Source organism: Shewanella sp. NKUCC06_TVS (assembly GCF_019345515.1).
GTDB classification, from domain to species: domain Bacteria; phylum Pseudomonadota; class Gammaproteobacteria; order Enterobacterales; family Shewanellaceae; genus Shewanella; species Shewanella oncorhynchi.
This window is the reverse complement of sequence record NZ_JAHKQX010000001.1, coordinates 1-57,671: the sequence shown is the minus strand read 5'-3', so window position 1 is coordinate 57,671 and position 57,671 is coordinate 1. Positions and strand designations below refer to the sequence as shown.

At 45.5% G+C, this 57,671-nt stretch carries 47 protein-coding genes (1 of these 47 running past the window's edge); 28 read left to right on the top strand and 19 right to left on the bottom strand.

From position 1 onward, the window contains the following. The 4 genes in view from lgt to rppH are tightly spaced (at most 59 nt apart) and all read right to left on the bottom strand, a layout consistent with a single transcriptional unit that may run on beyond the window. On the bottom strand, window positions 1-344 hold the beginning of the coding sequence (lgt, locus tag KO531_RS00235; protein WP_219250084.1) for a prolipoprotein diacylglyceryl transferase. The gene continues 466 nt to the left of window position 1, outside the view; 344 of the gene's 810 nt are visible here — the first part of the coding sequence; its start codon is at window positions 342-344; its stop codon lies off the left edge, out of view. Window positions 345-386: 42 nt separating this feature from the next. After that, on the bottom strand, window positions 387-1,187 hold the full coding sequence (locus KO531_RS00230; protein WP_028760835.1) for a sulfite exporter TauE/SafE family protein: 801 nt from the start codon (window positions 1,185-1,187) through the stop codon (window positions 387-389). 59 nt (window positions 1,188-1,246) lie between these two features. After that, window positions 1,247-3,481 carry a phosphoenolpyruvate--protein phosphotransferase gene (gene ptsP, locus KO531_RS00225; protein ID WP_105249864.1) on the bottom strand — a complete coding sequence of 745 codons (2,235 nt, stop codon included), beginning with the start codon at window positions 3,479-3,481 and terminating at the stop codon, window positions 1,247-1,249. A gap of 23 nt (window positions 3,482-3,504) precedes the next feature. Beyond that, window positions 3,505-4,029 carry an RNA pyrophosphohydrolase gene (gene rppH / locus KO531_RS00220; RefSeq protein ID WP_006080762.1) on the bottom strand — a complete coding sequence of 175 codons (525 nt, stop codon included), beginning with the start codon at window positions 4,027-4,029 and terminating at the stop codon, window positions 3,505-3,507. Between the two features lie 690 nt (window positions 4,030-4,719). On the opposite strand from rppH, the gene mutH reads away from it, so the two are divergent. Continuing rightward, window positions 4,720-5,391, top strand: a complete 672-nt coding sequence (gene mutH, locus KO531_RS00215) for a DNA mismatch repair endonuclease MutH (protein WP_131523041.1) — start codon at window positions 4,720-4,722, stop codon at window positions 5,389-5,391. 122 nt (window positions 5,392-5,513) lie between these two features. After that, entirely contained in the window at window positions 5,514-6,581 is a 1,068-nt protein-coding gene (locus tag KO531_RS00210) for an adenylate/guanylate cyclase domain-containing protein (protein ID WP_105249866.1), read from the top strand. 55 nt (window positions 6,582-6,636) lie between these two features. On the opposite strand, the gene oxyR is transcribed toward KO531_RS00210, so the two are convergent. From oxyR to KO531_RS00195, 3 genes are all read right to left on the bottom strand, one after another. Next, entirely contained in the window at window positions 6,637-7,548 is a 912-nt protein-coding gene (gene oxyR / locus KO531_RS00205; RefSeq protein WP_198572141.1) for a hydrogen peroxide-inducible genes transcriptional activator OxyR, read from the bottom strand. A 282-nt stretch (window positions 7,549-7,830) separates the two neighbouring features. Beyond that, window positions 7,831-8,196 carry an Hpt domain-containing protein gene (locus KO531_RS00200; RefSeq protein WP_028760840.1) on the bottom strand — a complete coding sequence of 122 codons (366 nt, stop codon included), beginning with the start codon at window positions 8,194-8,196 and terminating at the stop codon, window positions 7,831-7,833. Window positions 8,197-8,400: 204 nt separating this feature from the next. Next, complete coding sequence (locus tag KO531_RS00195) at window positions 8,401-9,330, bottom strand: TIGR01212 family radical SAM protein (protein ID WP_173246136.1); 930 nt, start codon at window positions 9,328-9,330, stop codon at window positions 8,401-8,403. Window positions 9,331-9,918: 588 nt separating this feature from the next. Here KO531_RS00195 and gltB point away from each other — a divergent pair. The 8 genes from gltB (at window position 9,919) to KO531_RS00155 (ending at window position 19,930) form a co-directional block, all read left to right on the top strand. Next, window positions 9,919-14,367, top strand: coding sequence for a glutamate synthase large subunit (gltB, locus tag KO531_RS00190; protein ID WP_219250083.1), 4,449 nt, complete (start codon window positions 9,919-9,921; stop codon window positions 14,365-14,367). Between the two features lie 6 nt (window positions 14,368-14,373). Beyond that, complete coding sequence (locus KO531_RS00185; RefSeq protein ID WP_219250082.1) at window positions 14,374-15,780, top strand: FAD-dependent oxidoreductase; 1,407 nt, start codon at window positions 14,374-14,376, stop codon at window positions 15,778-15,780. A 322-nt stretch (window positions 15,781-16,102) separates the two neighbouring features. After that, window positions 16,103-16,813, top strand: coding sequence for a 5'-methylthioadenosine/adenosylhomocysteine nucleosidase (locus tag KO531_RS00180; RefSeq protein ID WP_219250081.1), 711 nt, complete (start codon window positions 16,103-16,105; stop codon window positions 16,811-16,813). A 22-nt stretch (window positions 16,814-16,835) separates the two neighbouring features. Next, complete coding sequence (locus KO531_RS00175) at window positions 16,836-17,825, top strand: cobalamin biosynthesis protein (protein WP_212599976.1); 990 nt, start codon at window positions 16,836-16,838, stop codon at window positions 17,823-17,825. Between the two features lie 56 nt (window positions 17,826-17,881). Beyond that, the gene (locus tag KO531_RS00170; RefSeq protein WP_012088590.1) at window positions 17,882-18,259 is read left to right on the top strand and encodes a DUF2721 domain-containing protein; all 378 of its coding nucleotides are present in this window, start codon (window positions 17,882-17,884) and stop codon (window positions 18,257-18,259) included. Then, window positions 18,256-18,882 carry a trimeric intracellular cation channel family protein gene (locus KO531_RS00165; RefSeq protein ID WP_105249873.1) on the top strand — a complete coding sequence of 209 codons (627 nt, stop codon included), beginning with the start codon at window positions 18,256-18,258 and terminating at the stop codon, window positions 18,880-18,882. Before KO531_RS00170 ends, KO531_RS00165 begins: the two co-directional genes overlap by 4 nt. 1 nt (window position 18,883) lies before the next feature. Beyond that, window positions 18,884-19,375, top strand: coding sequence for a nuclear transport factor 2 family protein (locus tag KO531_RS00160; protein WP_028760847.1), 492 nt, complete (start codon window positions 18,884-18,886; stop codon window positions 19,373-19,375). A 126-nt stretch (window positions 19,376-19,501) separates the two neighbouring features. After that, window positions 19,502-19,930, top strand: coding sequence for a hypothetical protein (locus KO531_RS00155; RefSeq protein WP_113940677.1), 429 nt, complete (start codon window positions 19,502-19,504; stop codon window positions 19,928-19,930). 99 nt (window positions 19,931-20,029) lie between these two features. Here the strand turns inward: KO531_RS00155 and tyrS are convergent, their stop codons facing one another. Beyond that, window positions 20,030-21,223: a tyrosine--tRNA ligase gene (tyrS, locus tag KO531_RS00150; protein WP_219250080.1), complete on the bottom strand. Its 1,194-nt coding sequence runs from the start codon at window positions 21,221-21,223 to the stop codon at window positions 20,030-20,032. Window positions 21,224-21,349: 126 nt separating this feature from the next. On the opposite strand from tyrS, the gene KO531_RS00145 reads away from it, so the two are divergent. Continuing rightward, window positions 21,350-22,756 (top strand): peptidoglycan DD-metalloendopeptidase family protein, encoded by a 1,407-nt coding sequence (locus tag KO531_RS00145; protein ID WP_219250079.1) that lies wholly within the window; start codon window positions 21,350-21,352, stop codon window positions 22,754-22,756. Window positions 22,757-22,776: 20 nt separating this feature from the next. Continuing rightward, a complete protein-coding gene (locus tag KO531_RS00140) occupies window positions 22,777-23,886 on the top strand; it encodes an anhydro-N-acetylmuramic acid kinase (protein ID WP_028760851.1) in 1,110 nt (369 codons plus the stop codon). Between the two features lie 15 nt (window positions 23,887-23,901). Here KO531_RS00140 and KO531_RS00135 read toward each other — a convergent pair whose 3' ends face one another. After that, complete coding sequence (locus tag KO531_RS00135; RefSeq protein ID WP_219250078.1) at window positions 23,902-26,049, bottom strand: winged helix-turn-helix domain-containing protein; 2,148 nt, start codon at window positions 26,047-26,049, stop codon at window positions 23,902-23,904. Between the two features lie 305 nt (window positions 26,050-26,354). Here KO531_RS00135 and KO531_RS00130 point away from each other — a divergent pair, with 305 nt between their 5' ends. Then, window positions 26,355-28,760, top strand: a complete 2,406-nt coding sequence (locus KO531_RS00130) for a prolyl oligopeptidase family serine peptidase (RefSeq protein WP_219250077.1) — start codon at window positions 26,355-26,357, stop codon at window positions 28,758-28,760. A gap of 378 nt (window positions 28,761-29,138) precedes the next feature. Here KO531_RS00130 and KO531_RS00125 read toward each other — a convergent pair whose 3' ends face one another. Continuing rightward, window positions 29,139-32,165 (bottom strand): TonB-dependent receptor, encoded by a 3,027-nt coding sequence (locus tag KO531_RS00125; protein ID WP_219250076.1) that lies wholly within the window; start codon window positions 32,163-32,165, stop codon window positions 29,139-29,141. 690 nt (window positions 32,166-32,855) lie between these two features. On the opposite strand from KO531_RS00125, the gene aqpZ reads away from it, so the two are divergent. The 3 genes from aqpZ (at window position 32,856) to KO531_RS00110 (ending at window position 34,571) form a co-directional block, all read left to right on the top strand. Continuing rightward, window positions 32,856-33,551 (top strand): aquaporin Z, encoded by a 696-nt coding sequence (gene aqpZ / locus KO531_RS00120; protein WP_168823454.1) that lies wholly within the window; start codon window positions 32,856-32,858, stop codon window positions 33,549-33,551. 164 nt (window positions 33,552-33,715) lie between these two features. Then, window positions 33,716-34,096 carry a DUF2750 domain-containing protein gene (locus KO531_RS00115; protein WP_219250075.1) on the top strand — a complete coding sequence of 127 codons (381 nt, stop codon included), beginning with the start codon at window positions 33,716-33,718 and terminating at the stop codon, window positions 34,094-34,096. A 25-nt stretch (window positions 34,097-34,121) separates the two neighbouring features. Continuing rightward, on the top strand, window positions 34,122-34,571 hold the full coding sequence (locus KO531_RS00110; RefSeq protein ID WP_168823456.1) for a hypothetical protein: 450 nt from the start codon (window positions 34,122-34,124) through the stop codon (window positions 34,569-34,571). Between the two features lie 116 nt (window positions 34,572-34,687). On the opposite strand, the gene erpA is transcribed toward KO531_RS00110, so the two are convergent. Beyond that, window positions 34,688-35,038, bottom strand: coding sequence for an iron-sulfur cluster insertion protein ErpA (gene erpA, locus KO531_RS00105; RefSeq protein ID WP_006080742.1), 351 nt, complete (start codon window positions 35,036-35,038; stop codon window positions 34,688-34,690). Continuing rightward, window positions 35,031-35,834 carry a DUF6776 family protein gene (locus KO531_RS00100; RefSeq protein WP_105249880.1) on the bottom strand — a complete coding sequence of 268 codons (804 nt, stop codon included), beginning with the start codon at window positions 35,832-35,834 and terminating at the stop codon, window positions 35,031-35,033. The genes erpA and KO531_RS00100 overlap by 8 nt, the downstream gene beginning before the upstream one ends. 74 nt (window positions 35,835-35,908) lie before the next feature. Between KO531_RS00100 and KO531_RS00095 the strand changes: the two genes are divergently transcribed. The 4 genes from KO531_RS00095 to nhaD all read left to right on the top strand — a co-directional run bounded on the left by KO531_RS00095 (window position 35,909) and on the right by nhaD (window position 42,250). Then, window positions 35,909-37,633 carry a chloride channel protein gene (locus KO531_RS00095; RefSeq protein WP_219250074.1) on the top strand — a complete coding sequence of 575 codons (1,725 nt, stop codon included), beginning with the start codon at window positions 35,909-35,911 and terminating at the stop codon, window positions 37,631-37,633. A 232-nt stretch (window positions 37,634-37,865) separates the two neighbouring features. Beyond that, a complete protein-coding gene (locus KO531_RS00090; protein WP_105249881.1) occupies window positions 37,866-38,885 on the top strand; it encodes an aspartate carbamoyltransferase in 1,020 nt (339 codons plus the stop codon). A gap of 26 nt (window positions 38,886-38,911) precedes the next feature. After that, window positions 38,912-40,204, top strand: coding sequence for a glutamate-1-semialdehyde 2,1-aminomutase (gene hemL / locus KO531_RS00085; RefSeq protein ID WP_219250073.1), 1,293 nt, complete (start codon window positions 38,912-38,914; stop codon window positions 40,202-40,204). Between the two features lie 798 nt (window positions 40,205-41,002). After that, entirely contained in the window at window positions 41,003-42,250 is a 1,248-nt protein-coding gene (gene nhaD, locus KO531_RS00080; protein WP_028760859.1) for a sodium:proton antiporter NhaD, read from the top strand. A gap of 107 nt (window positions 42,251-42,357) precedes the next feature. Here nhaD and KO531_RS00075 read toward each other — a convergent pair whose 3' ends face one another. After that, the gene (locus KO531_RS00075) at window positions 42,358-43,446 is read right to left on the bottom strand and encodes a general secretion pathway protein GspB (protein WP_219250072.1); all 1,089 of its coding nucleotides are present in this window, start codon (window positions 43,444-43,446) and stop codon (window positions 42,358-42,360) included. Next, window positions 43,446-45,119: an ExeA family protein gene (locus KO531_RS00070; RefSeq protein ID WP_168823468.1), complete on the bottom strand. Its 1,674-nt coding sequence runs from the start codon at window positions 45,117-45,119 to the stop codon at window positions 43,446-43,448. The genes KO531_RS00075 and KO531_RS00070 overlap by 1 nt, the downstream gene beginning before the upstream one ends. A gap of 178 nt (window positions 45,120-45,297) precedes the next feature. Between KO531_RS00070 and KO531_RS00065 the strand changes: the two genes are divergently transcribed. Both KO531_RS00065 and KO531_RS00060 read left to right on the top strand, forming a co-directional pair. Next, window positions 45,298-46,548 (top strand): multifunctional CCA addition/repair protein, encoded by a 1,251-nt coding sequence (locus tag KO531_RS00065; RefSeq protein ID WP_219250071.1) that lies wholly within the window; start codon window positions 45,298-45,300, stop codon window positions 46,546-46,548. 233 nt (window positions 46,549-46,781) lie between these two features. Then, a complete protein-coding gene (locus tag KO531_RS00060) occupies window positions 46,782-47,048 on the top strand; it encodes an Lpp/OprI family alanine-zipper lipoprotein (RefSeq protein WP_006080732.1) in 267 nt (88 codons plus the stop codon). A 624-nt stretch (window positions 47,049-47,672) separates the two neighbouring features. Here the strand turns inward: KO531_RS00060 and KO531_RS00055 are convergent. The 4 genes from KO531_RS00055 to folB form a co-directional block, all read right to left on the bottom strand. Next, on the bottom strand, window positions 47,673-48,515 hold the full coding sequence (locus tag KO531_RS00055) for a putative RNA methyltransferase (protein WP_219250070.1): 843 nt from the start codon (window positions 48,513-48,515) through the stop codon (window positions 47,673-47,675). A gap of 118 nt (window positions 48,516-48,633) precedes the next feature. Next, a complete protein-coding gene (locus KO531_RS00050) occupies window positions 48,634-49,434 on the bottom strand; it encodes an undecaprenyl-diphosphate phosphatase (RefSeq protein ID WP_173246178.1) in 801 nt (266 codons plus the stop codon). Between the two features lie 18 nt (window positions 49,435-49,452). After that, window positions 49,453-49,956 (bottom strand): 2-amino-4-hydroxy-6-hydroxymethyldihydropteridine diphosphokinase, encoded by a 504-nt coding sequence (folK, locus tag KO531_RS00045; RefSeq protein ID WP_219250069.1) that lies wholly within the window; start codon window positions 49,954-49,956, stop codon window positions 49,453-49,455. A 68-nt stretch (window positions 49,957-50,024) separates the two neighbouring features. Further along, window positions 50,025-50,375 (bottom strand): dihydroneopterin aldolase, encoded by a 351-nt coding sequence (folB, locus tag KO531_RS00040; RefSeq protein WP_219250068.1) that lies wholly within the window; start codon window positions 50,373-50,375, stop codon window positions 50,025-50,027. Between the two features lie 268 nt (window positions 50,376-50,643). On the opposite strand from folB, the gene plsY reads away from it, so the two are divergent. Next, on the top strand, window positions 50,644-51,255 hold the full coding sequence (gene plsY, locus KO531_RS00035) for a glycerol-3-phosphate 1-O-acyltransferase PlsY (protein ID WP_219250067.1): 612 nt from the start codon (window positions 50,644-50,646) through the stop codon (window positions 51,253-51,255). An 83-nt stretch (window positions 51,256-51,338) separates the two neighbouring features. Here the strand turns inward: plsY and tsaD are convergent, their stop codons facing one another. After that, window positions 51,339-52,355 carry a tRNA (adenosine(37)-N6)-threonylcarbamoyltransferase complex transferase subunit TsaD gene (tsaD, locus tag KO531_RS00030; protein WP_219250066.1) on the bottom strand — a complete coding sequence of 339 codons (1,017 nt, stop codon included), beginning with the start codon at window positions 52,353-52,355 and terminating at the stop codon, window positions 51,339-51,341. A gap of 215 nt (window positions 52,356-52,570) precedes the next feature. Here tsaD and rpsU point away from each other — a divergent pair, with 215 nt between their 5' ends. The 5 genes from rpsU to KO531_RS00005 all read left to right on the top strand — a co-directional run. Further along, window positions 52,571-52,786: a 30S ribosomal protein S21 gene (gene rpsU / locus KO531_RS00025; protein WP_006080725.1), complete on the top strand. Its 216-nt coding sequence runs from the start codon at window positions 52,571-52,573 to the stop codon at window positions 52,784-52,786. A 6-nt stretch (window positions 52,787-52,792) separates the two neighbouring features. Continuing rightward, window positions 52,793-53,236 carry a GatB/YqeY domain-containing protein gene (locus KO531_RS00020; protein WP_028760869.1) on the top strand — a complete coding sequence of 148 codons (444 nt, stop codon included), beginning with the start codon at window positions 52,793-52,795 and terminating at the stop codon, window positions 53,234-53,236. A gap of 83 nt (window positions 53,237-53,319) precedes the next feature. After that, the gene (dnaG, locus tag KO531_RS00015) at window positions 53,320-55,044 is read left to right on the top strand and encodes a DNA primase (protein WP_219250065.1); all 1,725 of its coding nucleotides are present in this window, start codon (window positions 53,320-53,322) and stop codon (window positions 55,042-55,044) included. Between the two features lie 135 nt (window positions 55,045-55,179). Further along, window positions 55,180-57,018, top strand: coding sequence for an RNA polymerase sigma factor RpoD (gene rpoD, locus KO531_RS00010; RefSeq protein ID WP_105249892.1), 1,839 nt, complete (start codon window positions 55,180-55,182; stop codon window positions 57,016-57,018). A gap of 155 nt (window positions 57,019-57,173) precedes the next feature. Continuing rightward, window positions 57,174-57,671 (top strand): transposase DNA-binding-containing protein (locus KO531_RS00005; RefSeq protein ID WP_275956680.1); only part of this gene is annotated, 498 nt, incomplete at its 3' end.

Sequence of the window (57,671 nt, the reverse complement as noted above, 5' to 3'; positions counted from 1 at the left end):
ACGCCCATCAAACCGCCGTGGAAGGACATGCCACCTTCGGAGATTTTAAATAAATAGAGGGGACTGGCGAGGAAATAATCGAAATGATAAAAAAGCACGTAACCGATACGGCCACCTAAAATCACCCCAAGAAAACCATAAAAGAGTAAATCTGAAACTTGCTCTCGCGTCCATATCCCCTTTGAACGGTCGGCTTGGCGGTTCAACAACCACATGGCCGCAACAAATCCGACTAAATAGGTAAAACCATACCAACGCAGTGCCGGTTCAAAGGTTTGTCCAAAAAGATTAAACGGTCCAAATGAAACGATCACGGGATCGATATTGGGGAAACTCAACGCCATAACACATCCATTAGCAGCCTCAAACTGAGATAAACATAAAAACTAGGTCAGAATTAACTTAAGGCCGACACATAGAAGTAACAGTGCAAATATCTTTTTAAGTACAGGTGTTGGCCAAGTGCTCGCCGCTTTTACCCCCACAGGCGCCATCAAGACAGAAGTGATCACTAAACCAAACAATGCAGGTAAATAGATATAGCCTAAGGTACCATAGGGCAACTCAGGGGCATTCATTCCTGCAATAATATAGCCGAAACTGCCAGAAAGAGAGATTAAGAAGCCCATCGCCGCAGAAAAGCCCACGGCTTGACGCATCTGTAAACCATAAAAAGTCAAAAATGGCACTATCAGTATACCGCCACCTATCCCGGTCAAACCTGCCAAAACCGCAACAAAAGCCGATACAACAAAAAGCACTACTGAATTAGGTAATTGACGATTTGATTCGGCCTTAACGGGATAAGCCATTTGAATTGTCATTAAAATCACAAAGATGGCAAAACCTTGTTGTAACTTATCAGCGGGAATACGCTCAGCAATAAAACCTGAAGCCAGCGCGCCTATAATCAGGCCCGGTAACATTGATTTGAATAAATCCCAAGGCACATTGCCACGCTTATGGTGGGCACGTGCCGACGAAATAGAGGTGAGAATAATGGCTGCTAGCGAAGTGGCAATTGCAATATGGGGGAGCTGAGTAGAGCTAATACCGACCGATGGCAAAATATAAAGCAGTGCCGGCACTACAATCAAGCCGCCACCGATACCTAATAATCCTGCCATAAAGCCGACAAATGCGCCTAAAGCCAAGCAAATAAAGAACACCAACAACAAACTATCCACACGAGTACCTACAGCGTGATAAATTGAGGGCCTTAGCTTAAAGCAAAACACAGCATTAGTTAATTAAGAATTGTTGCGAGACCCTGCTGGGTCAAATATTCTTTAACCAGCTCACGCACTTGGAAGCCGTTTGATAGGCTCAGCGCTTTAGCAAGTAATTGATCTAAATCAGCCCGCGCAACACGTCGCAATAGATAATTGATCCGCGCTAAACTGCCCTGATTCATACTCAACTGATCGTATCCCATAGCCACCAGCAAAATGGCCCCCATAGGTTCGCCCGCTAACTCTCCACAGATACTAATATCGAGTTTATGGTATCGACAATCTAGGTGCGCCTGATGCAAAGCCCGCAATATTCCAGGATGATAACTGTCAAATAACGAGCTCACCCGCGGGTTATTACGGTCAACAGCCAGCAAATATTGGGTTAAATCATTACTACCAACAGAGACAAAATCCACTCGTTTTGCCACATCATCCAACTGATATAACATGGCAGGCACTTCGAGCATAATGCCTATTCGTGGCATCACTATGTCGCTGTTAACATCGTTTTTTAATTCAACATAGGCTTGTTGCAAATATTCTAAGGATTGATCGATTTCATCTAAGTTGCTGACCATAGGCAGCAAAATACTTAACTGTTTACCGTCTCCCCCAGCCTGTAGCATGGCCCGTAACTGCACCAAAAACAGCTCAGGATGATCCAGAGACAAGCGAATACCGCGCCATCCAAGGAAAGGATTGTCTTCTTTAATCGGGAAATACGGTAAAGGTTTATCGCCTCCCACATCTAAAGTACGCATCACCACAGGTCGACCGGACGCGGCCGATAAGACCTGTTGATAGACTTTGACTTGCTCAGATTCACTCGGGAAGCGCTGTTGCAACATAAAAGGAATTTCAGTGCGATAAAGCCCAATACCGTCGGCGCCCTCTGCAATTTCAGAGGCCACACCACTGAGTAATCCCGCATTGAGATACAAGCGAATACGTGAACCATCTAGGGTTACAGAAGGCAGCGCTAATTCTTGGGCATACTGGCGTTGCAAAGCTTTTTGTGCCGAAATCAGGCTACGATACTCACCGACAATCGCAGGTGATGGCGACACCAATAACTGACCACGGCTTGCGTTTACAACTAAAAGTTTTTGGTCAATATTGGCGGATAACAGTTGCTCGACACCTGTAATAGCAGGCACACCTAAGGCACGGGCTAAAATGGCGGCATGGGAGTTTACGCCACCAAGCTCAGTGACAATACCCGCAAGCTTTTGCCTTGGGAACTCAGCCAACATAGTCGCATCGGCTTCACGGGTAATGAGGATTACAGGTTTATCGGGCTCAAGCTCTAGACGTTCTGGCTCAATAAGTTGGCGTAATACTTTTTGACCTAAGTCGCGAATATCGCTAGCCCGCTCCTTAAGGTAAGGGTCTTCCATTGCTAAAAACTGTTGAATATAACGTAGAGACACTCGACTCACCGCCGACTCAGCAGCCCAGCCTAATTGCACTTCACGGGTATATTCGCCGCCTAAACTAGCATCATCAAGCAGTAACTGTAATGCATTGAAAATGGAGACAACTTCGTCATCTTGCTCGCGATCAAACCGTTGAGATAAGGCACCTATCGCTTCTTTACAACGCACCATAGCCGTGGTTAAGCGACTCGATTCATAGGCAATATCGTCAGAACGTACCTCAGGCTGTTCAAGGGGGATTTCCCCACCAAGTACGAAGGCATACGCAATGGCGATACCGTTTGACGCTGAAGTACCTTGAAACAGAATTTGTTGATGATGGGAGCTGACTTGTGCTTTTTGTTTTAAGCCACGCACCGCCATCGCTAATTGGGCGGCGAGCGTCATCAGGAAGGCTTCTTCACCCTCACTGAATTGGCGAGCACTCGCCTGCTGTACCACTATCACCCCAACCACAGCCTTCTGGTAGATAATAGGTACAGCTAAAAAAGCGCGGTATTCTTCTTCGGCGACTTCAGGAAAAAGCTTAAACCTTGGATGAAGCCGAGCATCCGCTAAATTAACGGCCTCTTCTCGCTGGGCAGCAAGTCCAACTAAACCTTCAGTCAGCGGCATACGTACTCGACCAACGGCGCTTTTTTCAAGACCATCGGTTGCAGATAACACGAGTTCTTGCTCTTCTAGGATATAGATGGAGCAACATTGGGTTTCCATCGCCGCTTTAGTCGATGAAACTAAGATTTCTAATGCGGTTTCCAAACTGTGGGCAGATGCCACAGCCTGAGTAATATCCCTAAGCGTATTTAACACTGTTTTCAATCCTCTTTTGAAAATCAGCCCGTTGTTTTTTGTCTTCCCCGTTTCCTAGGTATTTCTAGGGTTTGGAATGACAATGCCGTTACCGCAAACTCTTTCATCACCTTACGATAAACATCACGCTTAAATGACACAACTTGCCGCACAGGATACCAATAACTTACCCAGCGCCAATCGTCAAATTCAGGATGCCCAGAAGAACTCAAATTAATCGCACTATCTTGGCTTTTCAGTTGTAACAGAAACCACTTTTGTTTTTGCCCGATACACACAGGTTTACTGTCTTGCCTCACTAAACGCTTTGGCAAACGATAGCGCAACCAAGAACGGGTCGAGGTTAATATATGCACGTGTTCAGGTCTTAGGCCCACTTCTTCATACAACTCACGGTACATAGCCTCTTCTGCTGTCTCGCCATCATCGACGCCACCTTGAGGAAATTGCCATGAGTGTTGACCGAAACGTCTAGCCCACATGACTTGGCCATATCTGTTACAAATTATAATGCCCACATTTGCGCGAAAGCCGTCGCTATCAATCACATGGACTCCAAATCACATTAAATTTTAATAAACTGATTGTTTCATAAAGCTAGTCTCTCAGCAAACCTCTATTTTATCCTAAGCTTTGGATAACATCTGACTTAAAAGACATTTATCAACAATGCTAGGGGATGGAATCCAGGGATATCCACATTTTCTGTGGATATCTCTGTTTGAAACTCAGGTGAACTTGTTATAACGTTCAAAAAACATCTATTTACCATCGTTTTTAAAATTTAGCGTTAAAACTTAATAGCAAACAAATTCATAAACTTGCATATTAATCATGATTTATTTTAGACTAAAAAACCAATAAAGCTCATTATTTGACCAGCAAGAAGTATTTCTATCATTCTCGCGATATTACTCAACTTTATACACAAATAGTGTCCACAACTGTCCACAAAAGCCAGAATAAATGCACTTTATTCGCATTGACTTAGGATTTTTATTAGGTTAAGAGGCTCACTTTACTGAGTTATCCATAATATCTGTGGATAAGTATGTGGGGAACGCAAGGGAAAGCAGAGAGTAACTTTGAACACTTTTTTGCAAAACGGGGGTTAACACGGATATAAAATTTAAAATCAGTCACTTAGAATAAAAACATTCGGTACAAGTTAATCCACCCTGTAGGGCTCATTTTTTAACCACCATTGCTAAGCGGTTATTTTTAAGTAAAATCCAGCCATGAATCGAATTATCCCCCCTGAAAATCTATCTGAACTACTCGAACGTGCCAACATGATGGCGGGCGTGAGTTTGGCGCAGATAGCAAGCCAAAGAAGCATTCGTGTCCCCAAGGATCTTAAACGCGATAAAGGTTGGGTCGGTCAATTAATCGAAATGGAATTAGGCGCAACGGCGGGTTCTAAACCTGAGCAAGATTTTCTGCATTTAGGGGTCGAGCTTAAAACTATCCCCATTGATACACAGGGGCGACCGCTGGAGACCACTTATGTCTGCGTGGCGCCGCTATCAAATATCCAAGGATTAACCTGGCAAAACAGCTTAGTCTGCCATAAGTTACAGCGAGTACTTTGGGTACCCGTTGAAGGAGAGAGGCATATTCCTGTGGGTGAGCGCCGTATAGGTACGCCAATATTGTGGGAACCGGATCCGCACGAGTTGCAATTACTGCAACAGGATTGGGAAGAGATCATGGAGCTTATCGCCCTCGGAAAAGTAGAGAGGCTTACAGCGCGTCACGGCGAAGTGCTGCAATTGCGACCTAAGGCCGCGAATAGTAAGGCGTTAACACAAAGCATTGCCGAAGATGGTAGCCTCAAAATGACTAACCCTAGGGGTTTTTATTTAAAGACCAGTTTCACTGCTATGATACTTAATAAGGTATTTGGTTAATTTTTAGTAACGATATGGACTTGGATTGATCCAGATCACAAATTTCACTGGCACTAAGGTGACTCTTTTCTATAAACTACGGCATCCTGAAATCACAGCCGTATTCGGATACCAATCAAGCAGTGAGAGCACGTAGACAAGCGAAAAAACTCCTTTTTGCGATTTTAGCTTGGGCGATTGCCATGGCTGCATTCGTGTTTTTTCGATATGCCCAATCACCAGAGCTGCCCCAATGGGCGGTAAGTTCGGCTGATCTCGCAACACTTGCTATCTACATGGGGATTATTTTCGGCAGCTTACATTGGATGTCGAACGTCATTGCCGATTTCAGTGCAATCAATCGCCTCCCCTATGTGTTTTCAGTCATCTTTAAGGGCTTGTTTTTATTACTGGGTGCTACGACGTTAGCTTACATGACTCAGTTTTTAAATATGTGGGCCATCGAAAATCACATGTCGACCCTCAGACAAATGCTGACGGCGCACATTCTCTATAGTCCTTCATTCCAAGCATTGATCGTATATTTGGTCGTCGTACGAGTCAGCTTAGCTTTTGTCGAGCAAATGGCATTATTAGTCGGGCCGCGTATTTTACTCAACATAGGCCTTGGTAAATACCATAAGCCAAGATACGAGCAGCGCTTATTCCTCTATTTAGACATGGTCGCCTCAACCACACATGCCGAATCACTTGGCGATTACCGCTTTAGTCGATTGATCCAAGACAGCTTTAGTTTACTTTCAGATACAGTGTCCAATAACGAAGCTGAAATCTACCGCTATATGGGAGATGCAGTGCTGCTTCACTGGCCATTAGAAGAAGGGATAGTTCACGACCGCTGCATGAATATTTATTTTGAATTTAGCCAACAACTGAACTGGCAACGCCGCTACTTTGAAGAGCATTATGGCTTTGTGCCGAAATTTAAAGCGGCGGCCCATTGTGGCCAAGTCGTCGCTGCAGTTGTTGGTGTACAGAAACAAGAAATTAGTTTCTTTAGTGACGTGCTCAATACCTTAGCAAGACTGCAAGATCAATGTAATCCACTAGGACAGCGCATGTTGATTTCGGGCGCACTCGCGGGACGTTTAGATAACCCCAACACTCAGTATCACCTATCAAATCTAGGCCCAGTCAAACTCAAAGGGAAACAACACTCAATTGAAGTGTTTGGCGTTTCCCCGCTCTGATTTGTAATCGACTTTAAGCTTTAGCTTGAATTAATGCTTTGCAGTTACAGTCAGTTTATTCCCCGTCCTTAGTTAATAATTTTTGGATCATTAAACCTAAAGTGCGGAAAGTTAAGATGCGACTGGTGGTTTGACGCCAAACAAGGCCGATATCACGGTAAGGAGCTTCACCCGGTGGCGTCATCACCACTAAATCTGTGTCATTCAAAATACCCGCGTCAATGGCCATTTGCGGAAGAAACGTGGTGCCCAGTTTACTGTTCACCATCTGCACTAAAGTATGCAAACTGGTGGCGGCAAACGGATTGACTTTCGCACTATCACCTAGCTGACATGCAGTAATAGCATGGCCTGTGATGCAATGCTCACTTTGCAGAAGAAAAATGCTCTCGTCCGGCAGAGTTTGATAATCAATAGGTTGATGTATGCCACCCGCTAAATCTTTGTGGGCAACCATTTTGAAAGGATCTATGCCCACTTTCATGCTGTGGTAACCGCTAGTATCAACGGGTAGCGCTAGGATCAATAAGTCCAGCTCTCCTTTACCCAAAGCATCTAGCAAACGCTCAGTGGTATCTTCCTTCAATAATAAACTCATCGCCGGATAAGATTGCTGACACTGGCGGATCACACGACTCAATAGGAAAGGCGCTATGGTTGGAATACAGCCTAAGCGAATATCCCCCGTCATCGGCTCACCTTGATTTTTCACTAATTCCACCAAATCATCCACATCAGTGAGAATTTTACGGGCGCGCTGCACCACCTCTTCACCAATGGCGGTAAACATAAATGACTTATGGTCTCGCTCAATCAACTGATGCCCTAACTGCTCTTCTAGGTTTTGGATCCCACTTGAAAGTGTTGATTGACTGACAAAACACACCTTAGCGGCGCGGTTAAAATTCTGCTCTTGATGGAGATTCACCAAATAGAATAAGTTTTTTAAGCTAGGTAAACTTTTCATTTTCTCGATTGCCATGAAGGTTATGAATTAAGAAATTAAATCTACTTTAGCATAAGTGATGAGCAATAACGCGGCATAAGATATCAGGATTGTGACCCGAATCGATATTCAATCGGTTCGCCGTAAAACTTAAGTGGGAGTAACAAAATAAGATGGGAAAAGCGCTAACAAGAAAATGTCGAAAACAATAAACTTAATCGTAAAACCAATGCAAGATTCACTCAATTGAGCGCAACAATAGACATTATCGCTGCGCCTTAACTTACCTTAGCAAGTAATATTTTATGCTTTGGCTTGGAGGAATAACTTTAACTGTTGTAAATCTGCACTCGCGTGTTCAACGATGTCAGCAACCCAAGAGCCATGTTCAGCATCCCATCTTGCTTCTTCGCCATGCTGTAATAACTGGGCGATCTGCTGAATACGTTTTAACCCCACAGAACCTGCAGCACCTTTAAATTTATGTGCTTCTGAACATAAGGTATCTTTGTCTGCTGCGTCGTTAGCTTTCACTAGATTTCCAACATATTCAGGCATTAACTGCTCAAATAACACCACACTCTTGAGTAAGGTACCGGCACCAATGGCGCTGCAGTACTGTTCGAGAGTATTGAGATCTAGGATTGCTTCTAATTCAACTGTGGCCATAAGGCCTCCCTTAAGTGGTTCAATGCTTAAAACGAATTTATCACATGATACCCACTAAAATTGTCAGTGCAACTTATAGCGATATTCATGGTCTAATTCAGATTAAAATTAACAAAAAACAAACTAATAGTCGTAAATAAACGCTTACGAAATAATAGCGACGACATAACATTTAGGGAGTAAATTTATCCCACTAACTTGCCTCTATCGTTGCGCTAATGCGTGCCCTTGTCCACCATAATGCTGCAAATTATCCACAATCGCCACCAATCCATCCCAACGATAGGCACACCAATCGGGTGCTAATAGCATAGGCTTTTTCGCATAAGCGGTGACACGGTGAAAAATCACGTCTAGGGGGGTATGGCGGATCATCTCGCCGACACTGTGGGCATAATCCTCAAGACTCAATAAAGGTAAGCGCCCACTTCGCCACGACTTAGCCATAGTGCTACCTTCGACGATATGCAAAGGATGTAGCTTCAAGCCATCAACGCCATGCTGCAATACAGCAGCTAAAGTCGCCATATAATCGCTATGGGTTTCATCGGGTAAACCAAGAATGAGATGAGTGCACACCTTAAGACCGCGAGCTCTCGCCCTAGACACAGTGTCACAATAACAGGCGAAATCATGGCCACGGTTAATTCTACGCAGTGTTTCATCTTTGGCTGTTTGCAACCCGAGTTCTAACCACACATCGACACCATTTGCCTGATAACGCGCCAGTAAATCCAGTACATTATTCGGCACACAATCGGGGCGAGTTCCAACACATAAACCGACTATCTCGCCATCTTTAACCGCTTCATCGTACTTAGCCATTAACACTTGATATTCATCATAAGTGCTAGTGTAAGCTTGAAAATAAGCAATAAATTTATCGGCTTGTGCCTGAGGCTTCGCCTCACGATAGCGGCTCTTACCCTGTTCGAGTTGCTCAGTAATACTCAATAGTTCGGCGGTTTGATGGCTAAATGACGCCACATTACAGAAAGTACAACCTCCGCGCCCTAAAGTGCCGTCACGGTTAGGGCAAGTAAACTTGGCATCTATAGTGAGTTTTCGCAGTCGGGTGCCATATCGCGCCTTACAAACGGCACCAAAGGTGTTCACATATGCATCAAGCCCCATCAGAGCACCCACCAAATTTCATATCGCTTCATTGAGAATAACCAAGATAAAATCACAAATAGAAAAGAAAATACGTGAACAAATAGAAGAAAAAGCTTAGTGTAAATAAGGTAGCGAGAGTTTTCTTGGCGCTACATCAAATTCCCGCCTGACTCATACCGTTATTATCATAAATGTGCGCATCCTCAAATTAGCCAGCTTACCGCTGAGATCTTGCTCACATCAAAAATGAATAACAATTCAACAATTTTAATTTTTTATCTATTTACTGTGTTTGCAATAAAAATCACTATTTCTAAATCAAAAACAATCCCATCAGCATGTTACACCTTGGTAAATATTGAGTTTGATATTTTTTAAAATTCTTTTTATTCATAATGTTATACGGCACATTTTACTGTTGACGTTAACGTAAGGCAATTGTGATTTGTGTATGAAACATGAATTAATACCCATGTTTTATGCAAATTTTTGGTTTGACCTTTATTGAATCTCAGGCTAATTTGGGTGGTTCGGGTGCATATCTATAGAAAGTCTTTACATTTTCTCCCCGAGTAGTAATCAGTTGAGGTCTAGGGAGGTTTTTGTATGAGCTTATATCATCCCAGTTTTGAGCGGGACAATTGTGGTTTTGGGTTGATAGCACAGATGGATGGCGAAGCCAGCCACCGTATAGTGCGCACGGCAATCCATGGTCTAGATCGCATGAAGCACCGAGGGGGCATTGCCTCCGACGGTCGCACTGGCGACGGCTGTGGTTTATTAATGCAATTACCCGTGCAATTTTTTGAAGCGATTGCCGCGGAAAATGATTGGCATTTGAGCAGAAAATTTGCCGTAGGTATGCTGTTTTTAAGTCAAGATGATGAACTGGCTGACCAAGCCAAGTTTATTCTTGAGCGCGAACTCGAGCGTGAAACCTTAAGTATTGCAGGCTGGCGCAAGGTGCCTGTCAATCCCGATGTGTTAGGTGAAATTGGCAAGGCTAGCCTGCCACAAATCTATCAAGTGCTGATCAACGCCCCCATTGGCTGGCGTGAAAAAGACTTGGAACGTCGCCTTTATATGGCGCGTCGCCGCCTAGAGCAGCAGATCACCGACGACAAAGACTTCTATGTCGCGAGTTTGTCAGGCCAAGTTATCGTCTATAAAGGTCTGATGATGCCTGTAGACTTGCCCGCGTTTTATCCCGATCTCGCGGACATTCGCTTAAAAAGCTCTATCTGCCTATTCCATCAACGTTTCTCAACGAATACTTCTCCTAAATGGCCATTAGCTCAGCCGTTTAGATATTTAGCCCATAACGGCGAAATCAATACTATTACGGGTAACCGTCAATGGGCTCGTGCCCGTGCCTATAAGTTTAATTCGCCGCTACTTCCAGATTTGCAGCAGGCCGCTCCCTTTGTGAATGAAACAGGCTCAGACTCTTCATCTTTAGATAACATGCTGGAAATGCTGTTATCTGGTGGCATGGACTTATACCGTGCCATGCGTCTATTGATCCCGCCTGCTTGGCAAAGTAATCCGGAAATGGATGACGAATTAAAAGCCTTCTACGACTTTAACTCTATGCACATGGAGCCTTGGGATGGTCCGGCAGGTATTGTGATGACCAACGGTCGCCATGCCGCCTGCGCTGTTGACCGTAATGGTCTGCGTCCATCGCGTTATGTGATCACAAAAGATCGTATTTTGACCTTAGCCTCCGAAGTGGGTATTTGGGATTACGCCGCCGATGAAGTGATTGAAAAAGGCCGTGTTGGGCCTGGCGAATTGCTGGTATTAGATACCTTGAACGGCCGCCTGTACCAATCTTTTGAAATTGATAACGATCTTAAACGCCGCCACCCTTACAAAGAGTGGATGGCGAAAAACAGCCGTACTTTAACGCCAGCGGAAGATTTAGCCTCTGAGCAGCACGGTGCCAGCGAGTTAAGCCCTGAACTATTGCTGCAATACCAAAAACAATTTGGCTATACCCGTGAGGAATTAGAACAAGTCATTTGGGTATTGGCGAAGCAAGGTGAAGAAGCCACAGGTTCTATGGGCGATGACACACCTATGGCGGTATTGTCGAAAAAGTCACGTTCCCTGTATGACTATTTTAGGCAGAAATTTGCTCAAGTAACGAATCCACCTATCGACCCCTTACGTGAAAAGCACGTCATGTCATTGACCACTTGTATTGGCCGTGAACAGAACCTCTTCAATGAAACGACTGGGCATGCTTACCGAGTGATGTTCAATTCACCTATTTTATTATTCAGTGATTTTAACCAGTTACTGGGATTAGATAGCACTTACTATCGCGCCAATATTGTCGATTTAAATTACGAACCACAGGAAGGCTTAGAAAGTGCCATTCGCCGTATCACAGCCGAAGCCGAGCGTTTAGCCCGCAGCGGCACGACTTTGTTGATCCTTTCGGATAGAGCCATAGGTAAAACGGCGCAAGTGATCCCCGCGGCCATGGCGGTCGGTTCTGTGCAACAAATGCTGGTGAATAAGAGCCTGCGCTGCGACACCAACATTATTGTTGAAACCGCATCGGCGCGAGATCCGCATCACTTTGCTGTATTGCTTGGCTTTGGTGCCACGGCGATTTATCCGTATTTAGTGTATGAGTCAATTTCCGAACTGGCGAAACGCCATGACTTAACCGATACCACGGCATTGATGTTGAACTTCCGCTACGGCATCGAAAAAGGCTTGCGTAAGATCATGTCCAAAATGGGCATCAGCACTGTCGGCTCCTATCGTTGCAGTCAGCAATTTGAAGCCATAGGCATTGCCAGCGAAGTGATCGAACTGTGTTTTAAAGGCGTAATTAGCCGCATCGAGGGCGCAGGCTTTGCAGAAATCGCCCAAGACCAGGCTATTTTGCACAAAGCTGCCTACCGTGCCCATGTGCCATTACCGCAAGGTGGCCTGCTGAAATACGTTGAAGGCGGCGAGTATCACTGCTTCAACCCTGATGTGGTCAACACCTTGCAAGCGTCATTGATTGACAAAGATTTTGCGAGCTATAAAAAATTCGCCGAACTCGTCGACAATCGTCCCGTGGCTACACTGCGTGACTTAATCGGTATTAAGGGCGCGCAAACATCGATTAATGTCGCCGATGTAGAAGCGGCATCAAATCTATATTCACGTTTTGACAGTGCCGCCATGAGCATCGGCGCCTTGAGCCCTGAAGCTCATGAAGCGCTGGCTATTGCGATGAACCGCTTAGGTGGCCGCTCGAACTCAGGTGAAGGTGGTGAGGATGCACGCCGCTTTAATACTGAACGCAACTCAGCAATTAAACAGATTGCCTCGGCACGCTTTGGCGTCACGGCGCATTATCTAGTTAATGCCGATGTGTTGCAGATTAAAGTCGCCCAAGGGGCAAAACCCGGTGAAGGTGGTCAGTTACCCGGCCATAAAGTCAGCGTTGAAATCGCCGGACTGCGTCATGCACGTCCTGGTGTGACCTTGATTTCACCGCCGCCGCACCACGATATTTACTCTATCGAAGATTTAGCCCAGCTGATTTTCGACTTGAAGCAAATCAATACTAAAGCGCTGATTTCAGTGAAACTTGTGTCAGAACCCGGTGTGGGCACTATCGCCACCGGCGTGGCCAAAGCCTATGCGGACATGATCACGATTTCAGGGTATGACGGCGGCACAGGTGCTAGCCCAATTACCTCAGTGAAATATGCGGGCAGTCCATGGGAGCTAGGGTTAGCCGAGGTGCATCAATCGCTAGTAGAAAATGGTCTACGCCATAAAATTCGCCTGCAAGTCGATGGCGGCTTAAAAACCGGTACCGATGTGATTAAAGCCGCGTTATTGGGCGCCGAAAGCTTTGGTTTTGGTACTGTGCCTATGATCGCCCTAGGTTGTAAATACCTGCGTATTTGCCACTTGAACAACTGTGCGACTGGCGTAGCAACGCAAGATAAAAACCTGCGCGACAACCATTACCATGGTCTGCCAGAGCGAGTGATGACTTACTTTGAGTTTGTTGCACAGGAAGTTCGTGAATGGATGGCGACCTTAGGGGTGAGTAAGTTTGAAGACTTAGTCGGCCACAGCGAATGGTTATATGCCCTCGAAGGTCAAACCGCTAAGCAACAAGGGCTCGACTTATCGCCGATTTTGTATCAACCCAAGGTGCCAGCAACCTCGTCACGCACTTGGCAAGAAACCAATCCACCGGCGGATTTAGGGCTGCTTAACCAGCATTTATTAAACGAATGCCAAAGCGCTGTCGATAAGGGCGAGAGTTTCGATGCAGCTTACAGCATCAACAACACCGACCGTTCCGTTGGCGCGACCTTGTCAGGCTATATCGCGAGCACACTCGGCGTGAAAGGCACCAAAGCGCCGGTCAAACTGAGCTTTAACGGCAGTGCCGGCCAAAGTTTTGGCGTGTGGAACAGCCCAGGCCTTGAGTTAAAACTCTGCGGCGATGCCAACGACTATGTGGGTAAAGGCATGTCTGGCGGCCAAATCGTCATCTACCCGCCAATTGGCAGCCCGTTCCAAAGTGAGCGCAGCGCCATTGTCGGTAACACGTGTCTTTACGGCGCGACGGGCGGCAAGTTCTTCGCCGCAGGTCAAGCGGGCGAGCGTTTTGCAGTCCGTAATTCTGGGGCGATTGCTGTGGTTGAAGGGCTTGGCGATAACGGCTGCGAATACATGACCAGCGGCATTGTGGTTGTCCTTGGCAAAACAGGGGTGAACTTCGGCGCTGGGATGACAGGCGGTTTTGCCTATGTGTTCGATCAATTCGGCCGCTTCAATCGCCGTGTGAATACTGAGCTTGTCGATACTCAAAAACTCGAATCACCTATTCATCAACAACATTTAAAAGGTCTGATTGAAGCCCACGTGGCCGAAACGGGCAGCGAACATGCCAAGATGATCTTAAGTGATTTTGGTAACTGGTTAGATTGCTTCGTATTAGTAAAACCTAAAAATATTGCCGTGGCCGATCTGCTCAAATTAGAGAAATCGAGCCCAGAATTAGTTGTAAAAGCGGGGTAATGGCGCATGAGTAACGATTTTCAATTTATTGAAGTGGGTCGTAAAGACCCCGCTAAACACCCTGCGGCTAAACGTGCGACTCAGTTTATTGAGATCTATCAGCCTTTTGCTCAGCCTCAAGTGGCTGAGCAAGCGGACCGCTGTTTAGATTGCGGCAATCCTTATTGTGAGTGGAAGTGCCCGCTACACAATTATATTCCTAACTGGCTCAAGCTAGCGGAACAAGGTCGCATCATGGAAGCGGCAGATTTAGTACATGAGACCAACACTCTGCCCGAAATCTGCGGCCGTGTTTGTCCACAAGACAGACTCTGTGAAGGTGCTTGTACTCTGAACGACGACTTTGGCGCTGTCACTATCGGTAATGTCGAAAAATACATTACCGACACAGCGATCGCCCAAGGCTGGCGCCCCGATATGAGCAAGGTCACGCCACGCCCTGAACGAGTGGCGATTGTCGGTGCGGGTCCTGCGGGTTTAGGCTGCGCGGATATTCTGTCTCGCAACGGTGTTAAAGCTGTGGTCTTTGATAAATATCCACAAATTGGTGGTCTACTCACCTACGGTATTCCGTCTTTTAAACTCGACAAAGCCGTTATGGCGACCCGTCGCAGTGTATTAGAAGGCATGGGCATTGAGTTCAAACTCGGTGTCACTGTCGGTAAGGACATCCCATTTACTAAACTGCTCGAAGAATACGATGCCGTCTTCCTCGGCATGGGCACCTATACCCCGATGAAAGCAGGTCTTGAGGGTGAAGAAGCCCAAGGCGTATACCAAGCCCTGCCCTATTTGATTGGTAACACCCATCATTTAATGGGCACTCAGAATGCTGAAACGCCCTACCTGAACCTTGAAGGTAAACGTGTGGTGGTATTAGGCGGTGGTGATACTGCGATGGATTGTGTGCGCACAGCCGTCAGACAAGGTGCAAGCAGCGTAGTCTGTGCTTACCGCCGGGACGAGGCCAACATGCCAGGCTCACGTCGTGAAGTGCAAAATGCGCGGGAGGAAGGAGTTAACTTCCTGTTTAACCGTCAACCTGTGGCAATTAAAACCCAAGATGGCAAAGTAGTTGGCATTGAATGCGTCGAAACCGCCATGGGCAAAGCCGATGCCAGCGGTCGTCAACGGGCCGAAGCGATTGCAGGTAGCGAACAGTTGCTCGAAGCCGATGCGATTATTATCGCCTTTGGTTTCCAGCCTAGCCCAGCACCTTGGTTTGCCGAACACGGTATCGAGCTAGATCAATGGGGCCGAGTTAAAGCGAGTAAGTTAGATGAAAACCCATTCCAAACCACAAACCCGAAAGTGTTTGCCGGTGGTGATATGGTGCGCGGTTCTGACTTAGTCGTGACAGCCATTGCCGAAGGTCGCGATGCCGCCCAAGGTATTCTTAACTACTTAGACTAAGCGCTATAGATTAAGCGCCAACGTGTTTGTTTTATCGGTAAAAAACATTTTACCCTTGTCATTTTAACAAGCACTCCAATGGCTGGACTCGTGCAAACGAGTTCAGCCATTTGCTTGTGGCTTATCGCAATCGGTTGATGGATAAAATAGATAGATAAAGCGTGCATCTTAGGGATGCACTTTTCCGTTAACCCTCCCACCTTTTTACCCCGCGATTATCAAGCAATCCCAATCTCGCCATAACGACTGCATAAAACTGTGTGGTATATTAGCCAGCATTACCGTGTCCCACTCTTTAAGTGTTGAATCAAAAAGGTCTCCCATGAAAATTGGAATTATTGGCGCAATGGAGCCAGAAGTCGCTCACCTGATCGCCGCCATGACAAATGCGACATCGCAAACCATTGCTGGTATTGAATTTATTGCTGGTACTCTCGCGGGTAAAGACGTAGTAGTGACTCGCTCAGGCATAGGTAAAGTCGCCGCAAGTATTGCGACCACGCTACTCATCGAAAAATATGTGCCGGATGCGGTGATCAACACAGGTTCAGCCGGTGGTTTTGTGGATTCGCTGGCCATTGGCGATATCGTGATTTCTTCTGAAGTGCGTCACCATGATGTGGATGTCACCGCCTTTGGTTATGAAATTGGCCAAATGGCGCAGCAACCTGCTGCGTTTATTCCTGCCGCACATTTAGTTGAAGCAGCCAACAAAGCAATTGCTCAACTGGGTGAAGTCAAAGCGATTGAAGGTTTGATTTGTACTGGCGACAGCTTTATTTGCGATCCTGTTCGCACCCAAACCATGCTCAAAAACTTCCCGACTATGGCCGCCTGTGAGATGGAAGGCGCGGCAATCGCTCAAGTTTGTCATCAGTTTGGAGTGCCATTTGTGGTGATCCGCTCTTTATCGGATAACGCCAACAATGACTCGCCAGTGGATTTCGACTCTTATATTGTCAAAGCGGGTTATCACTCGGCTCTGATGGTGATGTTGCTGCTTGAGCAACTGAATCCTAGCGCAGTAAAATAATCACTTAAGTGGAAAGTACCGAATGCACACCTCTTTTTATCAACAACTTGTCGAGATAGATGGCGCTTTGTTTGAAGGCTTTTTGGTACTTTTTTTTGCTTTGTTATTGGCGCGGTTAGCGCCATTGCCACGGGAAATGCAGCCGCTTATTTGGTTTAGCCATTTAGCTAAGCAACTCGCAGCCAAGGTAAATCGCCCTGAACGATCTCCAAGCCAACAAGCTACAGCAGGCTTTTTAGCTATGATGCTGTTACTGTTTCCATTTTGGGCCATTATCACCTTTTTACTCGAACTGGCTGCCTTTCCATGGTTTTTCGAATTTTTGGTGCTTTATCTGTGCTTAACCGATGCAGGGTTTAGCCAAGTCGCCGATGAAATCGCTAAAGCCTTAAAACGTGGAGACAATGCCAGCGCAAAAAAGCTTTTACAGCCTTGGGTGGTGCGCGATACCGATAGTTTGTCGGAAATCGGCCTAGCCAAAGCCACCATAGAAAAACTCGCCACTGCACCTATTTACGGCACAGCATCGACCATTTTCTTTTTCGCTATTGCTGGAGCACCGCTAGTGCTGGCGGTGCGTATGCTCAAACAACTCGAATTGAGCTGGCCGCCCATTCAACCAAAATATCAACATTTCTGCAGTACTGTGAATGGTGTATCCATTATCTTGCTGGCGATTCCGGCTTGGTTGTGGAGCCTGTCGCTCGCCATTCAAGGCGGGCCTAAGGCGTTTGCAAAACTTTTTAGAGCCCCTAAAAATCATCACGCTATTCGAGGTTATGTTCTCAGTGTGAATCTCGTGGCCAGTATTTTGAGAATCGAGCTCGGTGGACCACAGAAGTTTGCTGGCGTGCGTATCAATGTGGATAAATTGTGCTACGGTCCGCAGCCAACCTGTGATGACATCACGCCTGCAATTAAGCTGACCTCACGTGCCTGTGCTATCTGGTTTAGCTTTATCATTATACTGCCCTTGTTATGGGCAAGTTTACGTTGGTTACAAAGCCTGTGATATGATGCCGCATTATCTCAACGTGAAGTTAAAGGCTGACCATCTTGCTCGAAAACATGCATGTTTCATTAACAACACCTGCGTTGTTATTTCCTGCTATCTCATTGTTACTATTAGCTTATACCAATCGTTTTTTTGCCTTAGCCGCATTAATCCGAAATTTAAGCAATGGTGAAAAACCCGTACATAAAGATCAAATTAAGAACCTGAGCCAGCGTATTACCATCATTCGTCGAATGCAGGAAGCAGGCGTGTCAAGCTTTGCCCTATGTGTACTGTGTATGATTTTTATCTATATCGGCTTTAATAAAACCGGCTCAGTGATTTTTGGCGCTAGCCTACTGCTCTTGCTCTATTCACTGATTTTATCTGTGATTGAAATCCGCATCTCTGTTGACGCATTAAATATCCATATCAAAGAGATGAGTAAATGAGCCAGTGGATCTACTTTTTTGATTTATGGGGTACCGCTGTATTTGCATTATCCGGCGCACTTGCCGCTGGACGCCATAGAATGGACCCCTTTGGCGTTATCGTGCTCGCCTCGGTTACCGCTGTCGGTGGTGGCAGTATTCGTGATGCCTTAATTGGTGCAACGCCAGTGTTCTGGATCCGCGACCCGAATTACATCATAGTGATCCTCGCGACCGTGCTCGTCTGTTTGCTATTAGTCCGTCGCCCTCGTAAGGTACCAGAGTATATTTTACCCGTCGCAGATGCCTTTGGATTGGCCCTCTTTACCGTGATAGGTGCTGAAAAGGCCCTCAATATGGGCTTGAGTGGGATGATTGCCGTCGTAATGGGCTTGATCACAGGCGTGGGAGGAGGCATTATTCGAGACTTACTGTGTAGACAAGTTCCTATGGTCTTACGCACTGAAGTCTATGCCACAGCTTCGATCATAGGTGGTATCGGCTATACCGTGAGCTTAGCCTACGGTATGGGCGAAAAAATGGCGCTGTTTCTGGCGATGGCCAGTGCCCTGTTAATCCGCTTAAGTGCCATCAAGTGGCATCTTTCATTACCGGCCTTTGATCTCAAGACCAAGAGGGAATAGTTTGCGAATATTGTGTTTTATTTTGTGCCTCATTTTTGTTCCAGCCCTCAATCCTGCAGCGGCGCAAGCCAACTCAGGTGAAATGCCACAAGAACAGCAGTTAGCCGTAAAATATATGAATGCGCTAACTGAACACGACTATAAGACACTGCGAAAATTCTATAACCGCGAAAGCGTCTTCTTCGACAAAACCGCCAACCGTAAATACACTGGCGGCCGCTTCATTATCGACTTCCTTGAGCGTGCCCACGAGGGCGTGCTCGAGTACAACTTCAACATAGAACATATGTATAATGCAGGCTCTTTAGTGGTGATGATAGGTAACTACCATTTCAAGGGTCCAGGTGAACAATTTGGCAAACCGGGGAAAATCATCGATGTTGCGATACCTGGTGTGACAAGCCTTAAGATCGACATGCTCAATCGCAGAGTAACGGAACATGTCGACCTAATCGATTACCAGACCATGTCAGACCAATTAGCGATGCAGTAGTCACAAAATTTACCCGTCTTTGAAACTTGATCCCTAAAAACGAGTCGAAACTAACAATGAGTCAATACCACTGCGTATTTCACCTTTGAAAAATTGACTGAGCCGTTTCGTTTCAATGAGGTTTGTATGAAGTTTTTTGGATTGATTGCCCTACTCGCCCTTAATGGCTTAATACTGGCCCCCAAAGCACAGGCCTTACAGCCCATTATCGTTTCCTACGCCGTTCAGCCAGTAAGCCATTTTAATCAACAACTACGTACCGCTCAGGCACAACATCAGCCTTGGTCGGAAGATCCCAATAAAATCAGCAGCCAATATGCAGGCAACAAATTTACCTTAGTGCGAACTCAAACCAATAAAGACGGCATTTTAACCTATCAAGTGAGCGAGCTTTCCAAGCAGCATCCACAGATGCTGTTGATTATCTCACTGAAACAAAACGCTAAACTTTGGCAGGTAAGTTCGGCCCAATTGGCATGGAAATGCAGTGGTGGGCAACACTTTGGCACCGACAGATGTAATATCGCCGAGCATGAGGCCAGCACAGCGCCTTAATCTTGTATTGTCAAAAGATTCAAAAACAAAGAGCGCCCTAAGGCGCTCTTTTTGTTCGTTTAAACTTACTGTAGCGTAAACCTAACTAAACCAACGTCACTATACCAAAGTCACTTTGGCAAACTTACGTTTACCGACTTGGAATACAGCAACAGTACCCGCTAACAAAGTCACACGGCTATCTTCTAGTTTTTCGCCGTCCATCTTTACCGCGCCTTGCTTGATCATCCGCATCGCTTCTGAAGTCGATGACACTAAGTCAGCGTCTTTCAACAGATTGGCAATCGCAATACCTTCACCCGCAGCTAACTCAATTTCTTCGATATCATCGGGGATCATGCCCTTAGAACGATCGACAAAGGCTTGATGCGCACTTTCGGCAGACGCTGCATCATGGAAACGTGTGATAATTTCCTTAGCTAAGGCGATTTTAATGTCACGTGGGTTAGACCCATTCGCCACATCTTGCTTAAACTGTTCAATTTCAGCCAGTGGGCGGAATGACAGTAGTTCAAAGTAGCGCCACATCAAGTCATCCGAAATTGACATCAGCTTGCCAAACATTTCGTTGGCAGGTTCGCTCACGCCAATATAGTTATGCGCCGATTTAGACATTTTCTTCACGCCGTCTAAACCTTCGAGCAGCGGCATCATGATCACAGCTTGTGGCTTTTGGCCTTCAGCTTTTTGCAGTTCACGGCCCATTAACAGGTTGAACTTTTGATCTGTACCACCCAGCTCAACATCGGCCTGTAGCGCAACTGAGTCATAGCCCTGAAGTAAAGGATACATAAACTCATGAATCGCAATAGACTGACCCGAAGCATAACGCTTCTTAAAGTCATCGCGCTCCATCATACGAGCCACAGTTTGCTTAGACGCGAGACGGATCATACCAGCGGCGCCCAATGGCTCTAACCAGCTTGAGTTGAATTCGATACGAGTCTTAGCAGGATCGAGGATCTTGTAAACCTGTTCTTTATAGGTTTCTGCGTTCGCTAAAACTTGTTCACGGGTGAGCGGCGGACGTGTGCTATTTTTACCACTTGGGTCCCCCACCATACCAGTAAAGTCACCAATCAAAAAAATGACTTCATGACCTAACTCTTGGAATAATCTTAATTTATTCAAGATTACTGTGTGTCCAAGATGGATATCCGGAGCGGTAGGGTCAGCGCCTAACTTAATACGGAGTGGACGTCCTTCTTTGAGTTTTTCCAGCAGATCCGCTTCGAGTAAAATCTCATCGGTACCACGTCTAATTTCTGCTAATACTTGGTCTAAATCAGCCATCTCGGCAGGGACTCCTAAGGCCATGATCATAAAATGAAGAGACTTATGTTACTTGTTAGCCACCACAATTGAAAGTGTGTACACTAACGGGATTATTTAAGTCTCTGGTTATTGGTATCGGCGTCAATGGGAAAGGTTATAACGTTATTTAAATTGTTGCCTAAAAAGCATCAAATTCTCCTTAGCATTCTTTCAGTTATCACAATGATAACCATGCTTCTACCTTCTGAAGAAGCGCAAGCTTCAAGACAAACCACTAGCATTGATGACCAAGCTCAAATCAACACCCGTTATGATGTGCCCTTAGCTTTTCGCTCGCCTGAACGCCCTGAGTTGCCAGAAGGTCAAACAGATAATGCTCCGACAACGGCTGAACCGTTATCCTCACCCGATGCGCTCGCTGCAGCTGGAGCTAATAATCAAGCAGCAGGATCCCACGAAAGCGCTCTACACAGAGATGTCGAACATTTTAACGTCAAAAATGGTGATACTTTAGCCGCGGTATTTGACCGCGCAGGCTTAACCAGCAAAGACGTTTATGAAATCACCCAGTTGCCTTTAGCCAAGCAAAATTTACTTAAGATAATGCCGGGCGAAGAAATTGTGATTTCAAAGGATGCAAACGGTAATTTGACTGAAGTGCGTTATCGAGTCGATGCTATTTCAACCCTAGTCATCACTAAAAGCCAAGAGCAATACAACGAAAAAATCTCAGAAAAGGATGTGGAAATTCGCAGCCATTTCACCAGTGCCAAAATTAAGAGCAATTTCTGGAATGCCGCCGTCGATGCAGGCATGTCTGCCAACCAGATATTACAATTATCGACCGTATTCGGCTGGGATATCGACTTCGCCTTAGACTTACGCGAAGGCGACAGCTTCGCCATTATTTACGAGCAAGAATATGCCGATGGTGAATTTTTGCGTAATGGCAATATCTTAGCTGCAGAATTTGTTAACCAAGATGAGCGCTATACTGCCATTCGCTATACCGACGGTAACTACTATTCCGAAAATGGCACTAGCATGCGTAAAGCCTTCCTGCGCTCACCGGTCGATTTTAAGTATGTCAGCTCCAACTTTAACCCAAGACGTTTGCACCCAGTGACAGGCCAAGTCAAAGCCCATCGCGGTGTAGACTATGTCGCAGCCATTGGCACGCCCATTAAAGCTGCGGGTAGTGGACGCGTTATTGAGTCTGGTTATAATCAATTCAACGGTAACTATGTGTTTATCAAACATAACGATACCTATACCACCAAATATCTACACCTCACAAAACGTAATGTCAGCAAAGGCGCCAACGTTAAGCAAGGACAAATTATTGGTACTTTAGGTAAAACAGGCCGTGTCACTGGGGCTCATTTACATTACGAATTTATCGTCAATGGCGTACACCGCAACCCGAGAACGATTACGCTACCGAAATCCGAATCAATTGCGAGAAAAGAAAAAAATCAATTCGATGCACTTAGCAAGCAATTGATGACTACACTTTCGCAAAACAAGCAAACGCAATTGGCAATGCAATAACGACGGATGGATTCCTCCCAATGAAAAACGCTTATTATATTGGACTTATGTCAGGCACCAGCATGGACGGTGTCGATGCGGTATTGGTCGACTTTTCAGGCGCGCAGCCGCAACTTATCGCCAGCCATACCGAAGCTATTCCGAGCCATTTGCTCAAAGGTCTACAGCGCCTGTGCTTACCCAGCTCAGATGAAATTAACCGCCTCGGCCGTTTAGATCGAAATGTGGGTCAGCTGTTTGCCTTAGCAGTCAATAATCTGATGGCTAAATGTGCTATTGCGAAAGAAGATGTCATCGCCATTGGTAGCCATGGTCAAACTGTGCGCCATATGCCAAACCTCGAAGTGGGTTTTACCTTACAAATAGGCGATCCTAATACTATTGCGACCGAAACAGGCATAGATGTCATTGCCGATTTTCGTCGCAAAGATATTGCCCTTGGTGGCCAAGGCGCGCCCTTAGTACCCGCATTCCACCAGCAAACCTTTGCCCAAGTCGGTAAAAAACGTGTCATCCTCAATATTGGTGGTATTGCCAATATCACCTATCTGCCGGGCAATAGCGAAGAAGTCTTAGGCTTTGATACAGGACCAGGCAACACCTTAATTGATGCCTGGATGCAACAGGTTAAAAGTGAGCCCTTCGATAAAAATGGCGAATGGGCTGCATCCGGAAAAACTGATCAAAGCTTATTAACTCAGCTGCTTTCGCATCCGTATTTCTCCCTTGCTTACCCTAAAAGCACCGGTCGCGAACTGTTTAACCAAGCTTGGTTAGAGCAGCAATTATCGCCCTTTAATCATTTAGATGAAGAAGATATTCAATCAACTTTATTGGATTTAACCTGCCACAGCATAGCCCAAGACATTATTAAACTATCCAATGAAGGGGAATTATTCGTCTGTGGTGGCGGTGCATTTAATGGTCAACTGATGCAGCGTCTTGCAGCCTTATTACCAGGTTATAAGCTGGATACTACCTCGGCCCTTGGCGTCGATCCTAAGTGGGCAGAAGGCATCGCCTTTGCCTGGCTCGCCATGCGCAATCACTTAGGTTTACCCGCTAATCTCCCTGCAGTAACAGGCGCCTCCCGCGAAGCCGTACTCGGCGGACGATTTAGCGCTAAGTAATCCACAAAACGCACGTTATTTAAGTAACTTGTGTTTAAGTAAGATGATATCACGCTGTGGGAATCCATCGAGCGTCATCACTAAGCGGTTTGCCTCCGGAATATACGTCATGGAGCCAAAACCGCTTAAGCTCGAACGTGGTACCCTCAGGAGTGGTGTCACCTGTTTACTGTTCGCCTCCCAATAATTCAATAACTGCTCGTTACCATTACTCGATTTAAAATAAACCCCGCTTGCCGTAAGCACCCAGTTATTACCCGCGCGAAACGCTTTAGTTGATATTAACTGCTCAACGTGCTCGGGATGCGCTAAATTAATCTGCCACAGTCCATTCTCACCATCACGGCTAAAGACCAATTCGGTGGCCGATTTTGCAAACCCCACCCCCATACTCAATGAACTAATCACCCTAGGTGCACGATTGTCTAAGTAAAACTCCGTAATGCCATCAGAGGTTGAGGCGAACACAGCAGTCCCCTGCCAATTCCAGCTTGGACGACCATGGTTGTGATAACTCGAGGCTAACGCGGTAATGTTTTTATTGGTTAAATCTAAAATAAAAATTCGATTGCCTTCATTTCGATCATCTGGAGCAATAAATGCGATTTTAGAACCATCGGGTGACCAGCGTGGATAGGCAACTCGTGATTTAAGCTGAGTATGTTGCTCAAGTTTTTTACCGTTGATGTCTGACGTCCAAATCTCGTTATAGCCTGTCTCGCTAGAGACAAACACTATCCGTTTCGCCTCGGGAGAGTAATCTGGATTACGGTGGCTGATGCTGGAATACAGCAGTGGAAACAAGCTCCCCGGTACAGTATCGCCGAGGGAAAAATAGGCCATCTGGAATTGGCGACGATATTGGTGATAAACCAGCTCTCCCTCTTCAGACACGCTACTGGGATAACTCATTCCTTCCACATCAAGTGGGCGAATACGCGCAGTGTCAATATCAATGGTAAAGCCATTGCGGCTGCCAGAATCTTCTGTCGCGAAGACTAACACCTGACTGTCGAGTGTCCAGCTTAAACCACGAATATCTTCTAACCCTTGTGTGAGGCGTTTTTCATGGGCACTAGCTAAGTCCCTAATAAAAATATCTTCCGAGATATTGCTAAAGCGCCTTGCTATCGCCAGCCAGCGTCCATCGGGGCTGTACGCTAAATCCCGATCTTCATAGTTACAGGGGGCATCGCAGGATAATCGTTCTGCTGTAGCTTCGTTTGATTTAAGAGATAAACGATAAATTCCGCCAATCTTATCTGACTCATGGGCAGAGATATAAGTAAGATATTGACCGTCGGGTGAAATATCTATCGCTGTCATATCCGAACTACAGGGTGCTAAAGCCAACATCTCATTGGTCGCTAAAATCAGCTGAGTGATGGTGCACTTTCCTGTGGCATGACTGCGGGATGCAAAAAATAATGCAGTATCATCTAGGCTCCAAACTGCGCGCAGCTCAGAGGACGTTGAAGGCGTTAACTGGCGAGCGGGAATATCTTCACGTTTAAAATCTTTAAGATAAAGGCTAGAGGTGGCTCCAGGTCGACTCGCTCCATATATTAGCCAACGTCTATCGTGAGATAGTCGGGGGTAACGTTCAGACCCAGGGTCTCGGGTGAGCACGGTAAGTTGAGTATCCGTCATCCTCTGTTTATCTTGGTACAAATGTACACTAATAAATACGCCTGAGACTAAAATAACGGCTCCCATTAGCATCGCCATCAAGCGCATACGCTGAGTCGTATGCAGCAATTTAGCCTCGGTAGTTTGTCGTTGCTCTTCACCGTCATCAAAGGTGTCGTAAATAGGCGGCAATAACAATCGATATCCGGTTTTACGCACGGTTTCAATCACACCGCTTTCCTGAGCGAAGGGGGATAATTGCTGCCGTAAATGCCAAATCGCGTTGGTGAGCGCCTTAGTTCCCACGTAGACGTTGCCCTCCCATACTTTATCAATCAGCTCATCGCGGGTAACCACATCAGGATAACGAAGGGCAAGATAGCTAAGAACTTCAATAAACTTGGGTTGAAGCGAGACTTTAGCGAATTCGTTTTGGTGAAGTTCATCGCCCGACGTTTGAAATGAAATTGAGTTATCAGAAGGATCAATACGACAACGCCCCAAACAAAAACTCAACTTACTCTTATCCTTCATATTTTCTCACACCCTTGTTATTCATTTTATGGTTACGGTAATGAGTACATCATGTCGCTAAATACTACCTAAGACTTAACAAGGTTGGCAATCTAATGATTTAAAGTAATTATTTAAAATTCAAAATATTAGCTTGTTAAAAATCTAAAAAAGAGATTTAAACAATATAGAATCGAGCCAGGAAAGATTGCGACTAAGCAACAGATTGATTACAACTGCATGACCAATAAAAACATAAGAGTCAAAGCCTTACTCCTGCCGATCATTTATGTAGCAGGGGATATGCCCTTTGTAGGAACCCATATATGCTTCGTTTAGCCTTGATTTGCATCTGGATGATGCTCTGCCCTATTTTTACGCCAAAAACCTTAGCGCAGGACTACCAAAAACCTTCCCCAGCATTGCAGCAAACCATTACCCACAGTACCAGCCTCACGACTCGACTCTCAAACGATAACCAATGGCTGGCATTGCTCAGTCCCATTTCGGCCCCTAGCATTGCTACCCTTGCTATGCCAGAGCACAAACTGGCGGGGCTACGTATCGCAGCAGAGCAATTTTTACCGAGCCGTATTACCCAGCGTTATCATCAGCTCACGCTTATCAATATCAAAGACAACGGGCACCGAGTCATCACCTTGCCAGGTGGATATGATATTACTGAACTTAGGTTTTCTCCCGATAGCCGTAATCTCTCTTACGTAAGTTTAACGCCCGAGGGCGGCTATTTATGTGTTTATAATATCGCTAAAGATCGTCATCAACAGCTGTCAAATGAGCGTTTAAACGGCACTATTAGTCTTGATTATCAATGGGCTAATAATAAAACTCTGCTTGCTCGCTTTGTAATAGCGCAAGACATAAGCGCAAGTCAGCCCCACGTTTCCATCAGCCCGAAAACCAAGGAAACATCAGGCAAAAATAGTCCGCAGCGCACCTATCAAGACTTACTGAAAACCTCGGCAGATAAGCAGTTATTTAGCAGCCTGACTACCAGTCAACTTGCGCTAGTAGATTTAGAAGGCAAACTCACGAAAATCGGGGCGCCGGGGATTATTGAAGATTTCTCGGTGTCTCCCGATGGCCAGTATATTTTGAGCCGCCAAATCACAACGCCCTTCTCAACTCAGGTAAAGTATGATGATTTTCCAACTTTAACAGAGATTTATAACCTTAATGGCCAACTGATTACCCTGTTACACCAGAGCCAAGGAGGGGAATCTCGACCACAGGGAAAAGATTCAGTCCTGCCTGGTCCGCGTATGTTGCATTGGGTACAAGGTCAAGCGGCAACCTTAGCGTTTACCAAAGCCCTAGATCAGGGAGATAGCCAGCGAGATGCGCCACTGCGTGATAGCCTTTGGCTACTCGACGCCCCCTTTACTCAACAAGCCACTCGCGTTGCACAAACCCAGTGGAGGATTACAGATATTGACTGGGCTGAAAACCACTTAACCTTAATCACTGAGCGTAATAGTAAAGCTCAACAGATCAGACTCAGCAGTCTAAACACCCGTCTTGGGGAAAGCTCACTGCATACCTTAAACGAGCGTAATCTGCGCGATAAGTACCAAGACCTAGGACTCTTTGCAAAACACTATTATCCAGGAAAAGGACAAGTCGTTAGTTTGCAACAAGGGGCTAAAACCACAGGACTAATTCACTATGGTCAAGGTGCCACCCCACAGGGAGACAAGCCTTTTTTAAAGCGCACTTCACTCATAACAACTGAGTCATCACTACTATGGCAATCCGCATCCAACAGATTAGAATCAGTGCGTTATGTGTTAAATCTTGACCCATTACAACTCATCATCAATCGTGAAAGCCCAACAGCCCCCCCTAGCCTTGTCCTACTCAATGGCACCAAAGAAAGCGTACTTTACGAGCAACCCGATGGACTGAGTTCTTATCTGGGCATGCAAAAACAGCTTATAACCTTCAAAAGAGCAGATGGTGTACCTCTTTCAGGGACGCTGTACCTACCCGCCAATTACACCAAGGAACAAGGAACCTTACCCGTATTGATGTGGGCTTACCCGCGGGAATTTAACGATCCCGAGGTTGCCGGCCAAATTAGCTTTAGCGCCAATAAATATCCCACCATCAGCCCAAGGGGCCCAATACCTTTGGTCGCTGAAGGCTTTGCGGTGTTTGATAAAGTCTCAATGCCTATCATTGCCCAAGGGGATAAAGAGCCTAATGACACCTTTCGGGAGCAATTGACGGCCAACGCACAAGCCGCTATCGATACCTTAGTCGATTTAGGTATTGCTGATCGCAAGCAAATTGCCGTTGGCGGGCATTCCTATGGTGCCTTTATGGTCGCCAACTTACTGGCGCATACGGATTTATTCTATGCAGGTATCGCCCGTAGCGGAGCTTATAATCGCAGCCTAACGCCATTTGGTTTTCAAAATGAAGAACGCACCTACTGGCAAGCCAATGATATTTACCAACAAATGTCGCCATTTAATTATGCGGATAAGATCAAATCGCCTTTGCTGCTTATTCATGGCGAAATGGACCAAAACTCGGGCACTTTCCCGCTGCAATCTGAGCGTCTGTTTGATGCGATTCAAGGATTGGGAGGGAAAGCGAGATTAGTTATCTTAGCATTTGAAGGGCACAGTTATACGGCTAAGGAATCCCTAGAACATCTACTGTTTGAACAAAGCCAGTTCTTAAAGGCGAATTTACCCTCCAAGTAACTTGTCATTCAATGCTGTAATGAATCGATAAGTTCGCATTAACGCTTAACATATTGTCAAGATAGCTCCCAACGATACCCTGGCGGCATACATACTCGCCGCTAAGGGTAATATCAGTTCATACCATCAAGCCTGTAAAAACATTAGCTTAAAGTGTATTGTTGAACCTACACCATTTTGCCCCCAGCCCCAACTTAACTGACCAGCCGAACTCGCTTAGCTAAAACTTTTGCGTAAACTCCCCGTTAAAACCGCTTAACTATCTGATGGAACCATAGCCAACAACTGTTCCTTTCTTGCTTAAGCCATTTAATTGCCAATAAAAAAACCGCATGCAGGGAGCCACATGCGGTTTAACCAACTTAAGTTAACTGACCTTTAGAACTTAAGCTCTGCACCTAGGTAGGCATAACGCCCTACACCACCGCCGTAGGCACTGCTGTAGTTACCATTACCGGTTTCAATTAAGTCGCCACCATCAGCTACCCAAGGACCTTGATTGTCGAAAATATTGCGTAAACCGCCATATAAACGTAATTCAGCCTGACTCACGTCCATGGTGTAAGACACTGACAAATCATGAGTGATATACGAGCCATAGAACAGGAAGGCTGGTGTTTCAGGATTCGCCACAGCGCTTACATCACCGGCATCGAGTTTAGTTTGGTTCAGTGCTTGCAGGGTGTTCCATTCTTCGACTCTGTCGTGACTATCGACCATAGCGCTCTTATACTTCGCGCTCCAACGCACACGCCAATCATCGTTACTCCAAGTTAATGAAAGCGTGCCTCTGTCTTCAAAAATCCCACTGGCAAGCTCACCAACATAATCCTCTTCCACTATACCATCAGCACCGTAGTAACTTGAGCTGTATTCCAACACATGGGTCCAGTTAGTGTTTAAGCTCAGTTCACCGTAATCAGCCAGTTCCCACTCGTAGGCCATTGCGAAGTCGATACCACGAGTAACTATGTCATTCAGGTTCAGTTCCTGCTGAATAATCTGGGTGATTTGGCCCTCGGTATCGCGCGTGATAGCCTGACAGTACTCATTATCGGCTCCATAGGGATTACTCGAGTTATAACACTCAGCCAGAATATCCTCGTTACTTAATGAACCAATAGCATCAGCGACTTTGATATCGTAGTAATCAACCGCCAGATTAAAGCCTTCAAGGAAGGCTGGCGCCATGGTAAAGCCTAAGGTGTAGGTATCCGCCGTTTCTTCGGTCAGGTTTTCATTACCTGCGTTAGGAGAATACTTAGAGCCCGTTTCCGCCTTAAAGGTGCCAGTACTCGCAATGGCAGCAGCAATCCCAGGATCGAGACGACAACTATCATGTCCAGCGCCTGTTGAGGTTGCCGTTACACCATTACAAATATCGCGAATACTGTCGTAATCACCACGGGGTGGAGAGATAAGCTCAGTGATATTCGGCGCACGTTGTGAACGAGAGTAGTTGGCACGTAAAGCATAGTTTGCAATGGGTTCCCACAGTATGCCTGTACGGTAGCTCGACATTAAATCAATGTTTTTCTGACTGTAATCCGCAAGACGCAAGGACACATCCACATCAAGCTTATTGGCGAAATCCATATCCCTTAACAGTGGCAGATTCGCCTCACCAAAGGCTTCCCATACTGTGACATTACCTTCAAAGGGAGGAACATCGTTAAAGGTAATCGCATCGCCACGCATCGCCTTATCGGTATCGACAGCTTGAGTATCACGGCGATACTCCATCCCGAATGCCGATTGCACACCACCTGCGGGTAGCTCAAACAACTCGCCAGAAATATACCCTAACGCATTGAATTGAGTTATATCGGTATTGATATAGGGATTAGCGCGAATATAGTCAGCCCCTTCCTTGCTGATAGAGCCTTCACCAAAAATATTGACGGGCACACAGCCTTCAGCTCTGGCTGCTTCACTGGCACATTGAATAGTGACACCATCAGCGGCATATACAGCATTCAAAGCATTTCTTAAACGACGAATGCTGATCTCATTGCTACGGCGTTGACGCTGCTCGAACTGGCCGTAACCTACTGACGCATCCCAAGTCCAAGTTTCAAACAAATCCCCCTGTAAACCCGCCCAAGTACGAAGCGTGGTACGCTCGTTATCACTTTCAACAGGCCCAACTTCTTCGAAACGACGATCCCAGGTAATACTCTTACCCCCTCCTGTCGCTGCAATTTCAGCTGGTATATAAGGGTTATTGGCTAAAATACTACCCGCATCAATCATCCCTGGTAACCCAGTGATTGGATCGATATACAGCTCAGCATCGTTATAGTCTTGACCTTCTGCGTCGGTACGGCGAAACGCGGTATTACGGCTGAATTGTACTTGTACATTGGCGCGCACATCTTCACTAAGGTCATAGTTCATTTTGACCGCTGCGGCTAAAGTATCCTCTGGTACCTTTAGCAGACCAGTGGTATAGCCGTTATAACCATCACGCTCTTCTTTAAAGTCAGTTTTAAGTTCTGTACCATCGTACCACCAAGCATTCGACTTAAAGCGGCCGCCGACGATGTCATTGCTGCGCTCACGCCAATCGTCCCGCGTAATATCCCGCATACATTGATAGCCATCAACGGTATTCATGGTGTTACACATTTGCTTTTCATCGTAAGCAAAGCTCGACTCATACAGGGCTCGTTCCCTGTCAGTGGCGAATAATCCATGCTGTTTGTCATAGGTGGCACTTGCGTAAATATAACCCTTATCACTATTGAAATCAGCTCCATAACCCACATCTACTGTGGTTTCACGGCCACCACCTTCAGTCGTTTCACCACCACGGGCATTAATCTCAAACCCAGTCTTGTTTTGCTGGGTGATAATATTGACCACACCTGCAATCGCATCCGAACCATACACAGCTGACGCACCACCGGTGATGATTTCGACCTTATCGACCATGGCCGCAGGAATAGTGCTTAAACTGACATAGTTGCCACTGTAACTGTTAGAAACAACACGACGACCATCAATAAGCGTTAAGGTACGATCTGTGCCTAAGTTCCGTAGATCAATGGTTGATAAGCCGGTATTTTGCACACTCGATTGGCTATTGGTGCTGCTAACCCCTTCAGCCAATGCCGGAATTTGATCAACTAAAATATCCGCCAATGAGCCGATACCACTATCTGCAATATCCTTTGCGTCAAGGCCCTGTAAAGGCGTACTTAAGGAAAAACTATCTCGCTTAATACGCGAACCCGTTACGGTGACTTTTTCTATACCGTCGTTCTTATCCGCGCCTTCAACCTCAACTCGAGCTGCATTTTCGTTAACTGTATTCACTTCTATAGGATCGGCAGCCCAAGCTACCGAAGGAACAATACCAAACATCGATACTTGTATTGCTAAGGTCAATAGTTTCTTCTTCATCCTTCCCACCTTCACTTTTAGACATCGCAAACCATTTTTGTTGTTATGTAGAGCGGTTACTTAAATTAGCCCAATGCCTTAGCCTGCGATTTTCATCTCCTAGGTTTTTGGATTAACCATGGGTTAGCAACACCGCAAACACATGATTAACATTTAAGCAACCTTGTTCTTTTACTTTGCTTAGTGAAGAGCAGCAACGAAATGACCCTCGTTTATTTCCCCGTTTTATATCTATTAAATATCTATTCTTTTATTTTCAAATAATTAAAGAATAAAAAGACAATAAATCGATTATGAAATGCTTAGAAACTGATAGTGCCTAACTCAAAAATAAACGCCTTTTCACAACGAAACTCCAAGCGAGTAAGAGGATAAGCTTGAAGCCTCACCTAAAAACGGAGCAAATTGTCCCTATAAAGCATTATCAAAAATGCACAATATAAAAAGCCATCTATGCTTGATCACAGTTGTGCCATGTAAACGAACTAAAGTGATTGTTAACTAAGCAGTAAAAACACAACACTCTGATTGTGATGGCCAGCTTTGGCATGAACAATCTGGGCGTGCAAAACTTCAATTAAGGGAATGGTTATTTATCTAGCTAAACTTAACCAGCGAGATAAACAAGGGTTTATGTAATGGCGTCAAAAAGCCACACAGACATAAATCGACTAAATAGGAAATCAAACAATGAACATGTCACAAAAAATGGCGGCAGAATTTCTTGGCACCTTGTGGTTAGTCCTTGGAGGTTGTGGCAGTGCGGTACTTGCCGCTGCATTTCCCGAGGTGGGCATAGGCTTACTCGGCGTCGCTTTAGCTTTTGGATTAACCGTATTAACCATGGCCTTTGCGATTGGCCATATTTCAGGTTGTCATCTCAACCCTGCAGTGTCATTCGGCCTTTGGGCTGGGGGACGTTTTCCGGCAGCAGAATTATTGCCCTATATCGTAGCCCAAGTCGCGGGTGGAATTGTTGGCGCAGGCATCTTGTATCTCATCGCTTCAGGACAAGAGGGATTTTCACTCGCGGGCGGATTTGCCTCTAACGGTTTTGGTGAGCACTCACCGGGTGGCTATAGCATGCTGTCGGTGATGATTTGTGAAATCGTTATGACACTGTTCTTCTTGATTATTATTTTAGGCGCCACCGATGAGCGAGCGCCTAAGGGATTTGCCCCAATTGCCATAGGGTTAGGTTTAACCCTAATTCACCTTATTAGTATTCCTGTGTCCAATACTTCGGTGAACCCAGCGCGTAGCACAGGCCCTGCACTGTTTGTCGGTGACTGGGCGGTATCACAACTCTGGTTGTTCTGGGTAGCACCGATTGTCGGCGCCATTTTGGCGGGCTTTATCTATCGTTACTTCCGCTCGGTAGAATAAAAGCCGAAGATCTAACACAACAGCGCTCTCTTGGCGCTGTTGTTCTTTTTCTAATCCCGCTCTAATGTTACCATTTAGCCAACTGGCGAATTTTGCTGTGCCCTAGGTTTTTACATTAGAGACACAACAGGCTTCGCCCTATCCAAGCAAAAGAGATATTTTTCATGAGCAAGACTGTTAAAAACCTCGCTGAGACAGCAGCAATGACGCCAGAAGCCCGTTACGATTACCTCGTTGAACAAGTTAAAGAACACAAAATACTTTGGACATTACAAGACCAAGACGGTTGCGTGATGTTAACCACTGAAGAAGAAGATTGCATCCCAATGTGGCCAACCGAAGAAGCCGCTGATTCTTGGGCTGTGGATGAATGGACTGATTGCCAAACGTTAGCGATTCCACTCGATGAATTTCACGAAAGATGGGTGCCAGGCATGGAAGATGACGACCTCTTTGTCGCCGTATTCCCTGTATTAGATGATTTAGGTGTGGTAATCCCGCCTTATGAGTTAGATCAAAGATTAGCGCCTAAGCAAAGCCACTAATCACTATCGCTAAACGAGAATGCCTATGAGCGAGCAAAAATCGGCGATACCGACACCAGAGGCAAGTACAGCCCTGAGTCAGCACTTTCCGAAACGACTCATTGCCCTATTGCTAGTGTATGTTGTTGCGTCAGTGAGTGGCTTAATCGCTAAACAAGGGGTGTTATTTTGTCTGCTAACCCTCCTGATGGTGATTGCCATTATCGGTCGGCAAAAAGCAGGGCTTATCATGCTGCGCGGCTACACAGTCGTGCAGCTTGGATTGATTAGCATGCTGCCAGTGATCATGTACGATCCGGGCAACTTAGTGGTAGGTCCAACGACAGTGTACCTAGGTGAATGGCAGGGAAAACTGCCTGACTATGTGATTTTTATCGCTTTGATCGTCTTGTCATTACTGCAAGTTTGGATAGCCTTTGATAAAAAGGTAAAGGCATGGTTTAAGCCTAAGCTTAACCTGAACATCATGAGCTAAGCTCTTGTAGAAAATAAATTTAGCCCAACAAAAAGCCGTCATTGCGACGGCTTTTTTGATCTCACTCCACGCCTAATAAAGATGCAAAGTTAGTCATCATTAAACAGAAAAACTTTTTACACAGAGAAACTGGCACCACAGCCACAAGTTGTGGTTGCGTTAGGGTTTTTCACGAAGAAGCGAGAACCTTCCAGTCCTGAAGTGTAATCCACTTCACCACCGACCAAATATTGTAGGCTCATAGGATCGACAACCAAGAGAACGCCTTGTTTTTCTATCGTAAAATCGCCGTCATTGACCTTTTCATCAAAGGTAAAGCCGTACTGAAATCCAGAACAACCACCACCAGTCACATAGACTCGTAGCTTAAGTGCAGGATTTTGCTCTTCTTCCAGCAAACCTTTCACCTTGGCGGCTGCCGCATCGGTAAATTGGATTGGCATTGCTGTATCAGCTTGATCAGTCATTACTACCTCTTACATCAGTTTTCTGGGGCAAATTATCCTTTACCTGACTGTTTTGTTCAAGTATTACCCGTGGTTCTTTTTCACCCTGTAATAACTCAGGGGCACTATAGACATGTTCGGTCTGCGAATTCTTAGTCCAGCGGCTCGAAGGCACCAGCACTTTGACTTTCACTTGTTGTAAATTAAAGCCAGCAGGAACAGTGACCTTGGTATCTATGACTTGAAAATAGCGAAAATCAAATTCCAACTTAGAACCCGTGAGTTTGTTCACACTCAAGCTAACAGATTTGCCATCTTGCACACCAATGAGCGTCAATTCTGTTCGGCCTTGAATAGCTTGCTTACGCTTTTGCAACTGAGTCAACACCAACTTGAGATGATATTCATCGGCCAAAGCGCCCGGCGTCATTTCAAGTCCGTGAATAGCGACGCCTTCAGCATTATCATCCGGGGTCATAATGCTGCGGTAAAACGCCAGCTCATGCTCCAATTCTTTTTGCTTTTTCATTTGCTGGCCAAACATTTCTTGCATTTGGGTATTAGCCTCTCGCTCGACGGACAGCTCTAAATTTCGGGTTGCAAGTAGTTGGGTCTGTGCCTCTAACTCAGCGGTCAAGCGTTGAGTCTTGCTGCTGATATGCTTAACAACAGGCTCATCGCTGCTTAATAGCAGAAAACTTATCCAAGCCCCAAAAAGAATAGAAACTAACACTAAAAGCGATAAATATACTGAAGATGGACGATACTTGAGATCCATCACTTGCAGCCGATCTAGCCAACGATGATAATTTGGCATTAGGTAACAGCCCCTTATATAAAATACAATCAACTCAAGAACGAGTTCGATACAATACAACTCAGGCCAATGTAGTGCAATTAACGATAAATAAAGTCGCTATCCAACATGCCATAGTCACAGCCAAAAAGTATTTAACCAATGAGCTACGTGACCATTTATCTCAAGCCCGCATCAGTGCACAGCTGTGCATACTGGCACTGTTATTTGCTATTTTTGCATCCTGTGTGATCTTACTGTTTCGACTCTTGCTCGTTTGGGCTAATCATTACACCCAAATACAGGCGCTGGATTTTACGGGGAACGTCGCCGACTGGCGAGCCCTGTTACCCCTTTTAGGCGCAATATTAATTTGGATAGTGGCGAAGTTGGGCTCCAAACGCTACAAACGTATGGGAATAGCCTATGTGTTACATAGAGTTAAACTGCATTATGGTAAAATCCCCCTACAATCCGCCGCTGGGCAATTTTTTCAAGCACTCTTTGCCCTAGGCACAAATTTCTCAGTCGGCCGTGAAGGTCCTGCCATTCATCTGGGTGCTGTCAGCGCCAGTTTTCTCGCTGAAAAATTCAATCTTCCCGATAATAGCGTACGCATCATGTGTGCCAGTGGCATTGCAGCAGGGATTGCCGCAACGTTTAACGCGCCCTTGGCGGCGGTGATTTTTGTACTCGAAGTGATAGTACGTGAATATAAAATCCATTACTTTTTCCCGATTATGCTATCAGCAATTTGTGGCGCAGTTTCAAGCCAACTGGTGTTTGGTAATGTGCACGAATTTGACCGTATTCAAGTGATCCACATTCCCTTAGACCATTACCCTATTCTCGCCATTGGCGGCGTGGTATTAGGCTGCGCCGCGGCACTATTTAATTACTCGCTATTAAAAGTCACCGCGACGGGTCAAAACTGGCCACTCATTTACCGACTATTACTGGCGGGCAGCGTCACCACCTTAATAGGTCTAGTATTGCCACAAGCCCTTGGTACTGGCGATCTCGCCATTAGTGAAGCTATTAGCCAACATCCGAGCCTATTGCTGTTAATCGCCCTGTTATTTGCCAAAACCATCGCCACTATTGCGGCGATTGGCTTAGGTATACCCGGTGGTTTGATTGGTCCACTTTATGGTATCGGCGCGCTGCTCGGGGCGATTTTGGCGCTCATCAGTGCCATCTTATTCCCGTCCATCGCCCCTTATGTAGGGCTTTACACTGTAATCGGCATGACAGCCATGATGGGCGTGTGTTTAAGCGCGCCGCTGGCCGCCTTAGTCGCCCTGTTAGAAATGACTAATGACGCCAGCATTATTTTACCGGCAATGTTTGTAACAATTCCGGCTTTTTTAATTGCTTATCAGGGTTTTAAGACCGACTCCATTTTCTTTAAGCAATTAGAAATTATGGGACTAGGTTATAAGGTCGCCCCCGTGAATTTAGCACTGCAGAAAAAAGGCGTACGAGCCTTAATGGATAAACGCTTTGTTATCGTCAATAACAACGATGAATTGTTACTCGAAGTGCTAAAACGCGCCGAAGGTCGCCCTGTGCTAGTCCGCAATGCCGATGGCATTATCGAAATGCTTAGTCTTGAAATGCAATCCTATGATGACAGTACCACGCTATCACGCAATCCCATGCAAGGGCTAAGCGACAGCACCACCCTCAATGAAGTCTATTCACTATTGTCGCCCAAACGCTGCGGTGAGGTGTTTATCTATCAAGATACACCAGACAATGTGGTTGGGGTGATCAGTTGGTCGAACCTACAACAGGAGATTCGTTCAGGCCAAGCCTAATATCGCTTCAAAATCTAGCCGCTATTCAATACCTAATTTTGATTCAAACCTGAGACGGCAGATTAAAAGCTTTGGGCTTCATCGCAAAAATCTAACACAGTGGCAATGTGGCTATTTCGTTGCCCCAGTGCTTCTGCTACAATCGCGCCTCAGCCACCCTACATAACATCAGGGCAGATAAGCGCGATACCGCTGCTTAAAATGCCCCCCTAGCAAATTGGAAAACAGGCTGATGAATCAGTTCGAAGGATCCCATATCCTCTCCGTAAACCAGTTAGATCTTGACTCAATCCAAACTATTTTTAATGTCGCTAGCCGCATGATGCCCTATGCACTTCGAGAGAAGCGCAATAATGTGCTCGATGGCGCCATTTTAGGTAACCTGTTTTTCGAACCCAGTACCCGTACCCGCGTGAGTTTTGGTTGTGCCTTTAACTTGCTCGGCGGCCATGTACGTGAAACCACAGGCATGGCTTCATCGTCTTTATCTAAAGGTGAATCCCTTTACGATACGGCGCGGGTGTTATCCACCTATTCTGATGTCATTGCCATGCGCCATCCAGACTCTTACTCGGTAAAAGAGTTTGCAGAAGGCAGCCGCGTCCCAGTGATCAACGGCGGCGATGGTTCGAACGAGCATCCGACCCAAGCCTTGCTCGACTTATACACTATCCAAAAAGAACTCAAGTGTGCTGGCCGTGGTATCGATGGCATGCACATCGCTATGGTCGGCGACTTAAAATTTGGCCGTACTGTGCATTCTCTGTCGCGCTTACTCTGCATGTATAAGAACATCAGTTTCACACTGATTTCACCTGCTGAATTAGCTATGCCTGATTATGTGATCTCCGACATTGAAAATGCTGGCCATAGCATCAAAATAACCGACCAACTTGAAGGCCATTTAGATCAAGCAGATATTTTGTATCTCACTCGCATTCAAGAAGAACGCTTCCCTTCACAGGAAGAAGCAAATAAGTATCGCGGCAAGTTCCGCTTAAATCGCAGTATTTACACTCAGCATTGCAAATCTAACACTGTCATTATGCATCCGCTTCCAAGGGATTCACGCGCGCAAGCCAATGAGTTAGATAATGATTTGAACAGCCATCCCAATCTCGCCATCTTCAGACAGGCAGATAATGGGCTGTTAATTCGCATGGCTTTGTTTGCATTGACACTCGGCGTTGATAATCAACTCGAAAAATATGAGTGTCCGGTTAATTGGTATTCACGTAAAGCCGATCGCTAATTGGCTACAGACTTTAAGGACTAAACATGACCCGTTCCGAAGCGCTATTTGAACAGGCTAAAAAAACCATCCCCGGCGGCGTTAACTCTCCGGTTCGTGCATTTAATGGTGTAGGCGGTTCGCCCCTGTTTATTGAAAAAGCTAACGGCGCTTATATTTACGATGCCGATGGCAAAGCTTATATCGACTATGTCGGTTCTTGGGGCCCGATGATCCTCGGCCACAACCATCCTAAAATCCGTGCAGCTGTATTAGCAGCGGTGGAAAATGGCTTATCTTTTGGTGCGCCAACTGAGCTTGAAGTGCAAATGGCCGAAAAAGTCATCTCTATGGTGCCTTCTATCGAGCAAGTACGCATGGTGAGTTCAGGCACAGAAGCTACTATGAGTGCTATCCGTTTAGCACGCGGTTTTACTAATCGTGACAAGATCTTAAAATTCGAAGGTTGTTACCACGGCCACGCAGATTGCCTGTTAGTGAAAGCGGGTTCTGGCGCGTTAACGTTAGGTCAACCTAGCTCACCCGGTATTCCTGAAGATTTTGCCAAGCACACCTTAACCGCTGTGTATAACGATTTAGATTCAGTTAGAACCCTGTTCGAACAGTATCCAACTGAGATTTCTTGCATCATCATCGAGCCCGTTGCTGGCAACATGAACTGCATTCCACCTATCCCAGGTTTCCTTCAAGGCCTGCGTGATATGTGTGATGAGTTTGGCGCGCTATTGATTATCGATGAAGTGATGACAGGTTTTCGCGTATCATTAAGTGGCGCTCAAGGTTACTACGGCGTCACACCAGACTTAACCACACTCGGTAAAGTGATTGGTGGCGGTATGCCAGTGGGTGCTTTCGGTGGCCGTAAAGATGTGATGCAATTTATCGCTCCTACGGGTCCGGTTTATCAAGCGGGTACGTTATCGGGTAACCCCATTGCGATGTCAGCGGGTCTGGCACAAATGGAAGCCCTGTGTGAAGAAGGTCTGTACGAAGCATTGAGCGCGAAAACCAAACGTATTGCAGAAGGCTTTAAAGCGGCTGCGGATAAGCACGGTATTCCAATGGCGATCAACTATGTTGGTGGTATGTTCGGTTTCTTCTTCACGGAACAACCCGAGATCACTCGTTTCGACCAAGTGACCCAATGCAATATCGAACAGTTCCGTATTTTCTACCACGGCATGCTAGATGAAGGTGTTTACTTGGCGCCAAGTGCCTATGAAGCTGGCTTCCTGTCAATGGCTCATGGCGAAGAAGAGATGCGCTTAACCTTAGAAGCGGCAGATCGCGTATTGGCTAGCATGAAAGCGGCAAGCTAAGCCTAAACTTTAGTATTTAAGCCGTTTAAACATAACAAAGGGACGCCAATGCGTCCCTTTGCTTTTATTCGATTTAGTTAGCTTTGTGTCGCTTTAATAACGATCAGACTTTTTAGAACCTAAAGCCGATTTAAATATTATCCCAGCCACCATGAATTGTAAGGTCAAGTGGATATGCTCAATAACGTGCTAAGGCCAACCCATCACGCCCAGCGCAATAAGTTGCTTACCACAATACGTTAACCAAACGAGTGAGCCTAAAAGCAAAAGACTCCAGATAACAAATGTCATTTTCCTCTACTCCAAAAACACAATATCCAGTATTGATACCCAAACAAGCTCAAGACGCAGAATTCTGCAGGACTGAGTGCTAAGAGCACCCTACTTCCGAGTGGCACTCATTCAAAAAGCAAGCATTAAAAATGCCTGCCTACATAGGCATGACAATTCAGGAATAACGACCTGAATAAAAATTAATTGAAGAATATGCAAACTAACTGATTAGACTTTAATCGTAGATCTCACTTTTAACGCGGTAATCAAATCAAACAATACAGTTAATAACGCTACAATAATCACAATAACCAATATATAAAACTAATTAGCAACCCAAAAGCATGAGATAGACATCACAAAGAAGCATTAAATTGAGTTACAGCTAACAGTTGCGTTCTCTAGCCCATTATGTTCTGATCCGCACGCGCTAACACGGCTAGCTTAATTTAGCCTTGATATGCCCAATCTTTAGGTTGACTCAAGTCGCCCTACGACATCAAAACAGCAGTTGGAATTGCAGTTATGTTAAATACCTTTCTCATCTTACTGGCCGTGCTCGCATTGCTCAGTATTATTTTCGAAGAAGTGACCCACCTTAATAAAGCAAAAACCACCTTATTCTTTGGTTGTATCTCTTGGGTAGCGCTGTTTATGGCTGCAGGGGAACCGGCTAATGAGAAAATCGTTGCCCATCAGCTCAATGAAAATTTGCTCGAGATTGCCACACTTTGGCTCTTTCTGATGTCGACCATGACCTTCGTAGCATATTTGAATGCTAAGGGTATGATCCAAATCATGGTGCAAAAGCTTTTTCCGCAGAAAGTATCAGTGCGTATGTTAATGATCCAAGTCGCCCTATTTGCACTCGTGCTCTCAGCATTTTGTGATAACGTCACCGCGACTTTAGTGTCTTTAGGTTTATTAACCACCTTTAAACTCGATAAGCAAATGCGCCGTAGAATGGCAGTGTTGATTATCTTCGCGGTGAACTCAGGCGGTGTAGCCCTGATCACTGGTGATGTAACGACACTGATGATCTTCTTAGCTGGACATGTGCATATGTCTGAACTATTGATGTTGTTTATCCCTTCAGCCGTCAGCGTGATTTTACTGGCAACCCTATTCTCACTCAAAGCCGAAGGTGTTGTGAGCACGACGCCAATCAAACATACTTATCAAACCGTTGATGTATTGATTGCCCTCGTCTTCTTCTGCACCATTTTAATGACCATGCTACTCAACATATTGTTTGGTATCCCGCCAGTGTTAACCTTCTTAACGGGTCTATCAATTATGTTCCTGATTGGTCATACCACGCGCAGTGATAAAGAAGAAATCAAGATCCTAGAGTATATTCGCCAAGTTGAATACGACACTCTGTTGTTCTTCTTAGGTATTTTACTGCTCGTTGGTATGCTTAAAGAAATTGGCACCTTAGACATGTTGACTGAAGCTTATACTCAGTTTAATCCAAACATCTCTAACTTCGTCACGGGTATGGGCTCAGCCTTAATTGATAACGTACCGCTAACTGCGGCATTGTTAAAAGCCAATCCAGTGCTGAGTACTCCTGAATGGCTTGGCTTGACTTACAGCGTCGGAGTCGGTGGTTCACTGCTGATTATCGGTTCAGCATCAGGTATTGTTGCCATGAGTAAAGTGAAAGAACTGACTTTTGTGAGTTACTTGAAATATGTTCCTGCACTTTTCCTCTGCTACAGCGTCGGTTACGCACTGACCCTATTCTTAGCCAACAGACTGTTTGATTAAGTTGATATTCACTAAGATCAAAAAAGGCGCCTAGTGCGCCTTTTTTATCAACTACTTATTCATTGTTACCACAAATAACCGCTAGCATGACTTATCGTAATACCTGATTAGATTGCGGGCACTTTAAACTGGGTTCCTTGAATATCTAACACTATGTCCCTTGGACGAATAGAGATGATTTTCAGCTTACCAGCAATCATATCCCCTTCTTGTAACTCGGCACCGTCTACATTCAGCCATCTCTGGGCAGGGTCGCTGGAATAAACATGAGCAACGATATTAAATTCAGGCACTTGTAATTGCAGACCTGCAGGTAATTGGCCGTATTTCGGAATTTCATCCACAGCAGTTTTGGGGATCGGATCTAATTTAGCTTCAGTGACATTCGTCTCTGCAGCATTAACATATTCCACATCCTTTAATGCATTTTGAAAGGAAGCCACTAACTTATCTTCATCGCGACTTTTATTGGTCTCTAAACCGACATCTTCCGCCGCGGCACTGACTTGTTGGCGCAGGGCTTCAAGACTCGCTAGACCCGACTCATTGGCATTAGCACCTAACATCATAGGCTGCTGTGCTTGCGTCTCTGCTGCTGGCACAACCGCTTCCTGACTTGCCGCATCGACTTGGGCTGACGTCGACATATAATCTGCGTAGCTTGAATCACTAAAACCCGAATTGCTATCACTTTGAGCCGGCATGCCAACAGAATTGGTCGTTATATTCGCGCTAGCATTCATTTGAGGCGCATTTGATACTACAGTCTCAGCCTGAAATTGCGGCGATACCGTTAGCTCGGGTAAAGTCTGCGTCCGAGGAAGCGCCACTTTCCCAGCAAGCCGAACACCTGAAGCAGCACTGGGCTCAACTTGGAGCTCAGAGGCAGATCCTACCGCGGTAGACTGAAGCTCATTTTTAATCCCAGTCGAAGCTGGCAATGATGAAATTGATGGCAGTACATTAGCCACTGCCACTGTACCACTTTGGGGAAGTCGAGTTTTATTCCAAACGCTTAATCCCCAAGCCACACCAATTCCAGCGGCAACTGCAACGACTAATATAGACAGTTTTCCTATCGGCACACCCGATTTACGTGGCTGTGGATAATTCGCCCTTGGCGTCATCACAGCATCAGGTAACGGTGATTGTTGCTGTTGTTTATTGCGGGTTACGGCATCGAGTAAAATGGACATCAGCTGCGCGCCCCATCATCAGTTAACCTTGGGCCTTGCTGACTTAAATACAAATTTAATCTCACTAATGTTTGATTCCCTGCAATACCATCGGCTTTTAATCCATGCTGACTTTGGAAGGTTTTAAGATCATTTTCCAATTGCACATCAAATTGATTAACCCGACGGGGGCTACGACCATTCACATGGGCTAACGCATTCTCTAACCACTGTAATTGACCAGGACTCGATTTTTGACTGATATCCATCATAGGCAAATTAGGTGCTTGCCATAATATTTCGAAGGTGCCACTGAAATGTTGATTAAACCAAGCTCTATCAACCCAAAGTTGTTGCTCACCCAGTTGCATCAGTAATTGTTCCCCCTCTACCGCAAGCACTGCACCATAAAAATCTTGTTGCTTGTCATCAACCAAATACACGACAGCCGGATAATTAAGCCGAGTCAGTGACATCCAGTTACCCTGCTGTTGATAGCAAGCTAATCCTTGCTCAACCGCCGATTGGCAAGCCGTCAAGCCTTTATAGGGCACTTTGCCCCACACGCTAAATAAACCTGCAAAAGCAGTATCGATATTGCGACTCTGATTAATCGCCTCGTTTAACAGACGTTGATTAGGATCGGGAATGGAAGTCTGACCGCTTGGTTGATTAGTCGGTTTTACTGACTTATCAGCGACGCCTTCACCACCCAAGGTTTGAGCATTTAATGACGCCACATTTGTTGGCACAGACTCAGTAACCAAATTGGACGCTGGCGCCGTATTGACTGACTTATCAGTAAATAACCAATAAGACACACCAAACGCAACACATAACGCCACAGCGGTTGCTGTCGGCCACAAATACCTATTTTGAGTCGGTTCTTCTTCACCTAATACTTCAGCCGCGGCTTGCCGCACCATATGATGATCTATGGGCACCCGCGATTGTGCATAGCCTGCCATCAGTGAACGTTCACATAAAAGGTTAATTAATCGAGGGATGCCGCCACTGTATTTCTGCAAAACGTTAACGGCTTTGCGGGTGAATAAAGGCTCAAACCGCCCTGCCACTTGCAAACGATGCAGCACATAGAGGGCGATTTCATCTTCATTGAGCGGCAATAAATGATAACGAGCCGTGATCCGCTGAGCTAACTGACGCAATTCTTGGCGCTTCAATAACAGCTGTAATTCCGGCTGACCGATTAAAATCACCTGCAGTAACTTCTTAGTGTCCGTCTCCAAATTGGTCAGAAGACGCAATTGCTCCAGCACCTCAGGACGTAAATGCTGTGCTTCATCGATAATGAGCACGGTATTACGACCTTTGCTGTGATTCGCCAATAAAAAACGGCTCAAGTGATCAGTCAATTGCTTGAGTGTAGGATTGTCGCCGTAGGAAATCTTAAGCTCATCACAAAGCGTTGCGAGTAATTCAAGCTCAGTTAACGACGGATTAAGGATAAAAGCAGTATCGGTATTGTCGGGCAATTGCCCAAGTAAACAGCGAGATACTGTTGTTTTACCCGTGCCGACTTCCCCTGTTAACAACACAAAGCCGCCCGTTTCCCCTAACCCATAGGTTAAATGGGCTAACGCCTCTCTGTGCCTATCACTCAGAAACAAATAATGGGGATTGGGTGCAATTGAAAAAGGGTTATCGCTGAGTCCGTAAAAGGCCTTGTACATACCACCAATCATCCTAATTTAAAAATAACGCCCCACGTTAAAGCGTCCCAATGTTATTGTCAAAATATCTGCAACATCAATGTGACAGATAAGTGCGCAAATATCTCGCGACGACTTTATCCATCATCTTAATGAGCGTGATAAGCTATGTTCATGACACATTAGCCGAATCTTGCCTGTGAAAATATATCTCGTCGGCGGTGCTGTACGTGACAGCCTGCTCAATCTTCCCATTAAAGATAAAGATTACCTCGTCGTTGGAGCAACACCAGAACAAATGCTGCAACAGGGTTACCGCCAAGTGGGTAAAGATTTCCCCGTATTTCTACATCCCAAAAATCAACAAGAATATGCTTTAGCCCGAACCGAACGAAAAATTGGTCTGGGTTATGGTGGTTTTAGCTGCCACGCCAGCCCTGATGTGACTTTAGAACAAGATTTGTTGCGCCGAGATCTAACCATCAATGCGATCGCCCAAGATGAAAAGGGCAACTTATATGATCCTTTTAATGGTATTGAGGATATTAACGCGCGCCAGTTACGCCATGTGTCGGATGCTTTCGTTGAAGATCCACTGCGAGTGTTACGCGTCGCCCGCTTTGCCGCAAGGTTTCATGCCTTAGGATTTCAAATTGCCGCAGAAACCCTGGCACTGATGCGTCAAATTAGCGCAAGCGATGAGCTTAGCGCTTTAACGGCGGAGCGAGTTTGGCAAGAGGTTGATAAAAGTTTAGGCGGACCTCACCCAGAGGTTTTTTTTGAGGTACTTCACCAATGTGGCGCACTCGAAGTCCTATTCCCTGAAATTCACGCCTTATTTGGCATACCTCAACCTGAAAAATGGCATCCTGAAATAGATACTGGCGTGCATACCTTAATGGTGCTCGCTCAAGCCGCACTGCTCACTGGAGATAAAAGCGTTCGGTTTGCCGCCCTAGTACATGATTTGGGCAAAGCACTGAGCCCAAAAGAGCATTTACCAAAGCATCACGGCCACGGCCAGAAAGGCTTGCCACTCATAAAAGCACTCTGTACACGTTTACGAGTACCAAATGAGGCACGCGATCTGGCGTTGCTCGTCAGCGACCAACATCAGAACGTCCATCAGGCATTCGAGCTCAGAGCCGAAACTATCGTTAAAATATTCGATAAAGCTGACTTTTGGCGTAAACCAGAGCGCTTAACGCAACTTATATTAGCTTGCACAGCAGATATGCGTGGCCGCACAGGATTTGAAAACATCCCATATCCTCAGGGAGAGTATTTAACTCAGTGCTTCACTGTCGCCAATAATGTCGATATTGCCGCCATCATTGCCACTGGTTTCCAAGGCGCAGAGATAAAACAAGCCTTAAATTTACATCGAGTTGAAGCCGTCTGTCAGTTTAAACAAAAAATGCAAACAAAACTGCCGACGGATAACCAGTAAATTGTAATGAATTTGTAAGTCGTGCATCACTGCATGGTGAATAATGCCCCTTTTTACGATTAGAAATGTCGATATCACATAGAAAAAAAGCTTTTAAAAAAAATTTATATGCCTATAGTGGTTAAACACATTAATATTCGTAGCAAATTAAAATAGCTATGTCATAATTAGGCAGTTTCGCTTACAAAGTAACGAAACATTCAAATCCAACCTATTTTAAGGGATTTTTTACAATGAACAAAAAAGTACTGATGATTGCTGGTTTAGCAATGACTGCCCTACTAGGTGGTTGCGCGAACACTACTGCTCTGGAAGAAAGCGTTGCAACTCTGGGCAACAAAGTTGATCAATTGTCAGCTGATGTTGGTTCTCTGAAATCAGAGCAAAGCAAACTATCTGCAGACGTTAAAGATGCAAAAGCAGCATCTATGGACGCACAAGCAGAAGCTAAACGCGCAAACGACCGTTTAGACAACGTTGCTTCTCGTTACAAGAAGTAATGAAAGGTAATTTAGCTTACTATTTAGTAAGTTAAGACAAAAGGCTTAAGAAAGATGAAAGCGATAAGCACATCAATCTAAGCCTTTTTTTATACCTACAATTCAAGATTGCCATGCAAAGAATAGCGAATGCGGCAATACAAAATCGCTAAATTGATTTTAAACTTCCAAAGGCATGTTAAAGGCGATTCGCCTACCTCCCCCCCTAAAAGTTAGCCTTGGCATACTTCTGTATAAACGAGTGCTATCCCTCTTTTAAATAAAGTCGCGTTATTAATCTAAACTTCTCGTTTGCGTTTTTTAAGCATCCCTAACAATCAGCCTCATTATCATAAAAAATGTATTCATGGGAAATGAAAGCTATTAATTTAAAGCACAGCTATAGATAAAAAAAATCGAGGCTATATGGGAAACAAAGGCAATAAGAAGGTTGTATTTGTCACTGAACAAATAGGCCTAAAGTTAAAAATAATAACACCTTCAGCCTATCCAACATAAAAATAACATAAAAACGTCAAACAGAATCATAGACTTGAGTAATATAGCCTTTTAAAACATCAAAAAACCATCTAGCTAAGCCTATGAATTGTTTTAAAATTAACCGCATCGACTGCAAGTTTTAACCTATAGCGATTCACTCACGCGTTTATGTACTAAGACTAATACATAGTCAATTTCTAGCGACTCAAAATGATTAGCTTGAATATCGTGTTTCATCTTGTCAGTTGCACGCCACGCATAGGGTGCCATATCCAATAACGTTAATGCCTGTTCACCTGTAACTGATAAAGTAAAGCGCAGTGACTGAGTTTCTTTTACCAATAATGCTGAGGGTAAATTCACTTGGAAAGGTTTTTCAGCCAAGTCGGAATAAATATATTCTCTGAGTTGCCATAGATGTCGTGGCCCAGGCATAACCAGTAACATGGTCCCATCATCTTTCAATACCCTGACAGACTCTTTTCCCTTTAACGGCCTATCAATAACAGTAATAAAATCCACACAATTATCGGCAAAGGGTAATTTTTTAGAAGAGCTTAAACACAAGATCCCAGGAGTCTGCGCTTTTGCTGCAGCAAAAATAGCATTTTCTGCGTCCGCTACACCCACGTACTGGACGTTTCGCGGATTTTCGACCTCTGCCAACTTGGAAGCCAAAGCACGCAAATAGAAGCCCTCAGCGCATTCATAATCCAATAAACAAGCGTCAGGCTTGATAGAGCCGGTGATTATCTCAGCCAATTTATCGATTAAAGGCGAAAAGATGCCTGATTCGAGAAGAAAACGCTTAGCCCTAACTTGCTCGCGCGAATCCCCTGTCGGCTTTTGGCGTTGTGGTTTAGTGAAAACCCAATAACCTTGCTCATTTCGATCAAAATGATGCTTATTTGCACAATAAAAACCTTGGGAGGCTTTGTGTTGTTTTAACGCAAGTCCGCAGGTTGGACACTGATATTCGAGACCCATATAAAGCTCCAAAAATAAGTTAAGCTTCAGAAAAATGAGGAAGCTCCAAAAACAAAAATCGGGTACTTGACCCGATTCTATTATTCATAATTTCACTATGATGACTAAACTGGAATGACTACAAAAAAATAAATCCACACAGCACAGCACCCAGTGCTAAACGGTAAATAACAAACGGGGTCATTCCCATGCGGCTGATGATTTTCAAGAAATAATGAATACATGCATAAGCTGCAACAAAGGAAATCAAAGTGCCTAAGATCAATGCTTGATAATCAATTGGCAGCGCGCTTTCCGCCAAATCTTTACCCACTAAAATTGCCGCGCCTAAGCTCACAGGCACTGACATTAAGAATGAAAAGCGAGCCGCAGCATCTCGACTCAAACCTAGCATTAGCGCCGCGGTCATAGTGGCACCAGAACGTGAAGTTCCAGGGATTAAAGCAAGCGCCTGGGCGAAACCAATTAACAAGGCTTTGCGCCATCCAGTCTGATAGATTGTTAAATCGCGGCGCGACATCTTATCAGCCCACCACAATAATAAACCAAAAACGACTGTCGTGACCGCGATAACCTCTGTATTACGTAGGTGAGTTGCAATAAAATCCTTAGCCATAAAACCAAAAAATACAGCGGGTAACGTCGCCAGAATAATCCACCATGCCAGCTTGCTGTCTTCGGATTGCTGACCTTTAAAAATGCTTGCAACCCAAGCATTAAACATAGTCCATAACTCGTGTCTAAAATAAATCACCACAGCAAATAACGACCCCGTATTCACCGCCACGTCGAATGACAAACCTTGATCTTCCCAGCCTAAAAGCTGAGCAGGCAGAATTAAGTGGGCTGAACTAGAAATAGGCAAAAACTCAGTTAGCCCTTGAATAAGCGCTAAAATAATGACCTGAAACGTATCCATGACAATCCTATCAATAAATTAAAACGTCAGCCCTTGGGGCCATTCAAACATCACAGGCCAAAGTCGCTGTGACTCTTTATCATACTCTTGCCACAAACTGGCATAGCTTTTATCAACCAACGGATGAATCAATTCCGGCGCTAACTCGGCTAATGGCCATAACACAAAGGCATTATTAACTATCTCTGCACGGGGGAGCGTAACGGGCGTTTCACATACCACATGGTCATAAAGCAGCAGGTCTAAATCTAAAGTTCTTGGGCTAAATTTCTTCGCCCCGACAAGCCGGCCGTGATTCTGCTCGATTTGCTTAAACTGCGCAACTACCGCAGCAATATTAAGGTCAGTTTCAGCACTAACAACCATATTCAGAAAGTTAGTGCCACTAAAACCTACCGCTTCACTTTCATACATAGAAGAGAGGCGCAGCGGCCCAAAACACGCTCGCAGCGATTTTAATCCCGCTTGCAGATGTTGTTCAGGCTCGATATTGCTACCTAGACTGATATAAATACGTGCCATGCAATGTCCAATTTATCTGAAGATAAACATGATTTCTTAATCAACAGTCGAGTTGATCAAACTCTTATCTAACGTGAACGCTCTATCTCAACGCCAACAGACGCGGCAGTAGCGACTGCCCCCGGCTTCATCACGACAACTTTCACCCAAGTCACGTTAAATTCTTGAAGTAAGCAATCCGCTACGCGCTCGGCAACCGTTTCGATTAACTCGATTGGATACTCAGTAATAAGTTCTGTTAATCGATTGGAAACTGTCTCATAGCAAAGCGCATATTGATAATCGTCTGTCACGGCGGCTGGTTTGTTATCCCACGCCATATCTAAATCTAGCAAAAGGCTCTGATGGATTGTCTTTTCCCACTCATAGACACCAATCACAGTATCGACGCGTAATTGCCGTATAAGTACTTTATCCATGCTTTCTCCAACTAACTTACTACTATGAGGTCTGATAAGCTAAAAGCGATCCTAGCTGTATAATCCGCAATCTTCTGACAGATAACTAATTTGCTTTCTACTCGAGCCAATCCACAGTAGGATAACGCCCTAAAAGGATTTACTCATTCAGAAAATATCTCAACCTCAAATGGGCGAGTTATTCCACAAACCTATAGCGGGATTGACAACTGAGTCAGCTTTTTAAATTGTTGCGCGATAATACCTTAAGACGCGTAAGGAAACCAATGTGAGTCCATTAACACTGACACTTTTGATGATTTTGGCCGCCTATTTGGCAGGTTCAATCTCGAGTGCTGTGCTGGTTTGTAGAATGAGGGGTTTACCCGATCCAAGATTACAGGGTTCAGGTAATCCGGGAGCCACCAATGTACTGCGAATTGGCGGCGCGAGTTCGGCTGCCATGGTGTTGTTTTTCGACATGCTCAAAGGCGCCCTGCCATCTTATTTAGCCTATCTGATGGGCATAGATGCAGTATCACTCGGACTTATCGCTATCGCCGCCTGCCTTGGGCATATTTATCCCGTATTTTTTGGATTTAAGGGGGGTAAAGGTGTCGCAACAGCTTTTGGCGCTATGGCTCCCATTGGCGATGATTTAGCCATTTGCTTAATGGCATCTTGGATTGTCCTCCTCTTAATTAGCCGCTACTCGTCCCTTGCAGCTATTCTGACGGCCTTGCTTGCGCCACTTTATACTTGGTGGTTAGACGACAGATTTACCATTCCCGTTGCCATGCTATCGACGCTTATCATTATTCGCCATAAAGACAATATCCAACGGCTACTTAAAGGTGAAGAGTCCAAAGTTTCACGTAAAAAAACGCCTAACAAATCTTAATGTGACAACATTATCCCAATAAAAAACTGCGCTATAAGCGCAGTTTTTTTGTTTCAACATAACCTATCAACATCAAAGGCGTTTTATGCCACAGGTGGCAAGGTATCTAACGGCCATCTTGGCTGACCCTTTACCGCCAAATCTTCGTGCTGCCCCGCCTTTAAACGCTGCAATCCTGCAAAGGCAATCATGGCGCCGTTATCGGTACAAAACTCACCACGGGGATAAAACACTTGTCCACCAAGCGAGCTCATCATTTCAGCCAAGGTTTCTCTTAAGCGCGTATTCGCACTCACGCCACCGGCGATCACTAAGCGGTTATAGCCTGTTTGCTTCAGTGCACGGCGACATTTAATCGCTAGCGTATCAACCACAGCTTCTTCAAAAGCACGAGCAATATTGGCACGAGTCTGTTCATCGTTAGGTTCGGCAGCAATGGTATTAGCGGTAAAAGTTTTTAGACCCGAAAAGCTAAAATCGAGTCCAGGTCTATCGGTCATAGGCCGCGGAAACTTATACCCTGCAGGTAAACCTTTAGCAGCAAGCTTTGCTAAACGCGGACCGCCGGGATAATCCAGCCCCATTAACTTAGCTGTTTTATCAAACGCTTCACCCGCAGCATCATCAACAGACTCGCCTAATACTTCATAGCGGCCAATTCCATCGACTTTAACCAACATAGAATGGCCACCAGAGACCAATAAGGCCACAAATGGGAACTCGGGCGCGTCATCTTCAAGCATAGGCGCCAGCAGGTGCCCTTCCATATGGTGAACACCGATTGCAGGCTTGTCCCAAGCAAACGCCAGTGACCGCCCCACACAAGCGCCAACAAGCAAAGCACCAATCAAACCAGGCCCCTTGGTATAGGCAATCCCATCGAGATCAGCAATTTCAGTATTTGCATCTTTCAGCGCTTGACGAATAAGCGGCACAATTTTGCGCACATGGTCACGTGACGCCAGTTCAGGCACCACACCACCATAGTCAGCATGCAACTTAACCTGACTGTATAAAGTATGAGATAATAAGCCCAGTTCATCGTCATAGACGGCGATACCTGTCTCGTCACAGGATGTTTCAATACCTAAAACCCGCATGGTGTCTCATCAATTGCTAACTAAAGGGCGCCAATTCTACCTGCAAGCGCTCAATTACTCCAGTCGCGCAGGCCATATTGAGTCCACTATAGGACTGAGCTCAGTTTTAGGGCTTTACAAGCCTAGGTGTCTCGGTATAAAATTCCGCACCATTTTAAATAGACTTGGTTCGAGCAATTGAACCAGAACAACCTACACCTAAGGGGTGATGGCGTATGCCAATTATTAAAGTACGTGAAAACGAACCATTCGACGTAGCTCTGCGTCGTTTCAAGCGCTCTTGTGAAAAAGCTGGTATTTTAGCCGACGTGCGTGCTCGTGAATTCTACGAGAAGCCAACTACTGCACGTAAGCGCGCAAAAGCAGCTGCAGTTAAACGTTTAGCTAAGAAGCTTTCTCGCGAAAACGCACGTCGCGTACGTTTATATTAATCTCATATGAGCCTAATTGATCAGCTAAAAGACCATATGAAACAGGCCATGATCGCCAAAGAGAAGGCGCGCTTGAGCACTATTCGTATGGCATTAGCCGCCATCAAACAGATTGAAGTGGATACCCGCGAATCTCTGACTGATGAACAGGTTATAGCGGTCTTAACCAAAATGGTGAAACAACGTCGTGACTCGATTGCTCAATTTGAAGCAGCGGGTCGTAACGAGTTGGCCGACGTGGAAGCAGCAGAGATTCAAGTTATTGAAGCTTTCCTGCCTACCCCTCTCACAGAGGCGGAAATCGCGGCGCTCATCGATGCAACTATTGTAGAAGTAGGTGCATCCGCCATGGCGGATATGGGCAAAGTAATGGGAGCATTGAAATCTAAAGTGCAAGGACGTGCAGACATGGGCGCTATCGGCGCTATGATCCGTGCTAAATTGCAATAATTAGCGTTTCACTGTATGAACAAGCCGTGCCTATGCGCGGCTTGTTTGTTTAAATTCGCGCAAGGCGGGATTTTAAGCACTCAATGGCAATACCTCGTGATTTTATCAATGAGCTAATCGCTCGCACTGACATAGTCGAACTTATCGATCGTAAGGTGCCCTTGAAAAAGGCGGGTAAGAACTACTCGGCCTGTTGTCCTTTTCATAGCGAAAAATCACCTTCGTTTACCGTCAGCCGTGATAAACAGTTCTATCATTGCTTTGGCTGCGGTGCTCACGGCAACGCCATCGATTTTGTGATGGAGTATGACCGACTCGATTTTATTGATGCCATTGAAGATTTGGCGGGCCAACTTGGATTAGAGGTTCCCAGAGAACAAGGCACAGGCAAGCGACATGATGACGGTTTAAGTCGTGACTTATATCAACTCATGGAAGAAGCGAGCCTTTACTTTCAAAACCAACTTAGACAACACCAAGATAAACAAAAAGTTATCGATTATCTTGCCTATCGCGGTTTATCCGATGATGTAGTAGAACATTTTGGTATTGGCTTTGCGCCAGACGGTTGGGATGGCTTATTGGGCCGCTATCGTCAGAATCAAGATGCGCAGGATAAGTTACTGACTGCGGGTATGTTAATTAGCAACGACAGTGGGAAACGTTACGACAGATTTCGTGACCGCCTCATGTTTCCTATCCGCGACAGGCGCGGACGAGTCATTGGTTTTGGTGGCAGAGTTTTAGGTGATGGCACACCCAAATACTTGAATTCTCCAGAAACGCCCATATTTCATAAGGGCAATGAGCTTTATGGTCTCTATGAACTAAAGCAGCGCTATCGCGATCCAGACAAAGTACTGATCGTTGAAGGCTATATGGATGTGGTGGCATTGGCGCAATTTGGCGTCGATTATGCTGTCGCATCATTAGGCACCTCGACCACAGCAGAGCAATTTCAGCTTTTGCTGCGCAGCGCTAAAGAAGTGATTTGCTGTTACGACGGTGACAGAGCGGGTACTGAAGCGGCATGGCGCGCCTTAGAAACAGCATTGCCATTATTAAAGCCGGGCGATCAAGTGCGATTTATGTTCCTGCCTCAGGAAGAAGATCCTGATTCTATGGTACGTAAAATTGGTAAAGATGCATTTGAAACCTTAATGGACTCTGCCATTGCACTACCCGAGTTTCTATTTGACACGTTAGCGACAAAATACGGTACAGATAAAGGCAACTTAGCGAAACAAGCTTTTATCTTAATTGAAAAAATTCAAGACACTGTGCTGCAAAATTTACTGCTTGAGAACTTAGCTCACAAGTTAGGAATGAACAGCTCAGAAGATATGAAAAAGAAGCTAGGCTTTAGCGTAAAACAAGCTAAACCAATGGCAAGTAAAGGATTAAAAGGACGCGGTACACCATTGCGACTCGCCATCGCACTGCTAGTACAACATCCTAAACTGGGTATGGGTTTACCCCCACAACCCGCACTCGCCCACTTGCAGATGCCAGGCATAGAATTGCTGCCACTGTTATTGGAGATGACTCGAGAGCAAACGTTAAACAGCGCACAACTACTTGAACAATTCAGAGAGCACCCTTACAGCGGCACTCTCCATAAATTGGCCCAATGGGACCATCAAGTGGCGGATGAAAACTTGCTCGAAAAGTTTAAACAAACCCTGGTTTGGTTGAACAATCAATATATTGAACAACGATATCAGGAATTGAGTCTAAAGCAGACTCATACAAAAGAAGAGAAGATGCAGCTCTCGAAGCTGATCTCAGTCATGAAAGGGGTAAACTGAGGCAAAAATGTCCTCATTCGCTACCCCAGTGACTAGCACAGATATGTGCACACGGCTATAATTGACGATTTGCGCGGCACTTGGCTTATGCTAAGTGTCCGTCGTTGTAACAGTTTCCCAACTTGGATGATATCTATGGATCATACTCCGCAGTCGCAACTTAAGCTGTTGCTTGCCAAAGGTAAAGAGCAAGGTTACTTAACCTATGCAGAAGTGAACGATCACTTACCTGCAGACATGGTCGATTCTGACCAGATCGAAGATATTATCCAGATGATAAATGACATGGGTATCCGGGTGTTCGAAGAAGCCCCCGATGCCGATGACATGATGATGTCGGAAGACAACACAGACGAAGATGCAGCAGAAGAAGCCGCCGCAGCACTGGCAACAGTGGAAAGCGAACTTGGCCGCACAACCGATCCCGTGCGCATGTACATGCGTGAAATGGGTACCGTTGAGCTTCTGACTCGCGAAGGCGAAATTGTTATCGCCAAACGCATCGAAGAAGGCATCAACACAGTTCAAAGTTCAGTCGCCGAATATCCACAAGCGATCGCTATGATCCTTGAGCAATTCGACCAATTTGAAGCCGACGAACTGCGCTTATCTGATATTATCTCTGGATTTGTAAACCCGGACGAAGATGACGTCGCCCCGACCGCCACTCACATCGGCTCAGAATTATCTGAAGAAGAGCTGGACGATGAAGATGACGAAGAGGATGACGATGACAGCGAAGATGAAGAAGAAGGCAACAAAGGGCCTGATCCTGAAGAAGCTCGTGAAAGATTCGGTCAACTCAGAGCCGCTTACGAAAGCGCACTGAAAATTATCGAAGCTAAGGGCCGTGAACACCCTGAATCGGTAAAAGCCCTCTTCGAAATCGGCGAAATATTCAAAGAATTCCGCTTAGTGCCTAAGCAGTTTGACCGTTTAGTCAAAAGCATGCGCACTATGATGGACCGCGTGCGTGTTCAAGAACGTTTAGTATTAAAACTGTGCGTTGAACAAGCCAAAATGCCGAAGAAAAACTTCGTCAAATTCTTCACTGGCAACGAAACCAACCTCGATTGGTTCAACACAGAGAAAGCCTCAACGAAACCTTATGCCGAAGGCCTAAGAATGGTTGAAGATGACGTCATTCGTTGTCGTACCAAGCTTGCAGCAGTTGAAGAAGAAACCGGCTTAGCAATTTCTGCTATAAAAGACATCAACCGTCGTATGTCAATCGGTGAAGCCAAAGCTCGCCGTGCGAAAAAAGAAATGGTTGAAGCAAACTTACGTCTGGTAATTTCTATCGCGAAGAAATACACCAACCGTGGTCTGCAATTCTTGGACTTAATCCAAGAAGGTAACATTGGCTTAATGAAAGCCGTGGATAAATTCGAATACCGTCGTGGTTACAAATTTTCGACCTATGCAACTTGGTGGATCCGTCAGGCGATTACCCGTTCTATCGCCGACCAAGCGCGTACTATTCGAATTCCAGTACACATGATCGAAACGATCAACAAGCTGAACCGTATCTCTCGCCAAATGCTACAGGAAATGGGCCGCGAGCCTTCACCTGAAGAACTGGCTGAGCGTATGATGATGCCGGAAGATAAGATCCGTAAGGTACTGAAAATAGCTAAAGAACCTATCTCCATGGAAACCCCAATCGGTGACGATGAAGATTCGCATTTAGGTGATTTTATCGAGGATACAACCCTCGAATTACCACTGGATTCAGCGACCAGCGAAAGCTTGAAAAACGCCACTCACGAAGTGTTAGCAGGTCTAACCGCCCGTGAAGCGAAAGTACTGCGTATGCGTTTTGGTATCGATATGAACACTGACCACACACTTGAAGAAGTGGGTAAACAGTTCGACGTGACCCGTGAACGTATTCGTCAGATTGAAGCTAAGGCACTGCGCAAACTGCGTCACCCTTCACGCTCAGAAATCTTAAAATCGTTCCTAGATGAATAGGCTGTTACAAGCCTAAAGTCATCTAAGATGGATTGAAGCCCTGCCCATGCCTGTCTCTTCTACACAAATCCCTCAGTTTGCCCCGGGGGATTTTTTTGAACCATTTTCAATTACCCTGATCTGATCCTGACCTTTTGTTTCAGATACCACATACCATGTTTTTAAGTGAACCATCACTCTGGGCACAGAGCATTTTTCAGCGCGCACAATTAGGGGATGTACGAAGGACCAAACGGCTTGTACAGTTGGCGGCTCAACTTGCAGCTCATACAGGACAATCTATCGTGCAATCCCTTTCATCCAGTGCAGACATTGAAGCCGCTTATCGCTTTGTCCGTAACGAGCATATCAGTCCGGCAGCGATTGCTGAGGCAGGTTTTGCTGCCACAGTGCAGGCCTGCGGATCATTTGACTGCCTGCTGGCACTGGAAGACACCACGTCATTGGAATTCACCCATCAAAGTGTCGCTGCAGAACTTGGACACACCACTGCCCACAAACACTCCAGTGGACTGGAAGCGCACACGGTTTTATTGTTTGCCCCCAAGGCGCAGCAAGTCGTTGGACTGATTGAGCAGCATCGCTGGGCACGCGACCGCGAAGCCTATGGCCAGAAAAAACAACGTGCCAAACGTGATTATGAACAGAAAGAA

Coding starts and splice junctions, on each gene's coding strand:
- tsaD (WP_219250066.1), bottom strand. CDS start 52,355: ATGCGGGTTTTAGGTATTGAAACATCCTGTGACGAGACAGGTATCGCC.
- tyrS (WP_219250080.1), bottom strand. CDS start 21,223: ATGGCTGATTTAGACCAAGTATTAGCAGAAATTAGACGTGGTACCGAT.
- KO531_RS00125 (WP_219250076.1), bottom strand. CDS start 32,165: ATGAAGAAGAAACTATTGACCTTAGCAATACAAGTATCGATGTTTGGT.
- KO531_RS00165 (WP_105249873.1), top strand. CDS start 18,256: ATGAGCCAGTGGATCTACTTTTTTGATTTATGGGGTACCGCTGTATTT.
- mutH (WP_131523041.1), top strand. CDS start 4,720: ATGAATCGAATTATCCCCCCTGAAAATCTATCTGAACTACTCGAACGT.
- hemL (WP_219250073.1), top strand. CDS start 38,912: ATGACCCGTTCCGAAGCGCTATTTGAACAGGCTAAAAAAACCATCCCC.
- KO531_RS00195 (WP_173246136.1), bottom strand. CDS start 9,330: ATGGGGCTTGATGCATATGTGAACACCTTTGGTGCCGTTTGTAAGGCG.
- dnaG (WP_219250065.1), top strand. CDS start 53,320: ATGGCAATACCTCGTGATTTTATCAATGAGCTAATCGCTCGCACTGAC.
- KO531_RS00020 (WP_028760869.1), top strand. CDS start 52,793: ATGAGCCTAATTGATCAGCTAAAAGACCATATGAAACAGGCCATGATC.
- KO531_RS00140 (WP_028760851.1), top strand. CDS start 22,777: ATGAAAAACGCTTATTATATTGGACTTATGTCAGGCACCAGCATGGAC.
- folK (WP_219250069.1), bottom strand. CDS start 49,956: ATGGCACGTATTTATATCAGTCTAGGTAGCAATATCGAGCCTGAACAA.
- rpsU (WP_006080725.1), top strand. CDS start 52,571: ATGCCAATTATTAAAGTACGTGAAAACGAACCATTCGACGTAGCTCTG.
- nhaD (WP_028760859.1), top strand. CDS start 41,003: ATGTTAAATACCTTTCTCATCTTACTGGCCGTGCTCGCATTGCTCAGT.
- KO531_RS00090 (WP_105249881.1), top strand. CDS start 37,866: ATGAATCAGTTCGAAGGATCCCATATCCTCTCCGTAAACCAGTTAGAT.
- KO531_RS00130 (WP_219250077.1), top strand. CDS start 26,355: ATGCTTCGTTTAGCCTTGATTTGCATCTGGATGATGCTCTGCCCTATT.
- KO531_RS00070 (WP_168823468.1), bottom strand. CDS start 45,119: ATGTACAAGGCCTTTTACGGACTCAGCGATAACCCTTTTTCAATTGCA.
- oxyR (WP_198572141.1), bottom strand. CDS start 7,548: ATGAAAAGTTTACCTAGCTTAAAAAACTTATTCTATTTGGTGAATCTC.
- KO531_RS00115 (WP_219250075.1), top strand. CDS start 33,716: ATGAGCAAGACTGTTAAAAACCTCGCTGAGACAGCAGCAATGACGCCA.
- gltB (WP_219250083.1), top strand. CDS start 9,919: ATGAGCTTATATCATCCCAGTTTTGAGCGGGACAATTGTGGTTTTGGG.
- KO531_RS00075 (WP_219250072.1), bottom strand. CDS start 43,446: ATGTCCATTTTACTCGATGCCGTAACCCGCAATAAACAACAGCAACAA.
- KO531_RS00110 (WP_168823456.1), top strand. CDS start 34,122: ATGAGCGAGCAAAAATCGGCGATACCGACACCAGAGGCAAGTACAGCC.
- KO531_RS00155 (WP_113940677.1), top strand. CDS start 19,502: ATGAAGTTTTTTGGATTGATTGCCCTACTCGCCCTTAATGGCTTAATA.
- KO531_RS00175 (WP_212599976.1), top strand. CDS start 16,836: ATGCACACCTCTTTTTATCAACAACTTGTCGAGATAGATGGCGCTTTG.
- KO531_RS00170 (WP_012088590.1), top strand. CDS start 17,882: ATGCATGTTTCATTAACAACACCTGCGTTGTTATTTCCTGCTATCTCA.
- rpoD (WP_105249892.1), top strand. CDS start 55,180: ATGGATCATACTCCGCAGTCGCAACTTAAGCTGTTGCTTGCCAAAGGT.
- KO531_RS00200 (WP_028760840.1), bottom strand. CDS start 8,196: ATGGCCACAGTTGAATTAGAAGCAATCCTAGATCTCAATACTCTCGAA.
- KO531_RS00060 (WP_006080732.1), top strand. CDS start 46,782: ATGAACAAAAAAGTACTGATGATTGCTGGTTTAGCAATGACTGCCCTA.
- erpA (WP_006080742.1), bottom strand. CDS start 35,038: ATGACTGATCAAGCTGATACAGCAATGCCAATCCAATTTACCGATGCG.
- KO531_RS00185 (WP_219250082.1), top strand. CDS start 14,374: ATGAGTAACGATTTTCAATTTATTGAAGTGGGTCGTAAAGACCCCGCT.
- KO531_RS00100 (WP_105249880.1), bottom strand. CDS start 35,834: ATGCCAAATTATCATCGTTGGCTAGATCGGCTGCAAGTGATGGATCTC.
- KO531_RS00180 (WP_219250081.1), top strand. CDS start 16,103: ATGAAAATTGGAATTATTGGCGCAATGGAGCCAGAAGTCGCTCACCTG.
- KO531_RS00055 (WP_219250070.1), bottom strand. CDS start 48,515: ATGGGTCTCGAATATCAGTGTCCAACCTGCGGACTTGCGTTAAAACAA.
- folB (WP_219250068.1), bottom strand. CDS start 50,375: ATGGATAAAGTACTTATACGGCAATTACGCGTCGATACTGTGATTGGT.
- KO531_RS00145 (WP_219250079.1), top strand. CDS start 21,350: ATGGGAAAGGTTATAACGTTATTTAAATTGTTGCCTAAAAAGCATCAA.
- KO531_RS00050 (WP_173246178.1), bottom strand. CDS start 49,434: ATGGATACGTTTCAGGTCATTATTTTAGCGCTTATTCAAGGGCTAACT.
- aqpZ (WP_168823454.1), top strand. CDS start 32,856: ATGAACATGTCACAAAAAATGGCGGCAGAATTTCTTGGCACCTTGTGG.
- KO531_RS00135 (WP_219250078.1), bottom strand. CDS start 26,049: ATGAAGGATAAGAGTAAGTTGAGTTTTTGTTTGGGGCGTTGTCGTATT.